This is a genomic window from Acrocarpospora corrugata, from assembly GCF_009687845.1.
GTDB lineage: Bacteria > Actinomycetota > Actinomycetes > Streptosporangiales > Streptosporangiaceae > Acrocarpospora > Acrocarpospora corrugata.
Window position 1 is genome coordinate 228,344 of sequence record NZ_BLAD01000039.1, and the last position, 47,050, is coordinate 275,393.

At 68.1% G+C, this 47,050-nt stretch carries 37 protein-coding genes (1 of these 37 only partly in view); 16 read left to right on the forward strand and 21 right to left on the reverse strand.

Annotated features, from left to right (window positions below; translation table 11 throughout):
- Positions 1–213 carry the 5' portion of a hypothetical protein gene (locus tag Acor_RS06960; RefSeq protein WP_155335708.1) on the reverse strand. Its footprint begins 105 nt before the window's first position, so 213 of the gene's 318 nt are visible here — the first part of the coding sequence; the start codon lies at positions 211–213; its stop codon lies beyond the left edge, outside the window.
- Between the two features lie 475 nt (positions 214–688).
- Between Acor_RS06960 and Acor_RS06965 the strand changes: the two genes are divergently transcribed.
- Positions 689–907, forward strand: a complete 219-nt coding sequence (locus Acor_RS06965; RefSeq protein ID WP_155335709.1) for a glycosyltransferase — start codon at positions 689–691, stop codon at positions 905–907.
- 29 nt (positions 908–936) lie between these two features.
- Here the strand turns inward: Acor_RS06965 and Acor_RS06970 are convergent, their stop codons facing one another.
- Entirely contained in the window at positions 937–1,869 is a 933-nt protein-coding gene (locus tag Acor_RS06970) for an SDR family oxidoreductase (RefSeq protein ID WP_155335710.1), read from the reverse strand.
- 93 nt (positions 1,870–1,962) lie between these two features.
- On the opposite strand from Acor_RS06970, the gene Acor_RS06975 reads away from it, so the two are divergent.
- Entirely contained in the window at positions 1,963–2,634 is a 672-nt protein-coding gene (locus Acor_RS06975) for a TetR/AcrR family transcriptional regulator (protein WP_155335711.1), read from the forward strand.
- A 148-nt stretch (positions 2,635–2,782) separates the two neighbouring features.
- A complete protein-coding gene (locus Acor_RS06980; RefSeq protein ID WP_155335712.1) occupies positions 2,783–3,931 on the forward strand; it encodes a glutathione-independent formaldehyde dehydrogenase in 1,149 nt (382 codons plus the stop codon).
- Between the two features lie 22 nt (positions 3,932–3,953).
- Here the strand turns inward: Acor_RS06980 and Acor_RS06985 are convergent, their stop codons facing one another.
- Both Acor_RS06985 and Acor_RS06990 read right to left on the reverse strand, forming a co-directional pair.
- Positions 3,954–5,000, reverse strand: coding sequence for an LLM class flavin-dependent oxidoreductase (locus Acor_RS06985; RefSeq protein ID WP_155335713.1), 1,047 nt, complete (start codon positions 4,998–5,000; stop codon positions 3,954–3,956).
- 64 nt (positions 5,001–5,064) lie between these two features.
- Positions 5,065–6,195: a PucR family transcriptional regulator gene (locus Acor_RS06990; protein WP_155335714.1), complete on the reverse strand. Its 1,131-nt coding sequence runs from the start codon at positions 6,193–6,195 to the stop codon at positions 5,065–5,067.
- 181 nt (positions 6,196–6,376) lie between these two features.
- Between Acor_RS06990 and Acor_RS06995 the strand changes: the two genes are divergently transcribed.
- The 3 genes from Acor_RS06995 to Acor_RS07005 all read left to right on the forward strand — a co-directional run bounded on the left by Acor_RS06995 (position 6,377) and on the right by Acor_RS07005 (position 9,098).
- Positions 6,377–7,156, forward strand: a complete 780-nt coding sequence (locus Acor_RS06995) for a sensor histidine kinase (protein ID WP_155335715.1) — start codon at positions 6,377–6,379, stop codon at positions 7,154–7,156.
- Between the two features lie 68 nt (positions 7,157–7,224).
- Positions 7,225–8,445 carry a sensor histidine kinase gene (locus Acor_RS07000; RefSeq protein ID WP_155335716.1) on the forward strand — a complete coding sequence of 407 codons (1,221 nt, stop codon included), beginning with the start codon at positions 7,225–7,227 and terminating at the stop codon, positions 8,443–8,445.
- 5 nt (positions 8,446–8,450) lie between these two features.
- The gene (locus Acor_RS07005) at positions 8,451–9,098 is read left to right on the forward strand and encodes a response regulator (protein WP_155335717.1); all 648 of its coding nucleotides are present in this window, start codon (positions 8,451–8,453) and stop codon (positions 9,096–9,098) included.
- Positions 9,099–9,102: 4 nt separating this feature from the next.
- Here Acor_RS07005 and Acor_RS07010 read toward each other — a convergent pair whose 3' ends face one another.
- The 7 genes from Acor_RS07010 to Acor_RS07040 form a co-directional block, all read right to left on the reverse strand.
- Positions 9,103–9,882: an ABC-2 transporter permease gene (locus Acor_RS07010; protein WP_155335718.1), complete on the reverse strand. Its 780-nt coding sequence runs from the start codon at positions 9,880–9,882 to the stop codon at positions 9,103–9,105.
- Positions 9,879–10,787 (reverse strand): ABC transporter ATP-binding protein, encoded by a 909-nt coding sequence (locus tag Acor_RS07015; RefSeq protein WP_155335719.1) that lies wholly within the window; start codon positions 10,785–10,787, stop codon positions 9,879–9,881. The genes Acor_RS07010 and Acor_RS07015 overlap by 4 nt, the downstream gene beginning before the upstream one ends.
- An 80-nt stretch (positions 10,788–10,867) precedes the next feature.
- Positions 10,868–12,934 (reverse strand): hypothetical protein, encoded by a 2,067-nt coding sequence (locus Acor_RS07020; protein ID WP_155335720.1) that lies wholly within the window; start codon positions 12,932–12,934, stop codon positions 10,868–10,870.
- Between the two features lie 9 nt (positions 12,935–12,943).
- Positions 12,944–13,801: a protein phosphatase 2C domain-containing protein gene (locus Acor_RS07025; RefSeq protein WP_170316816.1), complete on the reverse strand. Its 858-nt coding sequence runs from the start codon at positions 13,799–13,801 to the stop codon at positions 12,944–12,946.
- A 2-nt stretch (positions 13,802–13,803) separates the two neighbouring features.
- Positions 13,804–14,511 carry a vWA domain-containing protein gene (locus tag Acor_RS07030; RefSeq protein WP_155335722.1) on the reverse strand — a complete coding sequence of 236 codons (708 nt, stop codon included), beginning with the start codon at positions 14,509–14,511 and terminating at the stop codon, positions 13,804–13,806.
- Between the two features lie 83 nt (positions 14,512–14,594).
- Positions 14,595–16,001 (reverse strand): hypothetical protein, encoded by a 1,407-nt coding sequence (locus Acor_RS07035; protein ID WP_155335723.1) that lies wholly within the window; start codon positions 15,999–16,001, stop codon positions 14,595–14,597.
- Positions 15,952–17,085 carry an OmpA family protein gene (locus Acor_RS07040; RefSeq protein WP_170316817.1) on the reverse strand — a complete coding sequence of 378 codons (1,134 nt, stop codon included), beginning with the start codon at positions 17,083–17,085 and terminating at the stop codon, positions 15,952–15,954. The genes Acor_RS07035 and Acor_RS07040 overlap by 50 nt, the downstream gene beginning before the upstream one ends.
- 280 nt (positions 17,086–17,365) lie before the next feature.
- Here Acor_RS07040 and Acor_RS07045 point away from each other — a divergent pair, with 280 nt between their 5' ends.
- Both Acor_RS07045 and Acor_RS07050 read left to right on the forward strand, forming a co-directional pair.
- Positions 17,366–18,994 (forward strand): hypothetical protein, encoded by a 1,629-nt coding sequence (locus Acor_RS07045; protein WP_155335725.1) that lies wholly within the window; start codon positions 17,366–17,368, stop codon positions 18,992–18,994.
- 10 nt (positions 18,995–19,004) lie between these two features.
- Positions 19,005–19,790, forward strand: coding sequence for a hypothetical protein (locus Acor_RS07050; protein WP_155335726.1), 786 nt, complete (start codon positions 19,005–19,007; stop codon positions 19,788–19,790).
- Between the two features lie 5 nt (positions 19,791–19,795).
- Here the strand turns inward: Acor_RS07050 and Acor_RS07055 are convergent, their stop codons facing one another.
- The 3 genes from Acor_RS07055 to Acor_RS07065 all read right to left on the reverse strand — a co-directional run bounded on the left by Acor_RS07055 (position 19,796) and on the right by Acor_RS07065 (position 28,190).
- Positions 19,796–22,258, reverse strand: coding sequence for a tetratricopeptide repeat protein (locus Acor_RS07055; protein ID WP_155335727.1), 2,463 nt, complete (start codon positions 22,256–22,258; stop codon positions 19,796–19,798).
- A 9-nt stretch (positions 22,259–22,267) separates the two neighbouring features.
- Complete coding sequence (locus Acor_RS07060; protein ID WP_155335728.1) at positions 22,268–26,173, reverse strand: CHAT domain-containing protein; 3,906 nt, start codon at positions 26,171–26,173, stop codon at positions 22,268–22,270.
- 253 nt (positions 26,174–26,426) lie between these two features.
- Positions 26,427–28,190 (reverse strand): cutinase family protein, encoded by a 1,764-nt coding sequence (locus Acor_RS07065; protein ID WP_170316818.1) that lies wholly within the window; start codon positions 28,188–28,190, stop codon positions 26,427–26,429.
- A 219-nt stretch (positions 28,191–28,409) separates the two neighbouring features.
- On the opposite strand from Acor_RS07065, the gene Acor_RS07070 reads away from it, so the two are divergent.
- Positions 28,410–28,991 carry a putative glycolipid-binding domain-containing protein gene (locus tag Acor_RS07070; RefSeq protein WP_155335730.1) on the forward strand — a complete coding sequence of 194 codons (582 nt, stop codon included), beginning with the start codon at positions 28,410–28,412 and terminating at the stop codon, positions 28,989–28,991.
- Positions 28,992–29,029: 38 nt separating this feature from the next.
- Here the strand turns inward: Acor_RS07070 and Acor_RS07075 are convergent, their stop codons facing one another.
- The gene (locus Acor_RS07075) at positions 29,030–31,684 is read right to left on the reverse strand and encodes a glycoside hydrolase family 3 protein (protein ID WP_155335731.1); all 2,655 of its coding nucleotides are present in this window, start codon (positions 31,682–31,684) and stop codon (positions 29,030–29,032) included.
- Positions 31,685–31,909: 225 nt separating this feature from the next.
- The gene (locus Acor_RS07080; RefSeq protein WP_155335732.1) at positions 31,910–32,371 is read right to left on the reverse strand and encodes a hypothetical protein; all 462 of its coding nucleotides are present in this window, start codon (positions 32,369–32,371) and stop codon (positions 31,910–31,912) included.
- 43 nt (positions 32,372–32,414) lie between these two features.
- On the opposite strand from Acor_RS07080, the gene Acor_RS07085 reads away from it, so the two are divergent.
- Together Acor_RS07085 and Acor_RS07090 are read left to right on the forward strand one after the other, a co-directional pair.
- Positions 32,415–33,395: a helix-turn-helix transcriptional regulator gene (locus Acor_RS07085; protein WP_155335733.1), complete on the forward strand. Its 981-nt coding sequence runs from the start codon at positions 32,415–32,417 to the stop codon at positions 33,393–33,395.
- Between the two features lie 15 nt (positions 33,396–33,410).
- On the forward strand, positions 33,411–33,626 hold the full coding sequence (locus Acor_RS07090; RefSeq protein WP_155335734.1) for an EF-hand domain-containing protein: 216 nt from the start codon (positions 33,411–33,413) through the stop codon (positions 33,624–33,626).
- Here Acor_RS07090 and Acor_RS07095 read toward each other — a convergent pair.
- Entirely contained in the window at positions 33,623–34,642 is a 1,020-nt protein-coding gene (locus Acor_RS07095; RefSeq protein WP_155335735.1) for a LacI family DNA-binding transcriptional regulator, read from the reverse strand. The two genes, Acor_RS07090 and Acor_RS07095, sit on opposite strands and share 4 nt — an antisense overlap.
- On the reverse strand, positions 34,626–37,019 hold the full coding sequence (locus Acor_RS07100) for a beta-xylosidase/alpha-l-arabinosidase (protein WP_218034160.1): 2,394 nt from the start codon (positions 37,017–37,019) through the stop codon (positions 34,626–34,628). Before Acor_RS07100 ends, Acor_RS07095 begins: the two co-directional genes overlap by 17 nt.
- 359 nt (positions 37,020–37,378) lie before the next feature.
- Between Acor_RS07100 and Acor_RS07105 the strand changes: the two genes are divergently transcribed.
- The 4 genes from Acor_RS07105 (at position 37,379) to Acor_RS07120 (ending at position 42,530) form a co-directional block, all read left to right on the forward strand.
- A complete protein-coding gene (locus Acor_RS07105; protein ID WP_218034161.1) occupies positions 37,379–38,683 on the forward strand; it encodes an extracellular solute-binding protein in 1,305 nt (434 codons plus the stop codon).
- Complete coding sequence (locus Acor_RS07110; RefSeq protein ID WP_155335737.1) at positions 38,680–39,585, forward strand: carbohydrate ABC transporter permease; 906 nt, start codon at positions 38,680–38,682, stop codon at positions 39,583–39,585. Before Acor_RS07105 ends, Acor_RS07110 begins: the two co-directional genes overlap by 4 nt.
- Positions 39,585–40,484, forward strand: coding sequence for a carbohydrate ABC transporter permease (locus Acor_RS07115; RefSeq protein ID WP_155335738.1), 900 nt, complete (start codon positions 39,585–39,587; stop codon positions 40,482–40,484). The genes Acor_RS07110 and Acor_RS07115 overlap by 1 nt, the downstream gene beginning before the upstream one ends.
- A gap of 798 nt (positions 40,485–41,282) precedes the next feature.
- The gene (locus tag Acor_RS07120; RefSeq protein ID WP_170316819.1) at positions 41,283–42,530 is read left to right on the forward strand and encodes an MFS transporter; all 1,248 of its coding nucleotides are present in this window, start codon (positions 41,283–41,285) and stop codon (positions 42,528–42,530) included.
- Here the strand turns inward: Acor_RS07120 and Acor_RS07125 are convergent.
- Genes Acor_RS07125 through fxsA form a run of 3 tightly spaced genes read right to left on the reverse strand, consistent with a single transcriptional unit; the run spans position 42,527 to position 45,927 of the window.
- Positions 42,527–44,530, reverse strand: a complete 2,004-nt coding sequence (locus tag Acor_RS07125; protein WP_155335740.1) for an nSTAND1 domain-containing NTPase — start codon at positions 44,528–44,530, stop codon at positions 42,527–42,529. The two genes, Acor_RS07120 and Acor_RS07125, sit on opposite strands and share 4 nt — an antisense overlap.
- Positions 44,527–45,576 (reverse strand): SIR2 family NAD-dependent protein deacylase, encoded by a 1,050-nt coding sequence (locus Acor_RS07130; protein ID WP_155335741.1) that lies wholly within the window; start codon positions 45,574–45,576, stop codon positions 44,527–44,529. Before Acor_RS07130 ends, Acor_RS07125 begins: the two co-directional genes overlap by 4 nt.
- Before the next feature lie 33 nt (positions 45,577–45,609).
- Positions 45,610–45,927, reverse strand: coding sequence for an FxSxx-COOH cyclophane-containing RiPP peptide (fxsA, locus tag Acor_RS07135; RefSeq protein WP_155335742.1), 318 nt, complete (start codon positions 45,925–45,927; stop codon positions 45,610–45,612).
- A gap of 21 nt (positions 45,928–45,948) precedes the next feature.
- On the opposite strand from fxsA, the gene fxsT reads away from it, so the two are divergent.
- On the forward strand, positions 45,949–47,050 hold a 1,102-nt coding region (gene fxsT / locus Acor_RS07140; protein WP_246238472.1), incomplete at its 3' end, for an FxSxx-COOH system tetratricopeptide repeat protein.

Below are 47,050 nucleotides of genomic sequence, written 5' to 3' on the forward strand. Positions count from 1 at the left end.
GGCGACGACGACCGCCTTGAAGCGGGTGTCCCTGGTCGCGCCGTTGCCGACGAGATGCCCGCACAGCCGGCCGAACCGGTCGTACACGGCCCAGCGGCCCGCGCTCACCTGCGGCATCGCGTCCGGGTTGTCCTTGAGCCACTGCGCGTTGGCCGCATGCCCGGCCTGCTCGTCGAGTTTTTCTTGATCATCAGATATGCGAGCACTACTCATGTCGCGTCTCGCTCTCGGTAGTGGCTGACGCCCTCTCGAAGAGGAAGACACTCAGCTCATAGGCCGATGGTATCGGAACGCCTCACCCACTCACCTGAACTGGATCTTCAGAACTCGCCGAAGATCCGCTCCAGGCGGTAATCAAATCATTTGTTTACGATTCCCGTCTCCCGCGTTCGCCGGGTCGGCCGCGGCGTTACGCAAGCGCCTCGGACTCCCGCCGATCAGTTCCCGCTCCGCCTACCGCCGCCGCGAAGACGAGCGCCAACCGGTGTTTCACGGCTTCAGCCCGAAAGTCCTGCCACGCCCGGCGGACTGGCGCGACGGCCTGGAGGTGACCGGGTACTGGTGGCCGGAACTCGACCCGGCCTGGCTGCCCCCGGCCTAACTGGTCGATTTCCTCGACGCGGGTGCCCGACCGGCGTACATCGGATTCGGCAGCCTGGGCTCCCGGGAGCGGGAGACGGAGATCGCGGTGGCGGCGCTGCGTAAGGCGGGGCTTCGCGGGATCCTGCAGACGGGGGTGCCGGTGAAGAGTGACGACGTCATCAGTGTGGGCGATGTCCCGCATGAATGGCTGTTTCCCCGGATGGCGGTGCTGGCGCATCATGCGGGCGCGGGCACGACAGGCGCGGGCGTCCCGTCGATCGGGCTGCCCGCGGTGGTCGACCAGCGCCTGTGGGCGAAGCGGTGAACCGTCTCGCGGCACGATAGGCCCGGCCCTCAGCGGACGGTGGTGGGGAGGGCGACGTTGGTGAGGTGTTCGGCGACGGTCCACAGGCGGGCGTTGACGACGGGGTCGAGGGCGCGGCGGGGTGCGCGGGCCGTGACGGTGGGGCCGACGAGGCCGAAGCTCCCGCCGGGGCCGTAGTAGCCGCCGGGGACCACGTCGGAGCTGGTGGCGGCGTGCAGGAGGGGCTCGGTGCCGGGTTCGACGTCCTGGGACGGGAGGAAGTTGAGGGAGTAGAGCATGCTGCTGAGGCGGCCGGGCTTGTCGCGGCCGAGGCTCGCGCCGGCCGTCTGCAGGTTCGTACGGGTGTAACCGGGATGGGCACCGGTGCTGAGAAGGTTCCACCCGCGCTGGACCGCGATGACGGCCAGGTGCTTGGTCAGCATCAGGTCGGCCAGCTTGGACTGCGCGTACGCGCGATTGGGCCCATACCGGCGGCGTTCCCAGTTGAGATCGTCGAAGTCGATCCGCCCATAGTGGGCGGTGCCGCTGCTCATGGTGGCCACGCGTGACGCGGTGGCGGCGAGCAGCAGCGGCAGGAGCCGTACGGTCAGGGCGAACGGGCCGAGAAAGTTGGTGCCCAACTGGAGTTCGAAGGCGTCGGCCGTGGCCATCCGGGTCGGCGGAGCCATCACGCCGGCGTTGTTGACCAGCAGGTCGAGGGGGACGCCGTCGGCGAGGAGCCGGTCCGCGAACTCCCGGACGGAGGCGAGGTCGGCCAGGTCGAGGCGGCGCACGTCGAGCTGGGCGTGCGGGTGCCGCGCCAGGATCTCGGCGCGGGCCTGCTCCCCCTTGGCCGGGGTGCGCACGGCCAGCACGACCCGCGCCCCCGCGTCGGCGAGCCGGCGGGCGGCCTCTTTGCCCGTGCCGCTGTTGGCGCCGGTGACGACGGCGAGTTTCCCGGTCTGATCAGGGACGATGTACATGACTCTCCTTAGAGACTGGCGGTCCGTTATGACGCGAAGCTATCAGACCCCCGGTCTTTAATCAATAGACCACCGGTCTGTACACTGAGCCGCATGATGACGTTCCAGCGCGCGCGCAGCGAAGAGCAGCGGGCCGTGCGCAGGCAGGCGATCCTGGCCACCGCCGCCGCGATGCTGACCGAGATGCCGGTGGCCGAGCTGAGCCTCAACGAGCTGAGCCGCCGCGTCTGCCTGGCCAAGTCGAACGTGCTGCGCTATTTCGAGTCCCGCGAGGCCGTGCTGCTGGAGCTCCTGGACGTCGCGTTACGGGAGTGGCTTGAGGATTTCGACCAGGCCCTCACCGCGGCCATCGACCCCGACCTGCCACCGGCCGGGCGCGCCGACCAGCTGGCCGCCGTAATCGCGACGTCCCTGACCGCCCACCCGGTGCTGTGCGACCTGGTCAGCGCCCAGGCTGCGGTCCTGGAACGGAACGTGTCCCCGCGGATCGCCGCCGAGTACAAGCACGCCGCCCTCGCGAACGTCGCCGTCCTGGTCCGGCTACTCCGCCGCCACCTGCCCGAACTCGACGACCAGGCGATGTTCCGGTTCGCCGGAGCCGCGGTCATGGTCACCGGCGCGATCTGGAGCCACTCCCAGCCCTCGGCCGCGATGCTGGCCGCCTACGAGGCGGATCCGTCGCTGGCGGCCATGCGGCTCGACTTCACCGCCATGATCCGCGAGACGCTGGAAGTGCTGTTCTCGGGGCTGCTCGCCCGTTCGTGAAGCAGGATTTGCCGATGTAAGAGGTATTTGTGCAGATATGTCGGGCACGACTCGCGGGTGGAGGAAGAAGCCCGGCTCGTGCCCGGTGAACGCTCCACCGGATTGACGCCGCGGGCGGGCTGATCAGCGAACAATCGGAGGACTGATCATGCAAGCACTGGTGTTCAACGGCACCCGCGACGTGGTCGTGACGGAAGTGCCCGACGCTCGCGTCGAACGGCCGACGGACGTCCTGGTACGGGTCACCAGCACCAACATCTGCGGCTCCGACCTGCACATGTACGAGGGCCGTACCACCCTCGAACCCGGCAGGGTGCTCGGCCACGAGAACCTCGGCGAGGTGATCGAGATCGGTTCCGCCGTGGACCGGATCCGGGTCGGCGACATGGTCTGCCTCCCGTTCAACATCGCCTGCGGCCACTGCAAGAACTGCGAGGCCCAGCTGACCGGCTTCTGCCTCACCGTCAACCCCGGCACCGCAGGAGCCGCGTACGGCTTCGCCGGCATGGGCCCGTACAACGGCGGCCAGGCCGAACTCCTGCGCGTCCCGTACGGCGACTTCAACTGCCTCCGGCTGCCGGCCGACGCCAAGGAGAAGGAGAACGACTACGTGATGCTGTCGGACATCTTCCCGACCGGCTGGCACGCCACCGAACTGGCGGGCATGCGGCCGGGCGAGTCGGTCGTCGTGTACGGCGCCGGCCCGGTCGGCCTGATGTGCGCCTACTCCGCGATGATCAAGGGCGCCAGCAAGGTGATGGTCGTCGACCGCCACCCCGACCGCCTCCGCCTGGCGGAGAAGATCGGCTGCATCCCGATCGACGACTCCAAGGGCTCCCCGGTCGAGCAGGTGCTGGACCGCACCGCCGGCGAGGGCGCCGACCGCGGCTGCGAGTGCGTGGGCTACCAGGCGCACGACGCGCAGGGCCAGGAACGCCCCAACCTGACGATGAACAACCTGGTCATGTCGGTACGGCCGACCGGCGGCATCGGCGTGGTCGGCGTCTTCCTGCCCGACGACCCCGGCGCCGCCGACGACATGACCAGAAGGGGCGAGTTCCCCTTCGACATGGGCCACTTCTGGTTCAAGGGCCAGAAGATCGGCACCGGCCAGGCCAACGTCAAGACCTACAACCGCCGGCTGCGCAACCTCATCCACACCGGGCGGGCCAAGCCGTCCTTCATCGTCTCGCACGAACTGCCGCTGAACGAGGCCCCGGAGGGCTACCGCCACTTCGACGCCCGCGACGAGGGCTGGACCAAGGTCGTCCTGCACCCTGACGGCCGCCGGAACTGAACCGGCCGTGTCCCGGCGTCGGTCAGCCGGCCGACGCCGGGGTCTGGGCCAGGAGCTTCTTCACGCGCGGCACGACCTCCTCGCCGTACAGCCGGATGGAGGTCATCAGCTTCTCGTGGGCGAGCGTCCCCGAGCTGTACTTGAGCTCGAACCGATCGACGCCGAGCCCGCCCACCGTCTTGGCGATCTTCGCGGCCACCGTCTCCGGCGACCCCACGTAGAGCGCCCCTTCGTCGGCCTCCGACTCGAACCGGCCGCGGTTGGTCGGGCCCCAGCCCCGCTCGCGCCCGATGCGGTCGTGCATGGCCTGGTAGTGCGGCCACAGTTCGTCCCGCGCCTGCTGGTCGCTGGCGGCGATGTGTCCCGGCGAGTGCACCCCGACCGGCAGCCGCTCGACCTCGAACTGCGCCAGCGCCCGGTGATACAGCTCGACATACGGCGCGAACCGCTCCGGCGGCCCGCCGATGATCGCCAGCATCAGCGGCATCTGGTAGCGCGCCGCCCTGACCACCGACTCCGGACTGCCCCCGACTCCGATCCAGGTCCGCAGCCGCCCCGACTCGGTCTTCGGATAGACCTGCTGATCCTTCAGCCCGGGACGCAGCCGTCCCTCCCACGTCACCGGCCCTTCGTCCAGCAGGTGGAAGAGCAGGTCCAGCTTCTCCTCGAAGAGTTCCTCGTACCGCCCGAGATCGAACCCGAACAGCGGGAACGACTCGGTGAACGACCCCCGGCCCAGGATGATCTCCGCCCGCCCGCGCGACACCGCGTCCAGGGTGGCGAACTTCTCGAACACCCGCACCGGATCGTCCGAGCTCAGCACGGTCACCGCCGTCCCCAGCCGAATCCGCTCGGTCCGCCCCGCGATCGCCGCCAGCACGATCTCCGGCGCGGAGACCGCGAAGTCGTCCCGGTGATGCTCCCCGATCCCGATCGCGTCGATCCCGACCTGGTCTGCGAGCACCGCCTCCTCGACCACGTTGCGGATCACCTCCGCGTACGACAGCCGCTTCCCGTCCTCACCGACGGTCACGTCCCCGAACGTGTCGACCGCGAACTCAACTGACATCGTCGTCTCTTTCTCTCCAGCGGAAGCCCAAGACGGGAACCACCACGCCGTGGCGAGAATTCCGTTATGGGAACAGCTTCAGGCTGAGCAGGGATTTCAGCAGGCCGTCGAAGGTGCGCGGGTCCCAGCCGGTGAGCTGGTGCCAGCGGTCGAGTCGGTAGGAGACCGTGTTGGCGTGCACGTGCAGGACGCGGGCCGCGGCCGAGACGGAGAAGCCGTGGTCGGCGTAGGCGCGGACGGCTTCGGACAGGTGCGGCGGCAGGGCCGTGGCGTCCTGGTCGGGCTGGAGCAGCAGGGCGAGCCGGCCGCGGTGGGCCAGCAGAGTGGCGTGCAGCCATTCGTCGCGGAAGTCGACGATGCCGCCCCCGGAGGCCAGGGCGAGGGCGCGTTCTGCGTCCACAATGGCGGCTTCGGCGCCGATCAAGGCCGGGCGGGGGAGGCTGAGGCCGAGGGGCAGGCGCGGGCGGTGGTCGTGGATGACGTCGGCGACCGTACGGGCGGGGACGTGCTGGCAGACGATGATGGTGACGGTGCCTTCTGTGGCGGCGTGGACGGTGCCGGTGAGGCGCTGGCGCAGGCGGGTGAGGTCTTCCGCGGACCAGGAGGACGGGGTGCAGATGACCTGGAATGTGCCGCCGGGGTCGAAGGTGAGGGCGCGGGCGAGTTCGGTGGCTTCGTCGGAGTTGGCCTGGCCGCTGCGCAGGAGCTGGATGAAGCGGCGGGTCAGGTTGATCTGAGCGGCCTGCTGGACGCGGCTGATCTCGTTGTGGGCGTCGGCGGCGGCGCCGCTGACGATGCGCAGCCACGTCCACAGCAGGTTGACGAGCTGCACGAGGGCTGCGGTGAGCTCCTGGTCGTCGGCCTTGTCGAGCAGGGTGTTCCAGACGTCGCGATAGCCGATGTGGTAGGAGTGCAGGACCACTTCGAGAGGGATGCACTGCCTGGCTCTGCGGGCGCCCAGGTCTCTGGCCAGGAGGGCTTGTTCGGGGCTGGGCGGCAGGCGGGCGGCCAGTCCGGTGAGCAGGGCTTCGGCCTGGTCGCGGACGAAGCGGATGTGCTCCGGCCGGGGAACGATGTCGTAGACGTCGAGCTCGGCCCGGATGTGGTCGGTGAACTGGGCGGCGAGTTCGGGGAGCTCGTCCTGGACCGCCTGGCACAGCTCGGTGAGGCGTCGCCAGTCGGTGCCGGGCCCCATCGCGATCCTCTCTTGTGGATACCGCAAGTTCCGCTCTGGGTTATTTGTGAATATATGTCTGGTTTTCGTGGGAGGAAAGACGCAGTCTGGAGCACGTAGCCGCAAGCATCAGGGGGTTGACCATGGAAATGATCATCGATAGTCGCGGTGATGTCGCCGACTTTGACTACGGGGAGTCACGGTGAACGCCGCCGGCTGCCCGTCACGGGTATCGCCGTCAGTCGCGGCGGCCGTGGTCGCCACCGTCTCCCACGACCTGAGGTCGCCGCTCAGCGCACTGCGCATCCAACTGGAAGAGGCTCTCCGCTATCCCGCCGAGATCGACCCGCATGACACGATCCTGCGGGCGCTCGCTGCCACCGACCGGCTGGAGGCGGTCGTCGCCGACGCCCTGCGATCCGCCCAGCCGCGCCGCGATCCGACCCCGGGCGAACCGATGGACCTCGCCAGTCTCATCACCGATGAACTCACCCGCTCCGGCCGGGTGCCCGTACGGATCCGAATGCCCTACGAAGTGTGGGTACGCGCCTCCCAAATCAAGCTCTTCCGCGTCCTCGGCAACCTGGTCGACAACGCCCAGCGGCACGCCGACGCCCTCGTCACCGTCGACATCCGCGCCGTGGGAGCCCAGGCGGTGGTCACGGTGAGCGACGACGGTCCCGGCATCGCGCCGGCCGATCGGGAACGGGTGTTCGAGCGGTTCACCCGGCTGGACGACGCCCGCCGCCGCGATCCGTCCGGCAGCGGTCTCGGCCTGGCCATCTCCCGCGAGATCGCGCACGCCCACCACGGCACGCTACGGGTCGAAGACTCACCCCGCGGCACCCGGTTCGTGCTCCGGCTCCCGTTGCTCGACACCGGCGAGCCCCGGCCCCGGACAACCGAGTCGTACGAGATCGGGATTCGGACCCCTATTCCCGGGTTTCTGGCCGGGGACATCGCATCAGACATTTACCCGTAGACCCGGGCTCACGTCGCCCTTCTCCCTCATCCCCACTCAACCCGGAAACGGCCGGTACAGTCATCGACATGGTTTGGTCCCGGCCGGGAATGCCGGACATCAGGGCGGCCGTCATCATTCTGTTCGTCGTGGTCGCGGATGCTCTGCTGTTGTTTCCGGTGGGGTTTCGCGGGTGGGCCGCGGCTGCCCAGGTAGTGGCCGTCGCCGTACTGGCGGTGCTGGCGGTTCGGTTGCCGGTGGTCGCCTTTCTGGCGGCGCTGGGGCTGGCGCTGCCCGGTGGGGCGACCGCGCTCCTCATGTGGGCGAGCTACCAGGCGGGACGGCAGGTCGTGTCGCGGACGGGAGCCGTCGCCGTCGCGGGCGGCATCGTCGCCTGCCTCGGTGCACAGGTGCTCGTCCTCGCCACGGCACCGGGCCTGGTGGTGGCCAGGTATGCCGTTTTCGTGGCGCTGCCGATGGTGCTCGGCCGGTATCTGGCGCAGAGTTCGGGGCTTCAGTCGGCCCGTGAGGCCCACAAACGGCAGCAGAGCGCGCTACTCGCCACCCAGGAGCGCCTGCGAATCGCCAGAGATGTCCATGATTCCCTGGGCCACCGCCTCAGCCTGCTGTCCATCCAGGCGGCCGCGCTTGAGGTGACACACCTGCCAGAACCGCAGCGTGAGGCGGTGGGCCAACTCGCCGACACGGCCAGGCAGGCGCTGGACGAACTGCACGACCTGGTCGGTACGCTCCGCGAGAGCCGATCGCCCGAAGCCCGCTCGCTCAACGAGATCGACGTCCTGGCGGCCGAGTTCCTCGCCACGGGCACGCCGGTGACCGTACGCCGCGAGGGCGCTCTGGGCTTGCTGGACACCTCCGCCGCGCACGCCGTCTACCGGGTGATCGAAGAGGGCCTGACCAACGCCGCCAAACACGCGCCCGGCCACCACGTCACGGTCTCCCTGCAGACGGAGAACGGCGCCCTTCTGGTGAACATCCGCAACCCCCTCCCCGGGCAAACGGGCCTGGCCAGGCTGGAAGAAAGTGCCCGCACCCACCCATCCCCTGAATCCGGCCGCGCCGGGCATGGGCTGGCCGGGTTGGAGGAGCGGGTGCGGCTCGCCGGCGGTGTCTTCCAGGTCGCACGTTCGGAGAAGGAGTTCCGGCTCAGCGCCATGGTGCCACTCACCGGATCTGTCGAAGTTCCGGCAGTGGCTTCTGCGCGCAGTCGTCTCTGGGCGGTCGCGCTCGCTCTCACGCCGGCGGTCCTGTTGATTCTGGCCGGTCCCGCGAACGTCGTGGCTGGGTGATCCGAATGATCCGGGTGCTCGTCGCCGACGACGAACCGCTCATCACAGCCGGTATCAGGACAGTGCTGGAGTCCGCACCGGACATCGAGGTCGTCGCCGAGGCGGAGAACGGCAGGATAGCCGTCGACAAGGCGCTCGCGCACCGGGTGGATGTGGCGCTGCTGGACATCAACATGCCGGTGCTGGACGGCCTGGGCGCCCTGGACGAACTGCGGCAGCTCGCACCGGACACCCGGGCAGTGATGTTGACGGCCTTCGGCGAGGAATCGAACGTCCGTCATGCGCTGCGCAGCGGTGTCGCCGGTTTCGTTCTCAAGAACTGCACCCCGGACGAGCTGATCCGGGCGGTCCGGGCCGCCGCCGAGGGAGACGCCTACCTCTCCCCGACGGTGACCCGGCTCGTGCTCGGGATGGTCGCGCCGCTGGACGCGGGACGAGGACAGCAGGCACGGCGGCGGCTGGAAGGACTGACCTCCCGCGAATCCCAGGTTCTCGACCTGGTAGCCGAGGGCCTGTCCAACGCCGAGATCGGCCGCCGCCTGCACCTGAGCGAGACCAGCGTCAAAACCTACGTCAGCCGCGTCCTCGCCAAACTCGACTGCGCCAACCGCGTCCAGGCGGCACTACTCGTCCGGGACGCCAGCGCGGGCTGACCGTTCAGGCGTCACGGCGGCGCAGTAGCAGGTAACCGCCGATGAGCGCGGCGGCGGCCCACAGCGCGAGAATGCCCACCCCCGTCCACGGCCCGTAGTCGCGGGCCCAGCGGGGATCATCCTGCGGCCCGACCAGATGCATGATCAGCATGCCTGCCTGGTCCGGCAGGTACTGGGTGAACGCCTTCACCGGCGGAGCGTTGCCGAGCCCCTGCGAGCCCAGGAAGAGCAGCGGCAGCAGAATCCCCAGCGAGCGCGTCGTGCTGCGCAGCATCGCCGCCATCCCCATCGCGAACAGGCAGATCAGGGGCAGGTACAGGCACGCGCCGACGACAGCGGCCGGCACGCCGTCCGCGGTCAGCGAGATCCCGTACGGACCCAGGCCCGCCTGCGTCGCGAAGAAGGTGGCCGGCACGGTGATCACTGACATCACCAGGACCGGCACCGTCGCGGCCAGCATCTTGCCGCCATAGAAGAGGCCACGACGTGGCACCGCCAGCAGCGACGCCCGGATCGTCCCGGAACCGTACTCACCGCTCACCACGAGCACCCCGAACACGACCAGGGCGAGCTGGCTCAGGGTGAGACTGTAGAAGGCGAGAAAGATCGGGTCGAAGTTGACCATCCGCTCCGGCGACGCCCCGGCTAGGGAACCGCGCGACAGGACCGACAGCAGATACCCGAGCCCGACGCTGAGCACGGAAGTCAGCACCAGCGTCCACACGGTCGAAGGAACCGTCCGAATCTTGGTCCATTCGGAGACGACCACACCTCCCCCGGTCATCGCCCGGCCGCCCGGTAGTCGACGGCGTCCCTGGTCAGCCGCATGAACGCCTCCTCCAGCGAAGCCGACTGCACACTGACCTCGTGCACCGTCAGCCCATTGGCCGCCACCACCTCCCCGACCGCCTCCGGCCCCGCCTCGTCGACTTCCAGCGCGCCGTCCGCGGCCTGCTTGACCGAAAGCCCGGCCGCGGCCAGCGCGTCGCGCATCAGTTCAGGTTCCGGGGTCCGGATCCGCACGTACGAACGGGAGTTGGCCTGGATGAACTCCCGCACCGTGGTGTCGGCGAGCAACCGCCCCCGGCCGATCACGACCAGATGCTGCGCCGTCAGAGCCGTCTCACCCATCAGATGACTGGACACGAGCACCGTCCTGCCCTCCCCGGCCAGCGCGTTCATCAGGTTCCTGATCCACAGGATGCCCTCGGGGTCCAGCCCGTTCACCGGCTCGTCCAGCAGCAGCACCGGCGGATCCCCCAGCAGCGCCGCCGCGATGCCGAGCCGCTGCGTCATCCCGAGCGAGAACCCACCCGCCCGCTTGCGCGCCACCCCGTCCAGACCGGTCAGCGCCAGCACCGCACGCACCCGCGCCTTGGGAATCCGGTTGCTCTGCGCCAGCCACAGCAGATGCGCGTACGCGCTCCGCCGGGGATGCACCGCACCCGCCTCCAGCAACGCCCCCACCCGCCGCAACGGTTCCCGCAACTGCCGGTAGCTCCCGCCCTCGATGCGAACCTGACCCCCGCTCGGATGATCGAGCCCCAGAATCATCCGCATCGTGGTGGATTTGCCCGCGCCATTCGGCCCCAGAAACCCGGTCACCCGCCCAGGCCGCACCGTGAAGGACAGCCCGTCGACCGCGACCGTGTCCCCGTATCTCTTGCTGAGGTTCTCCACTTCGATCACCCGGTTCACGTTAGGAACCAGACGAACTACCGGCAGTCCTCGAAAGTCCCCACTTGAGTGGACTGAAGTACACAGCGTCCCTACTTGGTGGGAGTCGCTGCACTGTCCGGATCGATCACCGATTCGGTGGCGGTGTCGATCATCACAAGCCCGTAGGGGGTTCCGACATAGAGTCGCCTGCCGTCGGAGGCGACGGCGATGTACTCGGGCTCGGTGATCGGGATGGCGGCCGTGACCCTGTTCTTCTTGGGATCTATCACGCGTACTCCAGCCGTCGGGCCGCCCACCAAGGCGTAGAGATGTTTCCCGTCCGGGGCGGAGGCCAGAGCCAGGAGGCCGTCCACGGGGATCGACGCCAGCTGGGCATTGGTTTTGGTGTTGATCACGAGGATGCCGTTCGCCGTGCTGCCGATATAGAGGCGTTTGCCGTTCGGGCTCATCGCCAGGCCCCGGATGACACCGGGTTCGTCGGTCGGGACGCCGCGGACCCGCATCGTGCGCGTGTCGATCTCGACGGTCTCCGGGCCGGGGCCGGCGAATCTGGCGACGTAGACGCGCCGCTGATCCGGTGTGAGAGCGACATGGCTCGCATAGGGAACGGTGACTCGCTCCAGCACCTCCCCGTTCTTCACGTTGATCACGATGAACTGCGAATCGTCCCCTGCGTAGCTGGCCGCGTAGAGCCGCTTCTGGTCGTGGCTGAGCACCATATCGCCTGGTGGCGGCACTCGGATGAAGCGCGTCACGGTATCGGCTTTCCTGTCGATCACGTGGATCCCGCCGTCTGCCGTGGCCGGGCACCGATTGGCGACATAGATGTACCGTCCGGCGGGCACGATCGCCATGGAGCCGTCCCCAAGGGCGGTTCGGTCGGGCTCGCCGCCGCAGGTGAGAGTGATCGTGGAGGTCACCCGTCCGGTCTGGGGGTCGACTACCTCGACATTCGTGGAGTTGCTGCTGACGTAGACACGCTTGCCGTCCTGAGCCGCGGCGACACCCATCGGCCTGAGGATGTAAACGGCGGGGGTCCGCGAGAGTTTGGGCAGGACCAGCACGGCCAAAACGCCGCAGACCACCGCCAGGCCGGTGCAGAAGAAAAGAAGCGACCCCCGGCGATTCCGAGGCGCGGAAGCCACCTTGGACGGGGGCCGCACGGCCGGCTGGGGGGCGTTCACCACCCGTGGCGGGCGAAGCGATGTGGTGCCGGCATTCCTGCGGAATTCGTGTGCCCGGCGGTTCTTGTCGGCGTGATCGTCGAGGACCTTCACCTTCCGGGTGTCGTAGTTCCCGCGCGTCACGTAGGTGGACGACAGCGTGGACACCCACTCAGCAGGAGCCGGCCTCCTTTTGGCTTCGAGTGGCCGGCCAAGGGCGCGATCGAAGAGTGCTTTGATCTGGGTCGGCAGGGCGGCGGGCAAGGCCGCCGGTTTCGGCCAGATCGGGGATCCCGGGGGCTTCGCCAGATTGCCGGGGTTCAGCAGGAGCCCTCGATACATGACCAGCGCGAGGGCGTACCAGTCGCTGTAGTGATCATGAGCCGGGATGAGCCCGTCCCACCGGCGCGGATCAGTCCAGTCGGGGGTGATCAGCGCGTCCTTGCCGGACGCGGTCCGCTCTCGCAAACCGTCGCAGTCGATCAAGTAGGCACCCGCTTCCGGGCTTTCGCACCACACCACGTTCCGGGCGGAGAGGTCTCCGTGCACCAACCCCTTCCCGTTCAGGAAGGCGAAGACTTCGGCGAGGCGTATGACCACCTCCAGCCTGATGACGGCACGCGGCGGGTCGGTCCGCGCCAGCAGCAGCCAATCCAGGGTGCACGGCTTTCCCGAGTTCCGGCGGAACCGGTGCGGGATCTCCGGCACGATGACGCCGCGAATCGAGGCACCCCCGGGTACCTCGATCGCGTCAATCGGCCAGTTGATCGAGTTGTATGGATTGGTCCCGAGCCGACTCTGCCCAACGACCGCAGGCCGCCCCAGATCGATCATCCGCCACAGCCGCGCGATGTCGGCCGGGTCGGATATCGGCCGGTGATACTGCTTGTACACCCATTCCCGCTGGGCACAGCGGAACAGCGTGGCCGCTCCTCCTGAGCCCATTTCTTCGTCGGTCACATCCCACTGGCCGAACCGTCCGCTGACTCTCATGGCCGGTCTTCAGGGCAGCCAGACCACGACGGCCGTCCGGTCGTCGTGGGAACCTTTGCGCCGGTAGCGCAGGATGTCAGTCATCTGGTGCGGGCCACAGCGGACCGACCAGGATGCGGCCAGCCACTCTCGGATGGCGGGTGAGTTCTGGACGTCTTCCGCGAGTCCGTCGGTCATCAGGGAGAGCGCGTCCTCCCCGCCTAGGCGGAGGCTGACCAGTTCCAGCGCCTTGTCCGGCTCATCGCACGGAAGGGCGGCCTGAACGATGTTGAGCGGCCCGTCCCCATGCGGGAAGACGGGGCTGAGCTCGCGATTCGCGAGCGTGACGGCGGCGCAGTCACCCACCCGGCCGACGATCACCTCCTGACCCGGGCCGACCGGAATCCAGGCGAAGGCGAGCGTGGTGGCGAGGTCGCCGTCCGGCGCGCCCGGCATGATTTCGTCCCGGTACCAACGCACGTCGTCGTTGGCCGCACGCAACGCCGTCACCATCGCGTCCTCCGGCGCGGCGAGGACCTCGGGGGTGCTGAGCCCGGCGAGGCGAAGGCAGAGCAGCCGGGTCAGCAGCACCGCTCCGGCCTGGGCGGTCGCCGGGCGAGAACCCAGTCCGTCCGCTACCGCTACGATCATGGCGGCGCCGTCAGCGGCGAGGGCGAAACTGTAACTGTCCTGCCCGGTCCGGCCGTGCTGGAGGTGCCCCAGCCCACTGAGGCTGGCGGCGGCGAGCCAGAAAGGGCCGACCGCTCCGGCGTCCGCGCACACGGCGGGCAACCGCCAGGCGTTCTCCGCGTCGAGGAGAAGCGAGAAGCCGTCCGTCACCTCCCCCACCGTCGGTGCCAGAGTCGACAGCTCGCGCAGTTCTCGCATGCTCAATTGCTCCTGACCGGAAGCGCGATGAACTTGGTCGAGTCGATCGGCACTCCCAGCCCTCCCGCGGGGGCTTGGCCGGCGTCGGCCGCTCTGAGGGAACCAGAGGTGAACTTGATGCTGCCGATCACGGCCGCGATGATCTCCTTCAACTGTTCGGCGGGCGGGCGGCCGGAACGCGCGAGAAACGCGTGCGTCGTCGCGATCCGCTGCAGATCGTCCGGGTCGGCATCCCGGAATCCGAAGGCGACGATCTCCGGGCGGTACTTGTTCGACGCGCTGGTCAGTTCGCGCAGCGGCCCGGCCCATGGGTCCTGGGGCACGTTGTGCTCGCCGTCCGTCCAGAAGTAGAGCACCGGGGTGTGGAAGGGCGCCTTGGGGCCGAGCTCACGGATCGCGGACTCGATCTCCAGCCGGACGATCCGGAACGCCTCCGCGAAATTGGTCTGCTGGCCTTCGATCTTCACTTCCGGCATCTCCATGTACTGGATGTCCGACAGCGGCAGGACTCTGGTGGCTCGCTGAGCGAAGGTGATGACAGCGAGCCTGGCCTTCTCACAGACGTCCGGCTCCTCCTTGAGCACTGTCCTGATCTCGCGGAGCGCGGTGTTCAGGGTCGGGAGTTCCCGGCTCATCGACGGGGAGACATCCACGAGGAGGAAGACGGGGAAGGTGGCGAACTGCTCTACCTCGCTGAACTGCTTGGGCATGTGTCCTCATCTCAGGAGAGCGGTGGAGTTCGTCTGGACCAGGTCGGTGCTGTCGGCAGGCGACGGGGTAAGACCGGCCATGATCAGTGCGGCCAGCAATGCGCACACGACCCCCGCCAACGGGAGCAGAACGGGAGCGACGACGTTCGGCCGGGATCGGGAGGTCCCTCGGCCAGGATCGCGGTGGGGCCGTCCTTGGGTCGGAGCGCCGGCACATTGCGCGGGGCAGGCGATTCGGTCAGTTCGGGCGAGTTCTGTACGCCGGCCACGGTGGAAACACCGCTGACCTTGCCCAGCTCCGCCATGAGGGAGGCCAGCTTGGTCTGGGCCTGCTTCAGTCGCTCGATGCCGGCGTCCTGGTTGGGGAACGCGCGTCCTTCGATGTCGCCGGAGGTGACCGGAATCTCCCGAAGGCCCATCCAGGCTGACGCCCAGCCCATCGCCTCCTGGTATTTGACGGTCACCCACAGCCGGTCCTCGTAACCGTGGACGGCGGCCGTCTCCGCTTTGGCTCCAAGAGCCCGGGCCTGATCGCCGGAGGCTCTGGCCTGGTCGATCAACGAGCCGTACCGGTCCTCGACCTCAGCCACGACGCCTTTGCCGTTTCTGATCAGATCGCCCAGGAGACTGCCGCGGCACAGGGCGACGAATCCCAGGGCGACGGCGAGTTGCCGATCGGCGGTCTCTATCTCGGCGGGCGTGGGGGCCGCCCAGGCCGGCGCCGCCTTCCTGCGGCGTCCACGGATCCGGGTGGCGGCGTAGGAGTGATCACCCACAGCCGAGCGGCGGTCGTGGCAGGCGCGTTCCCTGGCCTTGTAGAGGGTGAGCGCCAGATGGATCGCGCCCGCCCAGATGAAGGCCAGGCAGGCCGCCGCACCCCACTTCAACGCGGCGGTCAAGGACTCCAGCGAGCCGAGATTGAAGATGAAGTCCCAGTAGAGGACGACGTCGAGCAGGGCGATGCCGCATGCGGCCAGCGGAGTCCAGTACCCGGGGATGGGTGACTCGTCGTGCCGGGGATCGGGTCGCTCCCGCTCCCGGAGCAGGGCTCGCTGGTGATCGTTGATCACTTCGGCGCCCGCGACCCGCCCCCCGCCGGGAACTTCGTAGGACGCGCTGAGCACCTCCGGCAGTGTCGCCAGGTCGGCCAAGCCCTCGTCGGAGGCTGGCTCCATCTGCTGGGCGTAGCGCAGCAACGCGTCGTCGTGGGACCAGGCGACCTCGGAGGCGTCGTCCAGAAGCTTGTTGAGTATGGTCTTGAATGCGATGTGCTGGACGTCGTCCAGGACGGTCCCGGTCCGGTGCTCACCGGTGTCCGGGTCCCGGGTCGAGTCTCTGATCGCCATGGCGATGCCCAGCACGGCCTCGTCGGATGGCCCTCCGGCGTACGGAATGGCAGAGGGCTCGATGTCCCAGCCCGCCAGCACGCGAGGGCGGCAGTCAGGGCAGGGGTTCGTGCGGATGCCCAGTTCCGATTGGTCGCGATTCATGCTCGCGTGCTCCTTCAGCCCGATAACTCGATCTTGACGATGACGACCCGCTGCGCCTTATCCGTGACGGGTTCGACCAGGTCCGCGGGACGGTCCCAGCCGACGCCGTCGCCCGAATGAGCTGCTGTGGAAGACCGGCCTCGACCAACAGATCGGCGATCACCTCGGCACGTCGCCGGGCGAGCTCCCTGGCTCCTTCGCGGGTGCCGAAGCGGGCGCAGAATCCGGTCACGTGCACCAGCGAGCCCACAGGGGCCTGGTTGTACTGGGCGACGATCAGCTTGATCGAGCGCTGGACCGCCGCCCGGTCCAGCAGAGTGGCCTCGTCGGGGCGGAAATGGCCCGCGTCGATCCGGTCGGGAGGCGTCAGTCTCGCTTTGACGGTGGCGAATTCCACTACGGCGGAGGACCCCGGCCAGGGCGGGGCGATAGTCGAATCGATGATGGGCTGGTTGACGTGGGCGCCGAGCGCTTTGCCGAGGTGGGTAATGAATTCCTCCCGCCAGGCGTCGTCGGCCACGCTCATCGGCTTCTGGCCGGGTCCGGTGGCGTTCAGCAACACCGGCTGAAGATCGACCCCGGACAGGTCGATCTTGGCGATCGCGGTCTTCATGACCTCCTCCACGGCCTTCTCGGGATCGGTCGCGGTCAGCCGGGGCAAGTCCAGCGGGACGACGGACGCGCTCATGACCGAGGTGGCGAGGACGACCTCACGGCGGCCGGCGCGGGACCCGTCCTCGGCGACCCGGAGGGCGGCGTAGAGGTCGAAGCCGGCCGTGCCGACCGGGGTGGCGGCGACTGACTTCGTCAGGGCACTCGTCCGGCGGCCTATCTCCTGGTCCCGGAGGAATACGTCGCGTTCCCGCTCGCCCTGCCGCAGCACTTCCAAGGAGATCCGGCCGACCGGAGCGGCGGCGCGGCCCACGGCGTACACTTCCAGGCCGCCATCGCCGGCCTTTGCGATCTCCGTAACCCGATCACGGACGTACTGGGGGATCCCGCCCTGGACCCGGTCGGTCTTCTCGGCTATCCAGAGGAGTTCGGTGCGGGATATCGGGGCCACGTCATGGTCTCGCGTGAGCACGAAGGCAACCACACCGATTGCCGCAACGACCGCCAGCCCCAGGGCGATGCCTGCCCCGCTCCGGTTCGGACGCCGCGGCGGTGGCAACCGTCGTGGCCGGTCATACGCTCGTCGTCGCGGTTTCATCGCCCGCCTTCCGCTACGCTCAGGTGACCAGGAAGCGCATTCGACTTGCGAAATTCCTAGAAGACAACCCATATCCGTACAAAGTCGTACGGTCTGGTAATTCTGGATTTGACGACTCAACGGTGCGACAATCGGATCTCCGGCGGAGGCGATCGTGAACCCATTCCCGCTGGACGACGACCTGTGTGACGGCCTCGGCCCGGAGACGGCCGAATACCTGTCCACCTGGGCCGTGAACGCGCGGACCAGTTATGCGCTGCGCAACTGGCTCACGGGCGGCCTGTCCGGAGCGAAAGTCTGTGTGGTCGACGAGATCGGCCGGGATCGCGTCATGCGGCGTCTCATTCTCAAAGTCGAGGAATTCCCGAAAGCGGCGATCGACGGAAGGCTCGGCGAGTACGGCCGGCATAGCGACGCCCTGCACGAGGCACCCAAGGGATTCGCATGGGCCCATCTCACGGAACTGGTGTACGGCCCGATCCCCGTCGGCCTTCGCAGGCTGGCCCTGTTCCAGCAGGTCGTAGGAGCAGATGTCGGAGAGTTCGTGCTGCTGGGCGCGCTACTGGACGGCGCCCGAGCCAGCGAGGGAAGAGCGCACGCCGAGGATTTCACCGTCGCCTGCGAAACGGTCGTGCGATCGGTCCTCGCCGACTGGGCGGAGAAGCCACGCGCGCTGTCGGCGGAAGGCCGCGAACGATGGCGCGCGGGCAAGGACGGCCGCGTCCGGGTGAGCGACTTCCTCGACGTGTCGCTGGCAGAATGGCCAGCCGCGAAAGCCGTCACGACGAAACGGTCCGAAGCCATCCGCGGCAACTACATCGCCGTCGAGGGGGAACCGCGGAAGCTACCCAACCCGCTCGCCGTCGTCGCCGGAGAGACGCTGATCGCCGGCCACGAGTTCCTGCCCCTGATGGGAAAGGCGCACGGCGATCTGCACATCAAGAATATTCTTCTCCCGGTCGACCCGGCCCGCTCCTCCGGAGCCGACCCCGCCGCCTACCGCCTCGTGGACCTGGCGAAATATCGCCAGGAACTGCCCCTCACCGGAGATCCCGTCTACCTGATTCTCTATGTGATCGCACGCGTCATGCCCGACCTGTCCCACTCGCAGCGAGACGCCCTGGTGGACCTGCTCACCAGACCGGCCTCTGGCGCCGCGCACCTGATTCCCGGCTGGCTGGCCGGTTTCATCACCCGAGTCATCGCCGTCGCGCGCGGGTGGGCAGGTGAGAGCAGGATGGCACGCGACTGGGACGAGCAGTCGCTGCTCTCCATGGTCGCTCACGGGCTGGTCTACTGGGCCCGCGGTTCCACCAGGCCGGAAGACCAGGAGTGGTTCCTCCGGCTGTCCGGCCGCGCGCTGGCGGAGTATCAGCGCGCCGTCCTCCCGATGGCGGCCGCGGCGGCACCCCCACGGGAGCCACCTACCTCCAAGCGCACCGCGGACCCGAACTGGATCGCGCAGTTCTGCGGACTGCTGCCCGAGCTCCGGCGACGCGCCGCCGGGACCGAACTCGTCACCGAAGTCGAGGCCCTGGTGGCCGCAGCCCAGCTCGGAGACGATGCGACGGACCGGCTCGACGCCCTGATCCGCCGGATGGACGACCTGAACGGGGGAGGACTGCGGCACGTCCCGGGGCTCCGCGGCGGGTGGCCCCTCATGGAGGACGCCTTCGCCTGCCCCACCGGCTTCTGCCCGCGCCTCGACACCCGGCAGCCGACGCACGGCGTTCCGCTGTGCCACATCCCTCAGGAGCGTCGTATGACGCTCCGCCGACGCTGAGGTGGCTGTCGTGGGCCCCCACTTCCGCCTCCTGTACGGGATGCTCTGGCTGGTCGCGGTAGCAGCGGGAACGACGCTCGGCCATACACGCTGGGCCGACCTGTCCCGGCTCCGGCTGGAGCCGACGGTCACCACTGTCGTGGGCGCCCTGCTGGCCGCGACCGCCGTGGCCGTGATGGCACGCGCCCTCGGCGGCGTGGTGCTCGCGATCTGGACGAACGGTCCCAGCGGCCGGTGGGCAGCCGCTCTGACCGAGGCGAGAGCCCGGCGCTGGCAGCGGGCCGACGCCCTCGTCACAGCCGTGAACAAGGTGGCGGACCCGGCGGCCTACGCGAGAGCGATGGCGCGCCGGAACCGGATCTGCCTGGTCCCCCCGTCCTGCCCCACCTGGACGAGCGACGCGATCATCGCCCGGGAGACCCGGATCCGCACCGAGTACGGACTCGACCTCTATTTCGCCTGGCCGCACCTGCTTCTGGTCGCCCCCGAAGCCGCCCGCCGGGAATCCGCGCGGAGCCTCGCCGCTTGGACCTGGGCCGGCGAGGTCAGCGCCTGGGGTGTGCTCTTCCTGCTGCCGGGCTCGCGATGGTGGCCCGCTGCCGCGGCGGGGGCCATCATCTGCGTCGTCGGCTGGTGGCAAGGCCGCGCGGCGTGGACCAGCCACACAGCGGTCACCGAGGCCGTCGCCGACCTGTACGGCCCGGCGCTCGCCACCCGGCTCCGGATCGACGCGAGCCAATGGCCGGACCTGGCGACCGGCCGGGAGATCACCGACCGCCTGCGCAAAGGAGCGTGACCGGCTCACCGCTGGACGGCACGCAGCCGCTCCAGGGTGGCCCGAGTGTGCGGATGTTCGTCCCCCAGCACCTCCGACCGGATCGCCAGCACCTCGCTCATGATCTCCACCGCGCCCGCGACGTCCCCGCCGAGGTGCCGTAACTCGCCGAGCGACTGCCGGACCGTGAGCGCACGCGGATGCCGAACCCCGAGGACCCGGGCGCAGATCAGGGCCAGTTCGGTGAGCACGGCCTCGGCCCCGACCAGGTCTCCCCGGTCGCAGGCGACCAGCGCCAGGTAGTGGCGGGTGATGAGGGTGGCGGGGAACTCCGCCCCCAGCAGCCGCGTGCGGGCGTGCAGAACCTCGGTCAGCATCCGCTCGGCCTCGTCGGCGTCCCCCCGGGATCGCAACAGGTCGGCGAGATTGTTCTTGCTGGTCAGAGTGTCAGAATGATCGGGTCCGAGCGACTCCGCGCGGGCCTGGAGGGTCCGGCGCAGCAGGTCCTCCGCCTCATCGAGACGGTCCAGGTCGCGGAGCACCCGGGCCAGGTAGTGCTGAGTCGTCAGCGTGTCCGGGTGGCGGGTGCCGAGCACCCGGCGCCGGGCGGGCAGGATCGAGCGGAAGCCCTGTTCAGCCTCCAGGTAACGGCCCAGCATGTGGCGCACGCGGTTGAAGTCGTGCCGCAGCATGAGCAGCCGGGGATGGTCCACAGAAAGGACATCCCGACCGGTGGCGATGACCGTCTCGTAAATCTCCTCGGCCTGTTCCAGACGCCCGGCCGACAGCAGGTAACGGGCGGCGAGCGTGGCTGGGCCGAGGACCCCGGGAGGGGGCGTCCGGCCGAGGCCGAGCGCGCCGATCAGGTCGAGCGGGGCCCGGCAGTGGTCGGCCAGCACCCGCCACTTCGCCCACGAGCGCGGGTTCTTGGGGTCCAGGCCGTCGGCCACCTCCGACAGCAGTTCGGTCAGCAGCGCGAGGTAGGCGTCGGCCTGGTCCTCGACCCGGTCGCGGCTGGTGTCCCGGACCAGCGGATGGATCACCAGCAGGTCGGCCACGTCGGGGTCGGCTTGGTCGTCCCTGACCAGATCGACCAGGCCGACGTTGGCCAGGGCCAGCACGGTCTCGCGCAGCAGCACCGGGGTCAACCCGGGAAACAGCGCCGAGCGAGCCAGCACCGCGGGCTGGAGCAGCAGGCCGTACGGCACGGGGGCCGGGCGCAGGCACGACAGCGCCCGGAGCAGCGGCCGAGCGTACCGCAGGCCCAGAGTCTCCAGCAGGTCAAGCGACAGTTCCCAGGTCCGGCCGACCTGACCGCGCGCCTGGCGGCCCACCGGTGAGCGCGCCGACTCGCCCAGCACCTCGCTGTGCCGCCCTTCTTCGAGCGCCCGCGCGAACTCGGCGAAACTGACGGGACCCGCGATGGAGCGGGGCAGCCGGTGCGCCTCGGCAAGATGCATACCCGCCAGCCGGAGCGCCAGCGGCAGGCCGCCGAGCCGCTCGGCCAGAGCTCTGGCATCGCCGACCGAGCCGGCCATCGGACCCGCCAGATCAAGCAGCACCTTGGCCCCATCGGCCGCGCTCAGCGGGTCCACCCGGTGCAAACGCAGCCAGGACGCGTGCCTGCCCCAGACCTCGGGAGCGCCGTCCCGCGAGGTGACCACGACCAGACCGAACCTGCCCTCTACCGGCCGCAGCCAGCCGGTGGCATCGGTCACCGGCGCATCCCCGGGGCAGAGGTCGCGCCGGGGGTTGTCGGCGTCATCGATGACCAGCAGCCAGGGCTGGCGGTATTCGCGCAGGAGCCGCCAGACCACGTCGGGCTGGCTGCCGAACCGTAACAGCTGCGAACTCGCGCCGAGATCGGCGGTGAGCGCGCGCATTCCCTCCGCGACCGAGACGGGGTTGTCCGCGAGCAACCACCAGGTCCGTACACCTCGGGCGCGGGCCTTCTTGACCAGGGCGAGCGCGAGCGTGCTCTTGCCCGAGCCGCCCAGGCCGTGCAGCACGTGCACTCGTGGCGTGTCGCGCCCAGTCGCCTGCTGGTCGAGGCCGCGGCCCAGGAGGTCGAGGAGATCGTGCCTGCCGTGCAGGGTGGGCTCCTCCGCGAGGCGTTCCACCGGCGGCCGGGTGGAGACGACGATGCGGCTGGCGACGGTGTGCGACTCAGTCTCGGGCGCCTGCGCCGTGGATGCCGGTGGCTCGGGTGGGCGCTTTCTGGCCCACCACAGCCGGAGCAGTGCCGCCTCCCACCGTTCGATCTCCTCCTCCGGCGCGACGCCGCAGGCGAGAAGAATCTTGCGGAGCACCCCCGACCCGATGCGGGGCAGGTTCTTGCCGCCCAAGTAGCCCGCGATGGAGGTGTGCGGGATTCGGGTGAGCTTGGCCAGCCCACGGGTGGTGAGTCCGGCCCGTCCGCTGAGCAGGCTCAGTCCGGCCGCGAACTGCTGCTGCGTGGTGATCGAGTCAGGGACCGGAACCTCAGTCACGTCTCCCCCTTACGGCCCGAAGTGGACATAAGGAACCCAGACACCGGGCGAATGAGGATGATCGGCCCGTATCGCCGTGGTGGCGTCGCGTACGGCTTCCGCCGCCCGGGTGACGTCCAGCCCCGCTGATCCACGGGCCAGATTCCGGTAGGTGTGATCGGCCATCTCGACGGCGTGGGTCTCCTGAATCGACCAGAGTGTGGCGATGACATGCCGGTATCCGGCCAGTTGGAGCGCTCCGGCCAGGTGAATGGACTCATCGGGTAGCCGCACCCCGCCCACAGCGGACTGGCAGGCGGACAGGTAGGCCAACTCGGCGTGCTGGAGCTTGAGGTCCGCGATGTCCACCACGGTCAGCGGCCCGTCCGCGAGATGCAGCGCACCGCGGGCGGGCCGGTGCGGGTCCTGGCTGCCGTGGCAGGCGAAGTGTGCCCAGGCGTGGTCCTTGAGCGCGGCTGCGACGTCGTCGCGGGTCGCGACCTCGCCGTAGAGCAGATCGGTGTGTTCCCGGCCGACCCGTCGGATGACGGTGTTCACCTCGTGCTGCGCGAACCGCAGCGGAGGAGTCTGGGGGCTCAGGGGTACGCCCACGGTGAGCAGCCGCCGATCCCCCTTGGCCAGGCCGCCGGACTTGGCCCGCGACAGGGCACCTACGGTGGAGGTGTACGAGGAGATCGTCCGGTCGAGCACGCTCCGGCCACTTGTGTCGTGATACCCGGCGGCATGCAGGGGCAGGCCGACGAGCGCCCCGGTGGGGCACCACCAGACCCGGGAACGGCCCGCGCCGGTGATCCCCAGCGCGGCCAGGCACGGGCCGGTGATCGCTTCCCACAACCATTCGAGCAGGGGAGACAGCTCTCGCTGGAAGGCGACGCCGTCGATCGCACCGCTCTCGTACTCCCACACCATCCGGAGATGCTGGCCCACCCGGCGGCCGATCTCTTCGAGCGTCACGGTGAGTGGAAGGGGCGTCACCTGTCCTCCGTGCAGCAGGATGCCATCGCAGCGGTGCTGGCTGATGTTGACGACGATGATCGCCTCGTCGTCGGCCGTGGCGGCCAATTCGGCCGCAGTACGGGAGCGGACGAGCGCACGGGCCTCCGCCATGGCCGCGTCCCACTCCCGCGCCCAGGCGATTCGCCAATCGGATCCGGCCGACCCGGAGTTGTTTCCCAGACCGTCGCCATTCTCGAAATCGACGCGGAGCCGGTGGATCCGCCCGGCGAGCTCGGCGGCCCGAGGGTCGTCTGAGGTCCCCAGCTCCGTCAGTTCGGTCCTGACCTCCAAGGTCTGCGCCCACAGGACCGACCGGCCGTGCTCGAGCAGCTCGATGGCACGTTCCGGTTGCTCGGCGGACAGGGCGCAGGAGGCCGCCTCACCCGCCAGACCGGCCCAGGTGGTCAGCTGGCTCTCCTGCGCTTCACGGTCCAGTCCCTTCCACGCCAGTGCGGGAAGCAGGCCGATCGCCCGGGCGAAGTGTGCCAGTGCTGGGACGGCTTTTCCGGCGATCAGCAACTGGTGGCCGAGTACCCGGCTGGCCAGGGCACGCGCCTTGGGCGCCGCGTTCGGGATCGTCAGCACCTCCTCCCAGCGCTGCCTGGCCTCGAGCGGGGACTGCCACAGCTGCCGCTCGGGCCGTACCCGGTCGGAGCGGTCCAAGGCGTCGCCGAGGTGCATGAGAGAGAACGCCCGGTCAGGACCGTCCGGGGTCGCTTCCAGGGCCAGGCGCGCCATATCGATCGCGTTCTTCCGATCGGCCGGATCACCGGACAGCTCGAACCGGTCCACAAGCGCGTGTTTGAGGGTGGACAACGTGACGCCTCGCCACGGATGGCCCGGACGGGTCGCCTCCAACGCAAGGGATCCGATCCGGACGGCCTCGTCCAGGTCGGTTCGCACGGAGTGCCGGTACCGGGCGAGGTGAGCGGCGCTGAGGCTGTTCAGGCACTTGGGACGGTCGGCGTGATCGGGCGGGGTCGCGGCCACCGCGGCCCGGAGCCTGGTTATCGCCTCCTCGATGTCCGCCGTGTTCTCCGTGTCGCGGAACCGGGCGGAGAGATCGGTGGCCAGGTTGGACAGCAGGCCGGGCAGGACGTGATGCAGTTCCGACCGGCCGGGCAGCGGGGGAAAGACCTGACCGAGATCGGTCGCGATACCGATCTCGCGGAACACCTGGGGATTGTCGGCGACGCTCATGTTCGTCCAGCGGCCGGGCATCGCCTTCGTGTACGCGTCGAGTGCCTCCCGGCCCGCGTCGATCGCCTCGTCCACATCGCTGAGCTGGCCGTACCGTTCGTATCTGGTCCCGAGCGCGTTGGCGAGGGCGGCCTGGTACTGGAACCGCTTCGGGTGACCGGGCGGCGCCGCGGCCACGGCCAGACGTCCCTGCCGGACCGCCGCGTCGAGGTGGGTGGGGTCTCCCGTGAGTTCGAACACCTGCCAGTGCGAGGTCGAGAGATTGCCGTGGAACCACGGCTCCACAGCGACGTCCCGCTCTTCGGCTATCGCGATGGCCCTGCTGGCGTGCTCGATCGCCGCGGTCGGGTCCGCGAGCGCGCGCAACCGCTCGCCTCGCCGGTTCAGCGCTCCGGCGAAGCCCGCCAGCCAGTCGGGTTCGGTCAGCCGCTCCGCCTCCTCCAAGCGGAGGAAGAGCGCGATGGCCTGCTCCAGGTCTGCGACGTCGGCGTCGCCGATTTCGTACCGTTTCAGGCAGGCCGTCGCGAGGTTGACGAGATAGCCGTCCATTCCGGAGTACACCCCGAACCCCAGCTGGACGACCTCGGTCCAGCAGCGGATCAGGCCGTCCAGATTGGCCAGGTCGTCGGTCAGCTGGTCCTTGCGCGCGTGCGCGATGGCCGCCTGGTTGTGGACCAGCCAGCGAAACGATGAATTCGCTTCCACGAAATCGGGGCGGTCGATCAAAGCCGTCCACTTGGCAATGGCAACGTCGATGACCGCCCAGGTCTCGTCCGGAGTCCGCGCCTCCCGGTCGGTCTCCATCGCAGCGTGGAAATCGGACGCGAACTCTGCCGGAATGTCCGGTTTCGGGTCGGGAAGGTGCTCGGTACGCACGGGCGTCGGCCGTCGCTGATCGTCCTCGGGATTGAAACGTTCCAAGAACCATTGACATTTTCGTAGCAGGATCGCTATCGCTTCGTCCGCGGTCTCGGCCAGGTGTCCGAGGAGGGTAATGGTCCGCGGCGTCCGAAGCTCCGGGTTGGCCCTGATCAGCCCCTCGGCGGTCGGCCGGTCAGGCGAGGCGACGAAGTCGGCCACCACGAGGGCGAACCGGATCACCTCGGCCACCGAATCGGCGGTGACCCGCGCCTCATCGGAGAGTTCGAGCTTGACCAGGGCCGCGAACACGTCGTCGGCGAAGTCGCTGGTCGGCGTGAACGTACGCTCCGGATGCCCTTGGGCTTCGATCAGTTCGGTCAGTGCGGGGCCGACACCGATCTCCTGGCACCGGCGGAGCAGGTGCAGCGTGACCACATGCATCTCGGCCATGCTGATCAGCCCTTGGGCGATATTGGCGGCGAGATTGACCTCCATCGGTCCCAGCAGGAAGTCCACCAGCCGAGGATCGGCTTCCAGGATCGCTCGGCAGTCCGTCCAGGTGTCGGCGTTGATGAACTCCAGCGCCAGCGCCAGCAGCGGGTCATCCGCCGCTTCGAACTCGGCGAAGGCCACTTGGACGCCGACTTCCTCGCATCGCTGGAGCAGGCGGCGGAGCATCTCGAAATGTTTGGCGACGCCTTCGTTGTGCTGACGGGCCAGCGGGATGATGCGGTCGATCTCCTCGATCGCCGCGCTGGTCAACAACCGAGGATGCCGGTCGATGAGGCGCATGTTCTCCTGCGGCGAATCGGCCTGAAGAAATCGCCGGACCAGTTCTGGCAGGTCGTTGTCGATCATGTCCGGCACTCCCAACAGTCAGGTGCATACGGCAGCGTGATTCGACGGCTGATTCGCTGAGGTGATGGACCGGACAGGGCGCGGCATCAACAGCTCCTCGAGGCGTCACGTACCCACCGAGAACCGCCCTGAGCCGATCACGAGCCCGCCCCCGCACGGGATTCGCGCATCCGGGTCTCGTGATCGCAGCGTAACACGGGGTGAGGGCCATACGACCATCACCCCGGTGTCCGCTAGAACCAGGCACCCGCATTCACCTGCACGGCACGCCGGTGCTGCTGGCCGCCGACTCTCCGGCGGCGTTGTACGCCGTGATCCGGATCGTGTCCGTGCACTGCAGAATCGCACCGCCACCCCACTGGGTGGTGTCCTCGGGCAGCGTGGCCCGCAGCGTCGTGTTCTGGTAGACGCGGAAGCCCTGCTCGTTGCTGGAATTGTCGTTCCACATCAGCACACCGGTGTGGGGGTCGAAGTGGGCGTTCGACGGTGCGGTCGGCACTCCCGGAGCGGGCTCGCCACCCGAACCGTCGCCACACGCGCGGACGGTGAATTCGACGGTCCGGGTGTTGTTGTCCTCGTTGGATTCGCCGATCAGCTTGCCGAAGTCGGCCGTGAAGGTCAGCGAGTGGCGGCCTGGGGTGATGTCTCGCCAGATGTGATCGTGGGTGTCGGTCGCACCCGCCGCGATGCTGTGGTGCCCGCCGTCGAAGGTGATATCGCCGTCCACGATCCAGCGGATGCCGAAGAAGCCGCTCGCCGCTCCCCCCTTGTTCGCGATGTCCACTCGGAAGGTGGGCGACTTGCCGGCGCAGATCGGGTCGCGCCGCAGGTCATACGGCTGGGACGGGGCGAGATCGGGCTTCTTCGGCTTCGGCGGCGCCGGTTTCTCGGTGACCGTGAACGGCGTGCGCACCGAGGAGCCGTTGCCGAGCAGGGCCCACACCGTGGTCGGCCCGGTATCGGCCGAGGCGGGGATTCGCATCGCCACCTTGAATCGGCCGTTGTCGTCCGGCGTCGCCTGGACGAGCGTGTGGGCGGACGGGTTGAGGCCGATCGGAACCCGCATGCCGCGCTGGCCGTGCTCTCGCCATCCCCTCCCGGTGACCGTGACCCACGAGCCCGGGACGCCCTTCTGCGGCGTCACCCTGATCTTCTCGTCGTAGGTCACCCCCGAGTCTTCGTCGAACAACCCGGCCAGCCAGGCCGCGTCGGCGGCGGCGAAGTCGTGGTAGTTGGTGTGTTTGAAGTAGGGGCAGTTCTTCCAGATCTTTTCCAGGTCACCGAGATTCCGTACCGACCAGATCTGTTTCGGGTCGAAGAGGTCCTTCGCGCAGTCGGCCGCCTTTCCGGTGGAGCGACTGCAGATCACGTCGCCCTCCCGGCAGTAGGTCCTCGCCGGCGCCACCCAGGAGGGCAGCCGGGCGGTCTTCAGGTCATACAGGCGATTGAGCAGGCCCTTGTATTTGCGGGTGTCCTCGCTGCCACCCGCGCCTTTGGGGTAGGCGAACTTGTCCTTGAGGTGGAAGAGCGGGTCAGCGTATAACAGCAGCGCGGAGATCCGGCCCGCGTTCCGGTCCTTCAGGAGCGGCAGCGCCGAGTGGATCACCCAGGCTCCCTGGCTGTAGCCCGCGAGGACGAACTCCTGTTCCGGGCAGGCGGCGGCCTGCTGCTCAACTCTGATCACCAGCTCCGCCGCTCCGAGAGCGACGCTGGCCGGCATCGTCGGGTCCCAGATCGGGACGGCTGGGTACCGCAGTGCCTCGTAGTCGACGGTGACCTTCTTGCGTTTCATCAGCGTTCGGAACTTGTCGTAGGTCGTTTTGACAGCCTTGCCCATGCCCGCCGATTCACCAGAACCGCGGGCAGCGAAGACATGCACGGTCGGGCAGTCGGGAGGAGCCGCCGCGGCAAGTGCCGGTATGGCGGGAACGGCCAGGGCAACGGTCAGCGCGGTGCATACCGCGAGGCGGATGGCGGGTGCGATTCTCTGGACGCCGCGTACGGCGTGGCTTTTCATGGTGGGTTCTCCTGCTTGAGCCAGTGGAATGCGATTCCCGGCGCTCATGAGATCCCGGCTGCCACCCAGGTGGGTATCGTTTTCGCAGGAGTCGAGCAAAGTCGTACATATCAGACGCGAGTGATCATGAGCAGCAGCTCGTGCTCGATGGGCGACAGGCCATGCCCTCCTCGCGTGGAGAATGTTGCGTAGTCTCTCCGCCGCCCGGGATGGTGATCCATGTCCTTCTCGACCCTGCCCACGAGTGCCTCCTGGCTCCACAAAGACGCCCGGTCCGGCTTCGAGGTGACCTACTTCGAAGCCATCGACGACGGCTGGCGGGCCGAAGGCTGGACGACCGCCGTGGAAGACGGCGTCTCTTGGATGGTGGGATACGACATCCGGTTGGACGCGGGCTGGATGACGCGGACCGCGCGGGTGTGGGGGCGGTCGCCCGTCGGAGCGTGTGAGACGTTCCTCGCCTCCGACGGCGCGGGCCGCTGGCTGGTCGACGGTGAGGCCCCGCCGCACCTGGACGGCTGTTTCGATGTGGATCTGGAGTCGTCGGCGATGACGAACACGCTGCCGGTGCATCGGATGCGGCTGGCGGTGGGCCGCCGGGCTGATGCTCCCGCCGCGTACGTCCGGGCCGTGGATCTCACCGTGGAGCGGCTGGAGCAGACCTACGAGCGCGTCCTCGACGAGGGCTCTCACCAGCGCTTCGACTACGCCTCGCCCGCTTTCGACTTCGCGTGCCCGCTGGTCTACGACGAGTCGGGACTCGTCCTCGACTACCCCGGAATCGCGGTACGCGCCCAATGAGAATGGCCGGTCGTGCCAGGCACGACCGGCCACACCCGCTACGTCAGATCACCGCACGCCAACGTGTCCGGATCGTTGGCCGCCTGCGGCACCCAGCGCACGTTCGCGAAGGAGGCCGAGAACGCGCCCTCGGTGTAGACGAGGAACGTCGTGTTGACGTTCTCCATGTCGAGTCCGGTCGCCGCGAAGCACGCGATCGGAATCTTGACCGTGGCCTTGGTCCCCGCCGGCAGGCCCTGGAACAGCGAGGTCGCGACCACCTCGGAGAAGCAGGGGTAGACGCAGTGCAGGCTGATCACCGTCCGCGCCGCCGGAGCCTGGTGCACGATCGTGTCGAAGACCAGCGCCGACTGGGCGTTCAGGTAACCGCGCAGGTCGGTGCCTCCGGCGGGGTTCTGGAGGTAGATCTGGCCGGGCCCGACCCCGGTCCAGGTCGACTTGAGCGCGTCGCCCTGCACGTTCACGTCGGACGGCACCACGTTGATCTCAGCGTGCGCGGCCGTCGCGTCGGGACCGATCTCAGTGCCGCCCCAGTTCTCGGGCGAGCCGATGAAACTGCGGTAAGGCGCGATGTCGGTCCGGTTGAAGAGTTCCAGATCCTCGGTCGCGGTTCCGCCGCCGCCGGTCTGGCCGCACGGGAACTCGGGCGAGGTCTCGTCCAGCGTCCCGACGTTGCCGGTCTGGCCGTTCCGCAGGCCGTACCCGAGCGGGAAGAGCGGGTCGTAACCCTCGTCGCCCGGGTTTAGCGGGGTCTGGCAGGCGCTCTTCGGCCAGGAGTAGGACAGTTTGCCGGTGTAGCCGTCGCCGTGCCGGTGCCGGTCCTCGACGAGCAGGTCGGCGACGCCGCCGCCTTCGGTGCCGGGGAGCCAGGCGACCACGAACGCGTCGGAGCGGTTGAGCTCCTTGTTGACGTAGAGCGGGCGGCCGGTGACGTACACGGTGACGACGGGGGCGCCCTTGCCGGTGACCTTGTCCAGGACGGCCAGGTCGCCGGGGTAGAGCTTGGCGGCTTCCAGGGTGCGCCGGGTCAGGTCGCCGACGCCCTCCGCGTACGGCGTCTCGCCGATCACGGCGATCACGGCGTCGAAGCCGGCCGGGTCGACGCCGTCGGCGGTCTCGCTGAAGGTGACGTCGGCCGCGCCGAGCGCCTCGCGCAGGCCGCCGAGGATGGTCGTGCCGTTCGGGAAGTCGGCGTTGCTGTTGCCGGTCCCCTGCCAGGTCAGCGACCAGCCGCCGGTCTGGTTCTGCAGGCTGTCGGCGCTCTTGCCGACCACCAGGACCTTGGCCCGCGAGTCGAGCGGCAGGACCTTACCCTTGTTCTTCAGCAGAACCTGCGATTTCCGTACGGCTTCGCGGGACAGCCGCTTGGCCTCCAGCGCGTCGGCCGACCCGGCCAGCGGGCGGGCGGACGGCTTGGGCGCGCTGAACAGACCGGCCCGCAGCTTCACCCGCAGGATCCGGGTGACCGCGTCGTCGATCCGCGCCATCGGGATCTCGCCCGACTCGACCTGCGCGATCGTGTTGGCGATGAACGCCTTCCACTCGTTCGGCACCATGATCACGTCGATGCCGGCGTTGACGGCCCGCGCGCAGCTGGCGTTGGTGCAGCCGGCGACCTGGCCGATGCCGTTCCAGTCGGAGACGACGACCCCGTCGAAGCCGATCTTCTTCTTCAGGATCTGGTTGATGGCCAGCTCGCTGCCGTGCAGTTTGCCCTCGTTGATGCCGAGGTCGGCGTTGGTCCAGCTGTTGAAGGAGACCATCACGCTCTGGGCGCCGGCGGCGAGCGCGCCGTAGTAGCCCTGGCCGTGCAGGTTGATCATCTCCGCCTCGGAGGACGGGTTGACGCCCTGGTCGGCGCCCTTCAGGGTGCCGCCGTCGCCGATGAAGTGTTTGGCGGTGGCGATGACGCCCTTGCTGCCGAGCCGGTCGGAGTTGCCGCCCTGCAGGCCGCGGACGATCTCGTAGCCGTACGCGCGGGTGATCCGGGGGTCTTCGGAGAAGCCCTCGTAGGTTCGGCCCCAGCGGTCGTCGCGGACCACGGCGAGGGTCGGCGAGAAGGCCCAGTCCTGGCCGGTGGCGCGGATCTGCTCGGCGGTGGCTTCGCCGATGTCGCGGAGCAGGCAGGGGTCCTGGGCGGCGCCGAGGCCGATGTTGTGCGGGAAGATCGTCGCGCCGAACACGTTGTTGTTGCCGTGCACGGCGTCGATACCCCAGATCACCGGGATCTTGGTGCGGGTGCTGACCGACGCCTGCCAGTACTGGTCGGCGAGGGTGAGCCAGGCCTGCGGAGCGGCGTGTTTGTCCCGGTTGGGCCAGGAGCCGCCGCCGTTGAGCACCGAGCCGATGCCGTACTGGCGGACCTCGTCGGGGGTGATGGCGGCGATCTCCGGCTGGGTCATCTGGCCGACCTTCTCGGCCAGCGTCATCCCGGCGAGGATCTTGGCGACCCGCTTCTCGTCGTCGCGGTCGCGGGTGATCCTGCTGTTGACCTTCGGCCACTCGGCGAGCGCAGGCAGGCGCTTCTCGATCCGGGCGCAGCCGTGGTCGGTGGCCGGTTGCCCGATCTCCGGTTGCCTGCCGGGTTTCTTGCCGCTGTCGGCGTTCGCGCTGGGGACGAGTCCCCCGGTCAGGAGGGCGAACCCGGCCAGGATCGCGCAAACGCGGGCCCGCCGGGCTGGAGGTCTGCTCATAGAGAATCCGTTCTCGGTCCGGAGACGGCAGCCGACACGCCGAATCCTGACCGGGTTACGGTGCTGAGTCAATAACCTCACAAGAGCGCTCTCTCGCCATAGGTAACGACGTTGCCCAACCATGCTTCCCAAGGCAGTGGCTTTATTTTCGGGTTAGTGCATGTCAGAGCGCTAGACGCCATGGAAGTGAGAGAGCGCTCTTACGGCGTCTCAGCTGGTCCGGGTTCAGCTGGTCCGGGTGAAGTCCATGAACCAGTTGGTCTCCCAGGTCTCGCCGGCGTCGTACGAGAAGGCCTGCTCCCACCGGCAGGAGACCAGCGTGATCGCGGACCAGATGAACCGCACCCGGGTCGGGCGGCCCTCCAGGATCTCGTCGGCGTAGAAGCGGCCGACCCCGTCGTCCTCGAACCGGCCCACGCACGGGACCGGGTCCATGCCGCCCTCGTTCACCATCCAGTGCAGCGACCACAGATCCGTCTTGGCGTCGTAGAGCCGCACGGTCGCGCCCCGGGAACCCGGGAAGACGATCTCGTCGAAGTTGCCGCCGCCGTCGAAGAAGCTCCGCACCTCGGTGGTGGCGGGGATGTCGTCCCAGTCCTCGCAGCCGACGCCGCGCTCGCGCAGCTTGCGGTTGGCCACGTCCCAGGTGCCGACCAGGAAATCGAAGTTGTTCTCGCTGAGTGCCATGATCAGACCATAGGGGGCCTCCACTGACACGTATTGTCAGTGGATGCGAGCTTCTCGGCTGCTTTCGGTCCTGCTCCTGCTCCAGGCCCGCGGCCGACTGACCGCCCAGCAGCTCGCCGACGAGCTCGAAGTCAGCGTCCGCACCATCTACCGCGACGTGGACTCCCTCCACACCGCCGGCATCCCGCTGTACGGCGAGGCCGGCCACCAGGGCGGCTACCAGCTGCTCGACGGCTTCCGTACCCGGCTGACCGGCCTGACCGAGCAGGAGGCCCAGGCCCTGTTCCTGGCCGGGCTGCCGGGCCCCGCCGCCGAACTCGGCCTGGGTGCCCTGGCCGCGACCGCCGAACTCAAGATCGAGGCCGCCCTGCCGCCCGCCCTGCGCGAGGGCTCCCGCCGCATCCGCGAGCACTTCCACCTGGACGCCCCCGGCTGGTACCACGACGGCGACCAGGTCCCGCACCTCCCGGCCGTCGCCGGCGCGGTCTGGAACAAGCGCGTCATCCACGTGCTCTACCATCGCTGGCGCGAGCCCCGCGAGGTCCAGCGCACGCTGGAGCCGTACGGGCTGGTACTCAAAGCCGGCAAGTGGTACCTGGTGGCCAGCTGCGAGAACGCCCTGCGCACCTACCGGGTCGGCCAGATCCTGAACCTCCAGGTGACGGACGAACCGTTCACCCGCCCGGACGCCTTCGACCTGGCCGCCCACTGGCGCACCCACCTGACCGAGTTCCGCTCCCGCCTCATCCAGGATCACGCCGTGATACGCCTGTCGCCCGCCGGCCGCGAGCGCCTCACCGAGACCATGGGCGCCCAGACGATCAACGCCGTGACCGGGACCGCGTCACCTCCCGACGCCCAGGGCTGGATCACGGCGACCGTGCCGATCGAATCCCTGACCCACGCCCACGGCGAGTTCCTCCGGCTCGGCGCCGAATGCGAGGTCCTCGAACCCCGGACACTCCGCACCAAACTGGCCACGACCGCGACAGCGCTCGCCGCCCTATATCGTGGGGAACGCTGACAGAAGGGGCAAACCGTGGCAGACGAGCTCGACCAAGAACAGCTGAGCGCCCTCCGGCGCGGATTCGACTCGATCGACAGCGACGGCGACGGCTACGTCACCGAGACGGAGCTGCTCGATCACTTCCCCAACCTGCCACCCGAGGCAATCGGCGCGCTGAGCCGCGCCGACGTGGACTCCGATGGCCGCTTCTCCTTCGAGGAGTACGTCCGGCTGGCCGGCCCGAACTAGGGCCCGACGGAGGCCGTCGACCCGCGCACCACCAGCGCGGTGGCGAGCTCGACATGATGTGAGTCGATCTTCTCCCCGGCCGCCAGCCGCAGCCCGGTCCGCAGCGCCACCCCGCCCATCTCCCGCAATGGCTGCCGGACGGTGGTCAGCGGCGGCGAGGCCGTCGGCGCGATCTGCGTGTCGTCGAAGCCGACGATGCTGAGGTCCGCGGGGATGCGCAGCGCCCGCGCGCGGGCGGCCTCGATGATCCCGAGCGCCGTCGCGTCGTTCCCGGCGAAGATCGCGGTCGGGGGTTCCGGCAGGTCCAGCAGGGCCGCGCCCCCCACCACTCCGTCGTGGTAGCGGAAGTGCCCGGTCTGCACGTACCCCGGCAGCACCGGCGCGCCCTCCGCCTCCATCGCGGCCCGGTAGCCGTGCATCCGCGCCTGATGGCAGGCGGCGGTCGCGTGCCCGCCGATGTAGGCGATCCGCCGATGCCCCAGCGACAGCAGGTGCTGCGTCGCCGCCAGCCCGCCCGCGAAGTTGGTCGAACCGATGCTGGTCACCCGCGCCCGGGGCAGGTTCAGCGGATCGATCATGACCAGCGGCAGCCGGGCCCGGGACAACGCCGTCAGGTGCCCCGGGGTCAGCTCGCTGGTCACCGCGATCAGTGCCCGCCGTCCGGCGGCGAGCAGGTCGCTCGCCCACGCGGCCGGCCGGTCCGACTGCTGCCGGATGCTGATGACGACACCCACGCCGAGCGCCGCCCCCGCCTCCACCGCGCCCTGGATGATCTCGGTCGAGTAGGCGTTGAGCTCCTTGTCGAACTGCACCTCCACCGTGTCCCGCCCGGAGGTCTCCGCCCGGCGGGCCGCCGAGGAGACGTAGTCGTGCTGCAGCAGCAGCGACTGCACCCGGGAGCGGGTCGCCGGCGAGACGTCGCTGCGCCCGTTGAGCACCTTGGAGACGGTCGCGACGGACACGCCCGCCGAGGCGGCGACGGTGGCCAGGGTGGCCTTCCTAGAGCTGACCGGCATCTGTTCCCCTCCGTTGCCCAGCTGGGTCGAGCGCCGGACTCACCTCCACCGGCGTCACCAGCCGCCGCCCGACGCCGACCGTCCGCACCGCACCGGTGAGCCGGACGACCGCGCGGCACGGCAGGTCGTTCGCGGACGTGCCGACCAGCACCTCCACGTCTCCAGGCTCGACGATCCGCCGCAGGTCCCGCCCGGTGAAGGCGGTCCGATCGGCGTGCACCTGGAACTGCACGTCCTTGCTCTCGCCGGCCTCCAGCCGGACCCTGACGAAGCCCGCCAGCTGCTTCACCGGGCGGGTGACCTGGGCGAGAACGTCGTGCAGGTAGAGCTGCACGACCTCCGAGCCCGCTCGCGCGCCGGTGTTGTGGACCCGCACCGCCACGGTGAACTCGCCGTCGGTGGGAATCTCGACGTCACTGATCCGCAGTTCGCCGACCTCGAAGGTGGTGTAGGACGTTCCGTACCCGAACGGGAAGAGCGGTGTCGGGTCGAGGTTGCTGATGCCCTGGCTGTCGGTTCCGAGCGGCGGCTGCAGGTACGTGCCCGGCTGACCGCCAGCCCCGCGGGGAATCTGAACGGGCAGCTTGCCTCCGGGCTGGACACGACCCGAGATTATACGGGAGATCGCCCCAGCTCCCTCTTCTCCGGGCATGAACGCCTGAATCAGACCGGCGGCCTGCGGCCGCACCACGCCCAGCGCGTACGGCCTGCCGGAGACCACGACCACCACGACCGGCGTGCCGGTGGCGGCGAGCTCGCCCACCAGATCCTCCTGCACCCCGGGCAGCCGCAGGTCTTCGGCGTCGCAGCCCTCCCCCGAGGTGCCGTGCCCGAACATGCCCGCCCGGTCACCGACGACCACGACGCACAGCTCCGCTTCGCGCGCGGTCGTCACCGCGGCGGCGAACCCAGAACGGTCCTCGCCCCGCACGTCGCAGCCCTGCGCGTGGGTGATCTCGGCGTCCGGGAACTCGGCCCGCAGCCCGTCGAGCAGGCTGGGCGCGTCGAGGCCGAGCCCGAGGTCGGGGTGCCGGGGCAGGACGTGGTTGGGGAAGGAGTAGCACCCCATGAAGACACGCGGGTCGTCCGCGCCAGGCCCGACCACGGCGATCCGCCGGGCGCCGGTCACCGGCAGGGCCGTACCGGCGTCGAGCAGGATGATGGAGCTCTCGGCCAGCTCGCGCGCCAGCGCCCGGTTGTCGGCCGAGTCCAGCTCAACGTCGCCGCGGCCCTCCGGCTGCCAGTCCGGATCGAGCAGCCCGAGCTCCGCCTTCTGGGTGAGCAGGCGACGCGCCGCCCGGTCGATCAGGGATTCCGGCAGTTCGCCCCGGGTGACCCGGTCGACCAGGTGCGGCCCGAAGCCGAGGGTGTCGGGGAGTTCGACGTCGATGCCCGCGCGGAGCGCCTGAATGCCGGCGTCGTCGCTGTCGGCGGCGACCTGGTGCATCGTCTCCAGGAACGCGATGGCCCAGTAGTCGGAGACTACGGTCCCGGTGAACCCCCACTCGCCCCGCAGCAGGTCGGTCAGCAGCCAGGAGTCGACCGCGGCCGGGACGCCGTCCACGTCGGAGTAGGAGTTCATCACCGAGCGAGCGCCGCCGAGGGTGACGGCCATCTCGAACGGCGGCAGGATCATGTCCATCAGCTCGCGGCGGCCGATCGGCACCGGCCCATGGTTGCGGGCCGCCCGCGACGCCGAATACCCCGCGAAATGCTTGAGAGTGGCGATGATCCCCACGCTCTCCAGCCCGCGCACGTAGGCACTGCCGACCATCGCGACCAGGTACGGATCCTCCCCGATGGTCTCCTCCACCCGCCCCCACCGGTAATCCCTGACCACGTCCAGCACTGGGGACAACCCCTGGTGCACGCCGACGGCGCGCATGTCCCGCCCGATCGCGGCGGCCATCCGCTCGACCAGGCCGGGATCGAAGGTGGCCCCCCAGGCGATCGCCGTGGGGTAGACGGTCGCGCCGAAGGTGGTGAACCCGGTCAGGCATTCCTCGTGCACCAGCGCCGGAATGCCGAACCGGTTGTTCCGCACGATCTCGCCCTGGAGCCGGGCCAGTTCGGCGACGCCTTCCTCGGGGGTCACCGGCCTGCTGCCGTAGACCCGGGTCAGGTGGCCGAGCCCGGACCGGATGGCCTCCTCGAAGGCGAGTTTCCCGGCCGCGGCCAGCACATCCTGGAGCGGCGCGACGTTGTGGGTGCCGGCGTCGTCCGGATCGGGCTGGTGGGTGGCGAGCGTCTCGTTGCCGACCCAGCGGCTGCCGAGCTGGGCGACCTTCTCCGCCAGCGTCATCTCGTCGAGGAGCGCGTCAACCCGGTCGGCCACCGGAAGGCTCGGATCCTGCCACCTGCGGTCTGGAGCGATCATCTCCGACTCTCCTCTGTGATGTTGTGTCGCAAAATTTCGAAATATTTCGGTGCCTGGAAACGCCCCGCGGGCCAGACCCTATCCGGTACAAAAAACCAGTTCAAGCCATATGTAACCACAAAGTTAAGAATCCTCCCTGCAATTCCCTTGACATGACTTCCGCCGAAACTTAGATTGCATGCCGCGCGGTCATGTCGCAATGTTTCGGTAGACCGGCTCTTGAACGAACCGCAATGGGGGTGCTGATTCACCACGGCAGACCACCGCATCCGATCCACCAGCGCGGGCCTCGGCCCTTGAGTACGGAGATCAGCGTGGAGCCCAGAACTACATCTCGCCGCAATTTCTTAGCCCTCGCCGTGAGCGTCCCCATCGGCGCCGCGCTCGCCTCCTGCGGTAGCGCCGGTCCGACCCCCGCGGGCGGCGGCGCCACCGGGGCCGCGGCCGGCTCCGGGGCGGCCACCTACTGGTTCCTCAGCACCCAGCCGCAGGAAGGCATCCGCAAGGCGTCCGTCGACCGGTTCAACGCGGCCAACCCGAACGCGAAGATCACCGCGACCACGTTCCAGAACGACGCGTTCAAGACGAAGATCAAGACTGCTCTCGGGGCCGGCCAGGCGCCCACCATCATCTGGGGCTGGGGCGGCGGCGGCCTGCGCACCTACGTCCAGGCCAGCCAGGTCGAAGACCTCACCCCGTGGCTGGACCAGAACCCGGCCGTGAAGAACCGCCTGTTCCCGTCCTCGTTCGGCGCCGCGACCATCGACGGCAAGATCTACGCCCTGCCGTGCGAGGCGGTCCAGCCGGTCGTCCTGTTCTACAACAAGACCTGCTTCGAGAAGATCGGCGCCGAGCCGCCCACGTCCTGGTCCGACATCATGGCCCTGGTGCCCAAGTTCAACGCCGCGGGCATCGCGCCGTTCTCGCTGGGCGGCCAGTCCCGCTGGACCAACATGATGTGGCTGGAGTTCCTCTTCGACCGGGTCGGCGGCCCCGAGCTGTTCCAGGCCGTGTTCGACGCCCAGAAGGACGCCTGGTCCAACCCCGCCGCGCTGGACGCGCTGACCAAGGTCCAGGACCTGGTTAAGGCCGACGGCTTCATCAAGGGCTTCTCCTCGATCACCGCCGACTCCAACGCCGACCAGGCGCTGCTGTACACCGGCAAGGCCGCGATGATGCTGCACGGCGTCTGGACCTACGGCAGCATGGCCCTGGACGGCGGCGACTTCGTCTCCGGCGGCCACCTCGGCTACATGAACTTCCCGCCGGTCGACGGCGGCAAGGGCGACCCCAGCAACACCGTCGGCAACCCCGGCCAGTACCTGTCGATCTACTCCAAGGCGACTCCCGAGCAGAAGGAGACCGCCAAGAAGTTCTTCGCCACCGCGGTCCTGTCCGACGAGGAAGTCAAGCAGTGGACCGACACCGGCTCGGTCCCGATCGTGCAGGGCGCGGACAAGCTGCTGGCCTCCTCCAAGGACGCCGAGTGGCTCCAGTTCGTCTACGGCATCGCCAGCGGCGCCAAGACCTTCGGCCAGTCCTGGGACCAGGCGCTCAGCCCGACCGCGGCGGAGATCCTGCTCGACAACATCTCCCAGCTGTTCCAGCTGTCCATCACACCGGAGCAGTTCGCGGCGAACATGAACGCGGTCATCGGCAAGTGAGCCCGACCGCGACCCCGACCACCGCGCGAGGCAGCCGCAACGGCGGCCTCGCGTGGCTGGCCGTACCGGCCCTGGTGTTCTTCGTCGCGTTCGGGGTGGTCCCGCTGGTCGGGGTCCTGGCGCTCAGTTTCACCACCTGGGACGGCATCGGCGACATCAACGTGACGGGGCTGACCAGCTGGCAGGCCGTGCTGTCCGATCCCGGGCTGCCGCACGCGCTGTGGGTGACGTTCCTGGTGATGGCCCTGTCCTGGGCGGTCCAGACGCCGGCCAGCCTCCTGCTCGGGGTGTTCCTGGCGAACTCCCAGCGCTACCGGGCGGTGCTGGCGGTGGTGTACTTCGTCCCGCTGCTGCTGAGTTCCGCGGCGATCGCCATCACCTACAAGGCGCTGCTGGACCCGAACTTCGGCCTCGGCGCCGGGCTGGGCATCGACCTGCTCGTCCAGGACTGGCTGGGCGTGCCAGAACTCGCCTTCGGCGTCGTGATCTTCGTGGTGTCCTGGCAGTTCATCCCCTTCCACTCGCTGATCTACCAGGCCGGGGTACGGCAGATCCCCAAATCCATGTACGAAGCCGCCGAACTGGACGGCGCCGGACGGGTCCGCCAGTTCTTCAGCATCACGCTGCCCCAGCTCAAGTACACGGTCATCACCTCCTCGACCCTCATGGTCGTCGGCTCGCTGACCTTCTTCGACCTGATCTTCGTACTGACCGAAGGCGGGCCGGGAGACACCACCCGGGTGCTCGCGCTGGACATGTACAAGCGCGGCTTCCAGGCCAACCTGATGGGCCCGGCCAGCGTGATCGCCGTCATCCTCGTCCTGGTCGGTCTCGTGCTGGCGCTGATCCTGCGCCGGCTCGGGGGCCGCGACGCCACCCACAGTCAGATGGAGGGTGCCTGATGGCGACGACCCTGACCCGGGAACAGCAGCGGCAGAACACTCCGGACCGGCCCAAACCCGGCGGGCGGCCGGGCGCGGTCGGCGGCCACCGGAACTGGCTGGCCGGGGTGGCCGGGTGGCTCTGGCTGGTGGTCGTGGTGGTCCCGATCTACTGGATCGTGATCACCAGCTTCAAGGAACAGAGCAGTTACTACATCACGAACCCGTTCGCGCCACCCGCCGAGCCGACCCTCGGCAACTACGGGATGGTGATCGAGGCCGGATTTATCGGGTATTTCGTGAACAGTCTCATCGTCACGCTCGGTGCGGTGATTCCGGCGGTGCTGGTCGCGTTCATGGCCTCGTACGCGATCGTGCGGAGCCGGACCGGCTGGTTCCTGCGTTCGGTGAACTCGCTGTTCCTGATGGGCCTGGCGATCCCGCTACAGGCGACGATCATCCCCGTCTACCTGATCATCATCAGGCTGCATCTTTACGACTCTTTGTTGGGGATGATCCTGCCGTCGATCGCTTTCGCGATCCCGCTGTCCGTGCTCGTGCTGTCCAACTTCATCCGTGACGTGCCGAAGGAACTCTTCGAGTCGATGCGGATGGACGGCGCCACCGAGTGGGCCACCCTCTGGCGGCTCGCCTTCCCGCTGACCCGCCCCGCCGTCGTCACGGTCGCCATCTACAACGCGCTGACCATCTGGAACGGCTTCCTGCTCCCGCTGATCCTCACCCAGAGCCCCGAGAAGCGCACCCTGCCCCTCGCTCTCTGGGCTTTCCAGGGCCAGTACAGCGTCAACGTCCCCGCGATCCTCGCCTCCGTCGTCCTCACCACCCTCCCGATCCTGGTCCTGTACGCGATAGGCCGCCGCCAACTACTCAGCGGCCTGACCGCGGGCTTCGGAAAATGATCATTGGCGGCAGCGAGCGCCGCGCTGCCGAGCCGCTTCTATCTCCCCTGAAAGGAATGGTGGGAAAGGACTCGTATGCGCCACAGGATAAATAGCAGCAGAGCGCGACAAATCTAGTCGGATATATTCCAACAAGCCGTACTGGCCACGAAACTTACCGATTGGCGGGTGAGCCCGCCCGGTCAAGTCGCGGCAAAAAGGAAACGACGGGCAAGCCCCCGACGTGGTCACGTGCGGATCGCTTGGCCTCCCGCTAGCCTGCGTACCGCGCCCGCAGATGTGGGTCGGAAATAGGGGCAACAGTTGACGGCCGCTGAGCGCAGTGCCAGGAAGGATCGCCGACCCTTCGTGTTGTACTCTCGACGCTCTCCTCTCGCGGCCGCTATGGCAGCACGCGATGAGCTGGCCTTATGCCCGACTTGGCACCCGCGGGGGGTGGGCTTCGCTACGGTGTGCTGAGGACTGAATGCAATCCGGGTCCAGTGGAACGCTGCCCGGAATCAGGCATTCATCGTGATCAATCGGGGCTGCCGTTATTCGGCTTGATCACGATAAGCTCGACCATTTCCGCAGGCATGCGCCCGCACCTGTTTCTTCGGTCCGCTATGTGCCTGCGGTGGCTGCCCCTTTGACGTGGAAGGAATTCTGTTGTCGTTCCCCGCTCCTCCCGTGGCAGACCCGGAGGTCGCACAGCGCGACAGCACCCACGCAGATGGTGGGTCAGGAGGTTCGACGATAGCCGACTCGACCACGCCCAGCCAGCAATTAATCACGGAACGTGTCGGTACTGCTCTTCAGATGGATCCTGTCATCACCGAAATCGAAGGCCCGGCAAGAGAACTCCAGACACCCTCACTGAACAGGCTCTGGTGGGGTGTCACCGCCTCTACGGTGGCCTCCCGCACATTAGTCATCACCTATCCCCTGCTGGCGTTGGCGACCACACACTCACCGACCGCCGTCGGCTTGACCACGGCCATGCTGACCGTGCCCGGACTGCTTTTCTATTTGCCGGTCGGAGTCCTCGCCGACCGAGTCGCCCCTCATTTTCTCATTCGCCAGGGCGAGTCCTTTCGCGCGGCCATTATAATCACAGTGATGATCATGGTGGCTCTCGGTGTTGCCCAGCTTCCACTGATCTTGGTCGCCGCTTTTCTTGAAGGCACTCTCTCAACCGTCTACTCGGTGGCCGAGGCGGCGCTCGTTCCGCTGGTGGCCCACGATGACAAAGTTGACGCCGCGCTGGCCGCGAGTGAACGGAGTACCCAGCTCGGGGCACTCGTCGCCCGCCCGCTGGCAGGTGCCCTCTTCGGCTTGAACCAAGTCCTGCCCTTCATTATCGGTCCTATTCTGGTGCTATTGTCCTCCCGCTCGGTCCCCCGGTACGAAGAGAAATGTGCAGTCGCGCCCGAATACCGCGCGTGGCCCACTGGCAGATTCCGATTGAAGGAGCTTAGGGCAGCCATCGTCGAGGGATTTCAGGAGCTGCGGAGTCATAGCTTCCTGCGAGCAGCCGTAATTCTCACGGCAGCGACGAATTTCATGGTGAACGCATTGATTGTGGCATTTATCGCCAGTTCGATTGAAGTCGGCCCGCTTATTGTGGGGCTAGTCCTCGCCGCCGGCAGCATCGGCGGGACTTTGGGGACAATCCTCGCCGAGCGTACCCAATCCCAAAAATGGATATTGTCTATTCACTTGGTCATCTGGACTTTCGCTCTCATGCTCCCCGCCGTGAACCAACACCCCGTATTCTTCGCATTCGCCCTTCTTCTCACGGGATGGGGAGCCGCCACCAATGTCGCGATGAGGCGGTACGAGAAAGACAAGGTAGCGGCTGACAAGCTCGCCAGGGTCGTGAGTGTGTCGCGGCTCGCCGGGCACGCGGCGGTTGTCGCCGCCGCCCTGGTCGGCGGGCTGCTGGTGGACACGTGGAACATCCAGGTCGCGACCCGGATCTTGTCCATCACAATGGTGACGATCTGCGTGCCGTTTGGAGTCTGGTTGCTGTTTCTCAGCAAGAACCGGGTACGCACTCCCGCCTAACTCACCGTCAATAATCGGTCTGCCGTTTTCCGGAGATGTGCCGGCAAAGCGGGGGCTATCGCGGACTTCGCCTGGCCGGCCAGTTCCGCCGCCCCTTCTGCATCGCCCAGCAAAGCTCTGATCCTGGCCGCGTAGAGCAGTGCCGGACCATGTTCCGCAGCCTCGGCACGGACAGCGACGATCTCATTCTCCGCTTCGGTGAACCGGCCCACCATGGCGAGGGCCAGCGCGTAGGCCGCGCGCACCCAGGGCTGCTGGAGCGGCTTGATCCGCTCGAAGTCCTGCAGGGCGGCCGATGCCTCTCCCAGGTCGGCGAGGATCTCGGCCCTGGCCTGGAGGGCCGGGATGACGTTTCCCTCACCGCTGAGGATCTCGTTCAGGACGTCTCTGGCACCTTCGGGATGCCCGTCGTACCAGAGCGCCCACGCCAGTTCGGTCCTGATGCCGACGTCATCCGGAACCCTGCTGATCGCGGACATGAGTTCCCGTACCGCGATTCCGGTCTTACCCTGGGCCAGCCGCGACTTGCCCACCGCAGCCAGCAGACGGCCCACCGCGGCGGTCGCTCCCAGGGTCTCGAACAGTTCCGCGGCTCTGCGGTAGTGCTCGATGGCGCCGGCGAACTCACCCCGGCCGAAAAAGACGTTGCCCAGAAAGGATTCGATCTCCGCGCGGAGCCGGGAGTTGTCGCCGATCCGAGCCAGCGCCTCGGTCGCCTGTTTGGCAGCCAGTGCCAGTTCACCGTCCCGCAGGGACAGTTCGGCGGCATGCAGGTATTCCTCGGCGTTGCTGCGGTGCTCGATCTCAAGAGATCCGTCGTCGTCGCCCCTGATCAGCTGGACCAGCCGTTCGTGCGACAGTTCGCACCAGTCCGGGCTGGCGGTGTCCAGGGTGTCACGCAAGCTCAGGATATGGCGGTCGACCAGCGCCCGGACCACCGTGTTGGAAACGCCGGCCGTCATCGTCTCGCCCCTGTAGACGGCCGCCCGCGTACCATGCGCGGTGATGAAGTTGCGTCGCAACCACGACCGCAGACCGACGGAGTCATTGTCGAAGTGATCCAGCGCCACCTCGGCGATCACCTGGTCCGCGAAGGCCACCAGCGAGCGGTCGGCATTGGCGAACAAGCCGACGTGCTTCTTCGTGATGAGCCAGACGTCCGGTGGAAGGGAACGCCACAGGGCGGAACAGACGACCTGCAACTGGACCGGCTCGACCACCTTTGATTCGGCTACGACGTTCTCGCCCACCCTGATGCCACGCAAGTCGTCGATCAGCCGTTCAGCGGCTCCCTTGACGAACGAGCATCCCGTGCCCTGCAACGGCCCCACCGTCGCCTGCACGGCCGCCGGCGGTTCCAGCGCGCCGAGCGCGAAGCTCCCTTTGGGCTTACGACCCAGCCGCGAATCGCGCAGGATCGCGGTCACGTAGTCGTCCCGGATCGAAATGAGCAGGCGTAGATCGAGATCGTTGCGGAGGACGTCGACCAGTTGGTCGATGAACCATTCACGGTAGGGCTGCCGGTGCGCGAAGTCACCGAAGAGTTCCTCGGCCTGGTCGATCGCCGCCATGGTCAGCACCGGATCACCGTAGGGGTCCTGACGGCGGGGCCGACGCTGGAAGAAGTTACGCAGGGACAGACCCGCCAGCCGTGTCGGCCTCTCCTCCGGAGACCAGGACGACAGCAGCGCGAAGACATGCGGATTGTGCGCGGGCAGCGCCGCCGAGGGGAAGGCCGAGCTGTGCGACACCCGGCCGATCGGCAGGATATCGGTCCTGGTGGGATCCAGCAGGGGCAGCACGCCCGCCTGGATCAGCGACGTCTTGCCGACACCGGAGGGTCCGTGCAGCACGGTGACCTGGTTCGCCTGCCAGAGATCGGCGACCTCGTGCGCCTCCCGGTTGCGGCCGAAGAACTTGCCGCTGTCCTGCCGGCGGAAGGCCCGTAGCCCTACGTACGGTTGGATAGTCGGATCGCGTCGGACTCCACGAGGGCTCATGTCGTGCTCACCATCCGGCTTCGCAGTTCCGTGCAGAACTCCCGGGTGCCTCCCCAGAACACCGAGATCTCCCACCCCCGGTAGTACCAGTCCAACTGGCGCTCGAGATCCCGAATGCTCCAGCCCGACGGCGTGGGAGTCGGTGCCACCTGGATGCTCACATGCCGCCTGCGGTTGATGCCGGGCACCGACTTCGAGAGTTCCTGGAACAGCACCCGGAAAGTCCAGTCCTGGAGGCTGTAGCCCACGAAGAGCAGGGGCCGCCGGGTCAGCGCGGCCTGAATGGACGGCGGCAGCATGCGCCAGTTCCCGGTCAGTCCCTCTGCGGCCAGATTGCGGAGAAACTCCAGGTAGTCCTCTTCGGCCAGCACGAAGGACGCGGGGTCGTGCAGCGCACCGTGCAGGTGGTAGACGAGCGGCGTCTCCGGCTTGGGGTCCCAACCGGCTTCACTACTGAACAGCTTCTCGTCAAAGGCGATCCCGGCATTCCACGGGCAGATCGCGGTGTTCGGCCGCTTGCCCGCGGCCAGCAGAGCGCGAGCGATGAAGTCGTCATAGTTGGTGGTCACATAGACCGGCAGGTTGAATCCGGCCAGCAGGCCATACGGCTCGCACGGATCGGTAAAGTCGGGAAGAGCTCCGGTGGCCAGTTCGTCGCGCACGAGCTCCTTGGCGTGGATAAGGTCGCCATATTTGATTCCGCCGAACTGCGTGACCCGATGGAGTTCGTCGGAGTCACGCCCGGGATAGCCCCACTGCCGGGCCAGCTTCCGGCTGAGGGTCGCCCCGGAGGGCAGCACGCCCATGGACGCTCCCGCTCCGACGAAGGGCGTGCAGTGACCGCTCTGCAGCTGATAGATCAACCGTTCCCAGTCCGCCTCCTTCATTTCGTGCATACACAGCACCACCTCATTCATCCGAACATCACCGGAACCGAGAACTCGCTGTCCTACACCAGTGGGTACTGATTCACGACGATAGTCGATGTGGAGAATCCGGCGCGGCGGGATGGTGCGAATCGTCGCCGCAGGAAGGGGGGCCTCCACGAGACGTCTCCCTTCCGCAGCGACCCTGGCCAATCAGGGAGCAACCTCAATCGAGTTCTGAAAGCCCGCCATGGCCACGCCACGTTCCTCGAGGATCCGCGTCAGAACTCCACGGAGCGAACTGTACGGCAGCTCAGAGATCGACTTCAGCGGCAGATCGGATAGATCGATAAATACGGCCGGGCCATGCTCGCTCATGCTCATACCACGTCTCCATTCAGGACCGGCCGATTCACCCGTTTCGGCCATCCAACTCTTGGAATGAGTGTTCCAAGCCTGGTTCTTTCCGCTCACCCGATTTTTGAACAGCACGAAGAATGAATCAAGCCTTAGAATGCTGGTACCTTCCACAGGATTTCCGGAGGCACTGAGATGGCCGATCTTTCGCGAGTAGCCCATTCGGTTTCGGACCGGCAACCGGAGGTCTTCGAGAAAGTTCCGCCACGTAATCGAAACTTCACCGGGCGTGACGATCTACTGGCCAGGCTGCGGAAGGGCATGGGCAGCGTCACGGCGGTCGTGCCGCAACCACAGGCCGTACACGGCTGGGGTGGAGTGGGGAAAACACACCTGGCGATCGAATATGCCCATCGCTACCGTTCACACTATGACTTGATCTGGTGGATTCCCGCCGACCAATATCATCTGGTGCCGTCGTCACTGGCCTCGATGGCCCCCACGCTGGGTCTTCTGCCAGCGTCGGTCACCGGCGTGGAAGAGGCGGCCGAAGCCGTCCGAAAGGCGCTCCAGGATGGCGAGCCCTTCCATCGCTGGCTGCTGATTTTCGATAACGCCGAGGAATTCGGGCACATCAAGCCATTTATTCCCAACGGTCCCGGGCACGTGCTGATCACATCGCGCAACCCCGACTGGGAGGACAATTTCGAGACACTCACCGTGGACGTGTTCACTCGTGAGGAGAGCATCGACTTCCTCAGAAAGCGACTGGACCGTCCGGTATCCCGCGAGGACGCCGACCGGCTCGCCGACAAACTGGGCGACCTGCCACTCGCACTCGAGCAGGTCGGCGCGCTGCAGCGCCGCGGCACGATGTCCATCAACGATTACATCGAGCAACTCGACAAACAGGCCTCAAGGCTTCTGGGCGCGGTCCGGGCACCGGACTATCCGCTCACGATGACCGCCGCCTGGCGGGTCTCCGTCGCATTTCTGGAGGACCGCCTGCCGCAGGCGATCAGCATCCTGCGTTGTTGCGCGTTCTTCGGGCCGGAACCGATCCCGAACGATGTCTTCCGGCGTGGGAACAAGGCCAACGTGCCCCGGCTGGCCGAAATTCTTTCCGACCCTATTCTACTGAACAAGACCTGGCAGGAGCTGAGCCGCTTCGCCTTGGTCCGCAGCGATACCGTGACCCGCACAGTCCAGGTTCACCGGCTGATTCAGGCCCTTCTTCGGGATGATCTGAATCCGAGCGAGAAGACCGGTATTCGGGACGAGGTCCATCTCCTCATGG

Bases quoted from the DNA above. Each gene is read 5' to 3' on its own strand.
- Acor_RS06970 (WP_155335710.1), bottom strand. From the start codon at position 1,869: ATGTACATCGTCCCTGATCAGACCGGGAAACTCGCCGTCGTCACCGGC.
- Acor_RS06975 (WP_155335711.1), top strand. From the start codon at position 1,963: ATGATGACGTTCCAGCGCGCGCGCAGCGAAGAGCAGCGGGCCGTGCGC.
- Acor_RS06980 (WP_155335712.1), top strand. From the start codon at position 2,783: ATGCAAGCACTGGTGTTCAACGGCACCCGCGACGTGGTCGTGACGGAA.
- Acor_RS06985 (WP_155335713.1), bottom strand. From the start codon at position 5,000: ATGTCAGTTGAGTTCGCGGTCGACACGTTCGGGGACGTGACCGTCGGT.
- Acor_RS06990 (WP_155335714.1), bottom strand. From the start codon at position 6,195: ATGGGGCCCGGCACCGACTGGCGACGCCTCACCGAGCTGTGCCAGGCG.
- Acor_RS07000 (WP_155335716.1), top strand. From the start codon at position 7,225: ATGGTTTGGTCCCGGCCGGGAATGCCGGACATCAGGGCGGCCGTCATC.
- Acor_RS07005 (WP_155335717.1), top strand. From the start codon at position 8,451: ATGATCCGGGTGCTCGTCGCCGACGACGAACCGCTCATCACAGCCGGT.
- Acor_RS07010 (WP_155335718.1), bottom strand. From the start codon at position 9,882: ATGACCGGGGGAGGTGTGGTCGTCTCCGAATGGACCAAGATTCGGACG.
- Acor_RS07020 (WP_155335720.1), bottom strand. From the start codon at position 12,934: ATGAGAGTCAGCGGACGGTTCGGCCAGTGGGATGTGACCGACGAAGAA.
- Acor_RS07025 (WP_170316816.1), bottom strand. From the start codon at position 13,801: ATGCGAGAACTGCGCGAGCTGTCGACTCTGGCACCGACGGTGGGGGAG.
- Acor_RS07030 (WP_155335722.1), bottom strand. From the start codon at position 14,511: ATGCCCAAGCAGTTCAGCGAGGTAGAGCAGTTCGCCACCTTCCCCGTC.
- Acor_RS07035 (WP_155335723.1), bottom strand. From the start codon at position 16,001: ATGAATCGCGACCAATCGGAACTGGGCATCCGCACGAACCCCTGCCCT.
- Acor_RS07060 (WP_155335728.1), bottom strand. From the start codon at position 26,173: ATGATCGACAACGACCTGCCAGAACTGGTCCGGCGATTTCTTCAGGCC.
- Acor_RS07065 (WP_170316818.1), bottom strand. From the start codon at position 28,190: ATGAAAAGCCACGCCGTACGCGGCGTCCAGAGAATCGCACCCGCCATC.
- Acor_RS07070 (WP_155335730.1), top strand. From the start codon at position 28,410: ATGTCCTTCTCGACCCTGCCCACGAGTGCCTCCTGGCTCCACAAAGAC.
- Acor_RS07075 (WP_155335731.1), bottom strand. From the start codon at position 31,684: ATGAGCAGACCTCCAGCCCGGCGGGCCCGCGTTTGCGCGATCCTGGCC.
- Acor_RS07080 (WP_155335732.1), bottom strand. From the start codon at position 32,371: ATGGCACTCAGCGAGAACAACTTCGATTTCCTGGTCGGCACCTGGGAC.
- Acor_RS07085 (WP_155335733.1), top strand. From the start codon at position 32,415: ATGCGAGCTTCTCGGCTGCTTTCGGTCCTGCTCCTGCTCCAGGCCCGC.
- Acor_RS07095 (WP_155335735.1), bottom strand. From the start codon at position 34,642: ATGCCGGTCAGCTCTAGGAAGGCCACCCTGGCCACCGTCGCCGCCTCG.
- Acor_RS07100 (WP_218034160.1), bottom strand. From the start codon at position 37,019: ATGATCGCTCCAGACCGCAGGTGGCAGGATCCGAGCCTTCCGGTGGCC.
- Acor_RS07115 (WP_155335738.1), top strand. From the start codon at position 39,585: ATGGCGACGACCCTGACCCGGGAACAGCAGCGGCAGAACACTCCGGAC.
- Acor_RS07120 (WP_170316819.1), top strand. From the start codon at position 41,283: ATGGATCCTGTCATCACCGAAATCGAAGGCCCGGCAAGAGAACTCCAG.
- Acor_RS07125 (WP_155335740.1), bottom strand. From the start codon at position 44,530: ATGAGCCCTCGTGGAGTCCGACGCGATCCGACTATCCAACCGTACGTA.